The following is a 57671-nucleotide window of genomic DNA, read 5'->3' as shown; positions in this document are numbered from 1 at the left end:
GGTGCCAAGTTTGAGATCACGGCTACCCCAATCTGGCAGTACAGTCGCTTGCTGTGTCTCTGGATTCAACCATTTACGGTGAGAGCCGCCCCCACGTCGAGGCAACTCCTCACAGCCCAGTACTTTTAGCTTGCGAGTGACATCGCGATACTTCATGGGGCAGTCACAACGGTTTCCAGCCAGAGAGCATTTTCAGCGTCTGCAACCTGCATATTGAGCGGCAAGTGTCGCCCTAAATCTTCATAGGCTTCCACAACAGCCGCCAATGCATCACGGACGTTTGCCAATGCCTCCTCGACCGTTTCACCCTCTGTAACCAGTTCTGGCAGCAGTGGTGATGTCACTGTAAAGCCCCCTTCCGACTGTGGTGAAAGCACTAAAGGCACTTTATAAAGCAACTAACTTTCTCCTTTTTGGGTGTTAGAGAGCGAATCTGAATGCCCGTGAGTCATGATGAGTGCAACATCGATCGCCTGCTGAAGTCGAGACGTTCGTAGGGCATCCACCATAGCGTTAGCAAGATTGAGTGAAGCGGTTCACCTCAATCATAAGGTCTGGCGTTGGCGATCGCTCCCTGGTTGCTAGATGGACAGGAGCGATCGCGCTGTTACCGTTACAGGAAGCGCGATCGTCGTTCCACTTCACACTTGATTCCCAATTACCATAGACTCAACCGAACTTTTTTCTGACCGTACTGAAATAATGCAGCGTTAAAGAGAAAATGACGACAGACACAGAGATTTTACAAACGATTGCCCAGATGCCAGAGCCTCTTAAGCAAGACCTCTTGCACTATGCAAAAGCCTTGATCGAAAGCCATTCAACGCCTGATGCGCTAGATATTCAAGCGGAAAAACCTGCGAAGCGAGGCGGGCTTGGCATCTGGAAAGGAAAAATTTGGCTTGCGGATAACTTTGATGAGCCGTTAGAAGACTTCAAGGACTATTCGACCGAATGCTGATTGCACAAGTTATGACCCACTCGTTGATCGTCATCAGTCAAGACAAACAGTTTGATGCCTATACGATTCAACGGGTATGGGCATAAAGTAGCGCTGTTATCGTTGCAGGAAGCACACGCTTTTACCCTACAACCCACACCCCCTCCCCCCAAGCCCCAGTTCATGAACCAGGCAGAACTCCTTGAACGAATTAAACACGCTGCACGGACAAAAGAGACTGTCCTTGATCTCTCAGGTCAAAATTTAACGGCGCTGCCAGCAGAACTTTGGCAACTCACTAATCTGAAAAGGCTTAATCTTGATCACAATAAATTAACTTTAATACCTCCCGAAATAAGCAAACTGATTAAGCTTGAGAAGCTAGAAATTAGGGATAATCAATTGGTGAATCTTCCCGCTGAAATTGAGCAGTTAAAAGCCCTTGTTGAGCTTAAATTGAATAATAATCGTCTCGTAGATCTACCTCTTAGATTTGGCAATCTAAAGAACCTAAAGGAATTAGGGATTGGAGGCAATTGCTTCAACTATTTACCTGCTCAAATCTTTCATCTAAACAATCTAACTAGCTTATGGGCATTTAACCTGTCATTGACGACTCTTCCAAAAGAGATTGAATTACTTAGAAACCTAAAAAGGTTACACATTCAAGATAATAAATTAACTAAATTACCCCTAGAGCTATGCAAATTAACTAAGTTGATATCGTTAACTTTAGGGAACAACCAATTGACTGTATTGCCTCCGGAGGTTGGTTATCTAACTGAATTAAAAGAATTTCCGTATGGGTCACCAGGCTTAGAGCTAACAGGCAATCCACTTACTTCGCCGCAGCCAGAGATTGTTGATCAGGGAACGAAAGCAATCGTTACCTACTGTCGCCAATTACTAAAAGGTAGTGAAAGAAAATGGGTTTCTAAGCTGCTGATAGTGGGTGAAGGAGGTGTGGGCAAAACGTCTCTGCTGCGAGCACTCAATGGGCAACCGTTTGACAAACAGGAATCGACCACGCGCGGCATTGCCATTGGCAGTCTCTCGCTCTCCCATCCCAGCGAAGCCGATGTCACCATGCAGCTTAATACCTGGGACTTTGGCGGACAGGAGATTTATCACGCGACCCACCAGTTCTTTCTCACCAATCGTTCCTTGTTTCTGCTGGCATGGAATGCCCGTTTGGGATGGGAACAGGGCAAACTCATCTACTGGCTCAAGACCATTCGCGCTAACGCACCTGATTCGCCGATTCTTTTAGTGGCAACCCACATTGATGAACGCGATGCCGACCTGCCCCTGAGCGATTTGCAACAACAGTTCCCAGAAATCATCGGGCAGTGGGAAATCAGCAATCAAGCAGGAACGGGAATTGAGGCACTACGACAGGCAATCACCAATGCCGCCGCGCAGCTTCCCCTGATGGGTGAACGCTGGCCCACTACCTGGCTTAACTTTGCCAACGCCTTGCGAAACTCTCAGATGCGTCACACTACACCGCAGAAGTTTTGGGGCGTGATGAATAAACATAAAGTCGCGCCTACCAGTCAACGAGTGCTGGCAACCTGGCTGCATGAATTAGGCGAAATTCTCTTCTTTCAAGACAACGACGAACTCAACGATCTGGTTATCTTCAAACCTCAGTGGGTAACCGAACACATCAGCAAAGTATTGGAAGCCGAGGAAGTCACGCAGCGCAACGGCATCTTCACCCGTGCCTGCATGGAGCAGCTCTGGCGCGACCTGGATGCCCCCATGCGCGATCACTTTTTGCGCCTGATGGAACGCTTTGACCTCTCCTACCGCACGCTGGAGAACAAAGACATCAGCCTTATCGTCGAACGCTTACCGTTTGAGCCACCCAACTACGAATCGCTGTGGCAGAGCAAACAGCAAGAGCCGAATTGCAAAGAAATCATCATGAAGTTCCAGCTCAGTGAGGTGCTTCCCGGCATTCCCACCTGGTTCATTGCCCGCCAGCATCGCTTTACGATCGAAGAAGGCGAACGACGCGGCATCCACTGGCGCACGGGTGTCTTATTTCAAGACCGCGAACAAACCCATCTGGCACTCGCCAAAATTGGGCGCGACGACAAGACGAATGCAGAGTATCTGCAACTCACCGTGCGCGGTGCTATGCCCCACAGTTTCTTTGACCTGCTCAAAGAAGGCATCGAACTCACCTTGCGCCGTTACCCCGGTCTGCAAATCACTCGCCTGATTCCCTGTCCAGACCCAAATCATGAAAACTGCTTACACGAATTTGATTACGCCAATCTGGTTAAACGACTGGAACGCGAACAGCCGAAGGAAAGCATTGAATGTCCCTCTTGCCTGGAAAACATTTCTGTGACCAAACTCCTGTTTGGGCTGCACTGGACAACGCAAGATGCCGTCCTGGCTCGCTTAGATGAAATCCAGGATGGTCAATCAGAGCTACGGGAACTGGTACAGAGTCAATTTCTCAGACAATTCCGACAGCAGCAGAAATTTTTGGAATCGCAGTGTCCCAACCTCTTTGTACTCCGCCCCGACGATCGCAGAGTCTGGTCAAAAGACATCGGGATGCAGCGCATCAACCTGCAACTCTACTGCCAGATGCCCGGTCATATGCACCCCACCATTGACCCGACTGACCCCAAGCAACCCTGCGGACTGTACCCGATCGACGAACCCCAGAAATGGTTGCAAACGGTGACACCCTACTACCGTCGCATGGTCAAAATTCTCAAATTCGCCACGCCCTTAGTCGGCCCCTGGCTGGGTGTCATGGAAGCCAAAGATTACGAAACCATCTTCAAAAGCGACATTGACTTTGCCAAAGAGCTTGCCGGAAAACTGCCCGACAGCAAAGGCTTCGCCGATGCAGACTATGCCGATGCGTTGCCAGAGGGCGATCGCAAACTGGACGCGATCGATGGTGCGGCCTTGCGTGCCTTGCGGCAACTGCTCGACCAGAAAGATCCCAGTAAACAATGGGGCAACCTCAAGCAAATACTGACCCCTGAAGGCGATTACCTCTGGCTCTGCGAACATCACGCTAAAGAGTTTCATCCGTAAAGCAGACTCTTTTAGCATTCTATTCAAGCCTACAAACCGTTACGAAGACATCAGCGCCTTGCTCAAACTTCGCAGGGTTGCGTCTCCTCTTGCGACAAGCGCTTCACCTGCCCCGATGACAACGCCCGTTGTAGCATCGTCAGAGCTATAATATCGTGCAGGTTGCAGTTGCCATCAAAATACTGACACAACCGCTGCTCCGCTTCAGTCGTCAGATAGCCGCTACAAATGGCCGTTTGCACAACCTGGTCAATCCGACTCATGCTGCCGTTCCTGCCTGAAGATGATGAACTAAGTATGAAGTTCAGGTTTGGAAGCTAGTGTGACAGTTCGTCACCGATCGTGTGACACATTGGCACCCAATCGGTGATGGGACGGCGATCGTGTGGTGATACACTGGCAAACCGCTGGTGATGCAACTCACGTACCGTCAGCCAGCGTCTACTGACTCTTTTGCTGGGGCGTGTGTCGTAGAGCCCGAGAACTCCCTAAAATGAAGAGAGCGTAACCTGTTTGATGCAATTTGATCCAAGCTGAAACCCTTGAACTTCTGGAATGGTCGCGGCTTTGCCAGCACCTCTCCACTTTTGCAGCGACTAAATTAGGCGCGATCGCATCGCGTCGTCTCCGCATTCCCGATACAAAAGCCGAAACGCTGACCCTGTTAGCCCAAACGCAAGAAGTGTATGAGCTAGAAAATCGCCTCACCACCGGGTTGAAGTTTGACGGCATCACCGATATTGGCGAATCGCTAGAGCGGGCAGAACGACGAGGCTTATTGTCGGGCGAAGAGCTGTTGGCGATCGCGACGACCCTCGCAGGCATGCGTCAGTTGCGACGAGTCATCGACAATCAGCCCGATTTATTGGTGTTAAAGGCGCTCATTGAAGATCTGCGCACTTATCCCGAACTAGAGCAAGAAATTCATCGTTGCATTGACGATCGCGCCCAAGTTGCCGATCGTGCCACACCCAAACTGGGCGGCATTCGCGAGCAACAAAAGCAATTGCGCGATCGCGTCCATAGCACCCTGCAAAGCATCTTGCAGCGCAAAGCCAACGCCGTTCAAGAAAACCTGATTACCCAACGCGAAGGGCGCTTTGTCATTCCCGTCAAAGCACCGCAAAAGGACGCCATCCCTGGCATCGTCCATGACACTTCCATGAGCGGTGCCACTCTCTATATCGAGCCGCAAGCTACCGTTAGCCTGAATAACCAACTGCGCCAATTACAGCGCCAAGAACAAGTCGAAGAAGAAGCCGTCCGCCAAGCCCTTACCGATCAAGTGGCTGCAGTCAAGCCTGATTTGGAACGGCTACTGGCGATCGCCATCACTCTCGACCTTGCCACCGCCCGCGCACGCTATAGCCTCTGGCTCGAAGCCAATCCACCCCGCTTCATCACACGAGATGAGCACCCCACACCCCACACCCCACACCCCACACCCGAATCGATCGTCCTCCGCCACCTCCGCCATCCCCTCCTGATCTGGCAGCAGCAGCATGAGCAGGGACGCCCCGTCGTGCCGATCGATCTTGTCATTCAGCCCTACATTCGCGTCGTCGCCATCACGGGCCCCAACACAGGTGGCAAAACGGTCACGCTCAAAACGCTCGGTCTTGCCGTGTTGATGGCAAAAGTCGGACTCTTCATCCCTGCCCGCGAACCCGTCGAACTGCCGTGGTTCGATCAGGTATTGGCAGACATCGGCGACGAGCAATCGCTGGAGCAAAGCCTATCTACCTTTTCGGGGCACATTCGACGGATTAGTCGAATTTTGGAAGCGTTGGGAGAGACAGGAGAGGAGAGAGAGGAGAGAGAGGAGAGAGAGGAGAGAGAGGAGAGAGAGGAGAGAGGGGAGAGGAGAGAGGGGTGGGAAGAAGGGGAAGAAAGAGAAGAGAAAGAAAATGAGGAAGCCTCGTCCTTAACTCAGGTCTCGGAACTCAAAACTCCAAACTTAGCACTCGAAACTCAACACTCAACACTCAAGATTCAAAACTCCCTCACCCCTCACCCCTCACCCCTCACCCCTTACGCCCTCGTCCTCCTGGACGAAGTTGGCGCTGGTACTGATCCAACTGAAGGTAGTGCGCTGGCGATCGCGATCCTTAACTACCTGGCAGACCATGCTGGCTTGACGATCGCGACGACTCACTTTGGCGAACTCAAAGCGCTGAAATATCAGGATGAACGGTTCGAAAATGCGTCCGTTGAGTTTGACGATGTTTCGCTTTCGCCAACCTATCGTCTACTGTGGGGCATTCCTGGGCGCTCCAATGCATTGACGATCGCCCGTCGTTTGGGATTGGATGCAGGGATTGTGGAACAAGCACAAACCTATGTTGGCGGTGCCTCGGAGGATGTGAATCAGGTGATTGCAGGACTGGAAGCTCAGCGTCGTCGCCAGGAAACCAAGTCTCACGAAGCGGCACAACTCCTGGAGAGTGCCGAACGTCTCCATCGCGAACTGTCTCGCAAAGCGGCGTCTCTCAAAGAGCGAGAACAGGACTTGCAGCGATCGCAAGAACTGACGGTCCAGGCGGCGATCGCCGAGGCAAAAAGTGAAATCGCCCAGGTTATCCGTCAGTTGCAACAAGGCCCAGCCTCAGCACAAGCCGCACAGCAGGCAACCGATGCGCTGAATCAATTCGCCGAACGTCGGCTACCGTCCCGCCAACCCAAACCGCCAAAGCCAGGGTTCCGCCCGCAAGTGGGCGATCGTGTTCGCATGCCGCGACTAGGGCAGACGGCTGAAGTCTTGACAGCTCCCAATGATGATGAGGAAATCACCGTTCGCTTTGGGCTAATGAAAATGACGGTGCCATTGGATGATGTCGAGTCTTTGGCAGGGGAGAAAGTAGCGAAGAGACAGGAGCCAGCGGTCAGCGGTCAGCGGTCAGCGGTCAGCGGTCAACAGTTAGCAGTCAGTGGTCAAGATCAACTCAAAACTCAAAACTCAAAACTCAAAACTTCAAACGCTCCGTCTCCCGAAACCCAGCCCCCCCCACTCGATACTCCAGTCATTCGCACATCTCAAAACACGATCGACATTCGCGGTAGTCGCGTCGCTGATGCAGAACCCATGATGGAACAGGCGATCGCGCAAGCCTACAATAGCGGTGTGCTGTGGATCATTCATGGACATGGCACCGGAAAACTGCGGCAGGGTGTGCACACGTTCTTGCAGCACCATCCTCAGGTAGAACGCTATGAGTTGGCGAGCCGCACCGATGGTGGTGCAGGTGTGACGCTGGCTTATCTACGTTAAGAGGCTCTCCAGTGCTACGCCTTCCCATGCAATCTTGCTTGTCCAAACAGACAGAGATCCAGGACGGAGCATCGATCGCAGGCTGGGTTCTTGTGATAACAGCAGCGCTGACCATGCAGCATCATAACCTCGTAGTTGACACGAGTTCACTCAGCGGATCAAAGCTGTGGAAGTAAGCGATCGGGCAACCGTACTCGACACAGAGTCGTTGATGGATGAGCAGCGCACGTTGCTGTAGCGATGGGATGTCGGTAGTCATGCAATTAAGCTGGTACGAGTTTCACAATGACCACGCGATCGGGCACGTTTAACGTCAGTTGGTTACTGGTCAGGCGGGTGGGTGTGGTAGTCAGGCGACCATCTTCGCCCAGCGCATAAATGGCAACCGTGCGGATGGGCTGACCCAATTTAAGCGTGACGGGCAGTGCGGGCGGCTGAATCTCGCGGGGTGGCTGGACGCTGGTATCGTTGTTGGAAACCTCGTGCCAAAGCACCAGATAAAAGGTGCGATCGCGCTTTTGCAAAAGGACGTGATGGACATATTGAGTGCGATCGTAATTGGCAACGCGTTTTGACAAGGGTTCGCGGTAGTTTTGCACGGGGCGCACGTCCAGCGAGTAGGCGAGTCCACTCGGCGTGAAGTTCGCTCCTGGATCGCGCAGTAGAGCAATCAGATTCTTGACGGCGTTGTAAGCAGGTTTGGGTGTGAGATCGTGACGCAACAGACCAAAGTTCGCTTCGCGCTTTGTCTTCTGAGGATCGGCAAATTCGTCTACAAACTCATAGGAGCAGGTACGCTGCACGTTCTTGCGGAAAAATTCGAGAAAGAGACGTGGCATGTATTTGGCATGCACCTTCTCGGACACCCATTGCTTAAACGTTGAATAACCGGTTTCGGTTGTTGCCATCGGCTTGGGCTGAAACGGCGGACTGTAGGTGTCGAAGTTGTAGGGAAATTCGTCAATGTTGATGGAGGGGAAGTTGCTATTCCAGTAGTATTTCGCTGTGGTGTTGTAGTCAAAAGGAAAGCTGAATGGGTTGCCACCGGGATAGGGATGGAAGTTACCCCAATCGACGGCATTTGCAAGGCTTCCTTTGGGCAGTGGGTTGGGGTTGCCGCCACCCGGATCGTAAGTCATACCCAATGAAGGCCCAATGACTTTCAGTGATGCCGTTTTTGAGTCACGCTTGATCGCAGTGTACAAATCCTTTTGAAACGCAATCACGCCCTTGGGAAAGCCTTGTCCTTTATACTGTTTGTCAAACCGAGAGGGAATCCAGAATAAATCTGGTTCGTTCGAACCTTCTACCGCGTCAATCCTGGCTCCGGCGGCGTTGGCGGTTTTGATCTGGTTGACGATCGCCTGAATCGTTTTCTCATCACCATTGGAGCGATCGGGTACATCGGCCACGATCGTCGTCCGAATGCCGCTTTTGCCCAAGTCTTGTGGACGGCTCTGGTAAAAGCCATCCCGCACATTGCGAATGCCCGACGCGATGAGTTTTTGCTTCACTTCCTCATAGCGCTGACCATAGGGTGTGTCAGGATAACTCCAATGCGTGCCCACGCAAATGCTATCCACAAAGCGATCGGCGCTGCGAGCGGTTTCAACAGCAAAACTCGCAGGTCGCACCCCAAAAGCCAGCAATGTAGCGCTAATGGTAGCGAGGAGCAACACGGTTTGAAAGAGTAACAAACGGCGCGATCGCGTCATGGACATGACCTTCATTCAAAGGACGTTTGAGGTGGTTTCTTAACCCTGTAGGACACGCAAGACATTGCATCCCTACGTAAGGCTGCTTGCGACCTGTTTTTTATAGCGTGGCAGAAACGGCGCTGTCATCCCTCAAACGGCACTTGCTGTTGATATTGATTAGACTTTAGAGGCAACTGGTTCGATTGTCGTTCACCCAAGCCACCAAGAAACCCTGAGAACCCCTATGGCAGTTCGCAAAGACACCCTTTTCGAGCGTTTTCTTGCTCCCGTTGTCAAGACTTTTCTCATCGACCAGGATGAGCTTCGGCGTTTTTACGAAAGCATCGACTGGCAGTCTGCCAGCAACCGACTCAGCCACCCAGGGCTCATCTACCCAAACTATTACAGTAGCCAAAACTTTCACGGGATTGAAGGGGGCTACTTGAACATTAGCGCGGCGGTTTCCTATGACCCCATCACGCAATATGCCTTACCTCCAGGTGAAGCCCTGGTGCGCCAAGGCTTGCTGGATGCGATTCAGTCAAAACCGCGCCGAATTCTGGATTTGGGTTGTGGCACAGGGTCTACCACACTATTGCTCAAACAACAGTTTCCCGACGCAGAGGTCATTGGGTTAGATCTATCACCCTATATGCTGGTCGTCGCTGAGCACAAAGCCAAACAAGCAAACTTAGACATTCAATGGCGGCACGGGAATGCTGAACAGACTGGCTTCCCTGATGCCTCTTTCGATCTGGTAACCGCGTCACTCCTTTTCCACGAAACGCCTCCTACTGCCTCCCAAGCCATTCTGCAAGAGAGCTATCGCTTGCTCACAGTGGGTGGCGGAGTCGCGATTCTAGACGGGAATCAAAAGATGCTGCGTCAAACAGAATGGCTGACACAGATCTTTGAAGAGCCTTACATTCAGGCCTACGCTGGCGGTAGTGTGGATGCCTGGATGGGTGCCGCTCGCTTTGAGGCCGTACATACCCAAGAGCTGTGGTGGCTGCACCAGATCACGCTTGGCGTCAAACCGTTGCCGTATCAGTCGGTTGAGTTTGCGTCAGTGGCGGATGGTGAGAGAGGCGATCGACAGTGGGCTATGGGCTGATCAGAGAGTTGCTGGTGCTTAGCGGGTAGTTGTTAGAGAATAGATCGTCTAGCGCGACGGAGCTTAACGCTCCTCACCCCTTACTCCTCACCTGTACGCAATGCTGAAAGCGGTTCTTTTCGACTTCAATGGCATCATCATTAACGATGAGCCACTCCACGAAAAACTGATCAACCAACTCTTGCTGGAAGAAAACTTGCGACCCAAGCCAGGAGAGTTCCGTCAGTTTTGTCTGGGGCGAAACGATCGCGCCTGCATTGTCGATTTACTGAAGCAGCGAGGGCGTGTAGTCACTGACGACTATGCGGATAAGCTGATTGCCCGCAAAGCACTGCTCTACAAAGACCAGCTAGACCAACTGGAAACGCTACCCGTCTATCCAGGGCTAGAAGATTTGCTCTTTAAGCTCCGGGCAGCCAGGCTGAAACTGGCGATCGTCAGTGGCGCACTGCAAGTAGAAATTGAGTTGGTGCTGCAGCGTCTAAAGCTAAGTGAGCATTTTCCAGTCATCGTTTCTGGCGACCACCGTCTTCCCAGCAAACCAGAACCCAATGGCTATCTGCTAGCCGTCGATCGCCTCAATCAGCTTAATCCTGGCCTCCACCTCAAACCGTCAGACTGTCTGGCGATCGAAGATACCTTTGCCGGTATTGAAGCCGCGAAACGAGCCCACATTCCCGTTGTTGGTGTTGCCAATACCTATCCGTTTCACATGCTTCAGCGCCGCGCAAACTGGGCGGTAGACTACCTCTCTGATCTGGAACTCGATCGCATACAGCAGCTCTATGAGCAAATGGCAACGGCACCAAAAGCGGTGTAGGACGGGTGAATGATAAGATGGCAAAGCGAGTTGAATGATTGCCTGGGGAGTTAGCTCAGTTGGTAGAGCGCTGCGATCGCACCGCAGAGGTGAGGGGTTCGATTCCCCTACTCTCCATCTTTTGTCCTAGAATAAGAAGTCTGTCGCCCAACATTGCATCCTTCTGTGTCTCTGACGCTCCACGCTGATCATCTGCAGGCAGTCAAAGCCCATGCCGCACGCACCTATCCTGAAGAGTGCTGTGGTTTGTTGCTGGGCACGATCGCAGCAGACCAAAAAGCGGTGCATGACGTCTATGAAGTCTCGAACCTGTGGACTGTAGACGCCGCAAACGAGCTCAACGACAACACCGCTTTGACCAAAACTCGCCGCTACTGGATTGCACCTGAAGACATGCTGGCAGGGATGCGCGAGGCGCGTCGGCGCAGTTTAGAGATTATTGGTATTTATCACTCCCATCCCGATTATCCGGCAATACCATCCGAGTGCGATCGTGCGCTTGCCTGGTCACAGTATTCCTATCTAATTGTCTCCGTTGAGCAAGGCACTGCCAAAGACTGCCGCAGTTGGACGCTCAACGACCAGCAATCCTTTGAACCCGAAGTCATCCAGCTTGCTGAAACGGCTCGAATGTGAAGCCATCCAGCAACCAGGTTCCAGCTTTTTATCCTTTAGCCTTCGTCCTTTAGCTTTTCTTCCCATGCTCAATCCCAATCTCAACACCATTCAGCTCGAAAAAGAAGAGTACGAACGCTACTCCCGCCACTTAATCCTCCCAGAAGTGGGCTTAGACGGTCAGAAACGGCTCAAAGCTGCCAGCGTGCTTTGCATCGGTACAGGCGGGCTGGGTTCTCCACTCCTGCTCTACCTTGCCGCTGCTGGCATTGGACGCATTGGCATCGTCGATTTCGATGTCGTCGATTTCTCTAACCTGCAGCGTCAGGTCATTCACGGTACGTCCTGGGTTGGCAAACCCAAAATTGAGTCTGCCAAAGCCAGCATTCTCGAAATCAATCCCTACTGCCAGGTAGACCTCTACGAAACGCGACTCACCTCTGAAAACGCGCTGGAGCTGTTCAAACCCTACGACATCATCGTCGATGGTACCGACAACTTCCCCACTCGTTATCTGGTCAACGATGCTTGCGTGTTGCTCGACAAGCCAAACGTCTACGGCTCCATCTTCCGGTTTGAAGGTCAGGCAACCGTCTTCAACTACGAAGGCGGCCCGAACTATCGTGACCTCTATCCCGAACCACCCCCACCGGGATTGGTTCCTTCCTGTGCAGAAGGCGGTGTGCTGGGCATTCTTCCAGGGATTATTGGCGTCATTCAGGCAACAGAAACTGTCAAAATCATTCTAGGTCAGGGCACAACATTGAGTGGTCGTTTGCTGCTCTACAATGCACTAGAAATGAGCTTCCGGGAGCTCAAGCTGCGCCCCAATCCGGTGCGTCCTGTGATTGAAAAGCTGGTTGATTACGAAGAATTTTGTGGGATTCCCCAGGCAAAAGCCGCTGAAGCAAAGGAACAAGCTGGTATGCAAGAAATGACAGTCCAAGAACTCAAGCAGTTGCTCGACAGCGATGCGGATGATTATGTGCTGCTGGATGTGCGGAATCCTCACGAATACGAGATCGCCAAAATCCCTGGTGCAGTACTGATCCCACTACCTGACATTGAGAATGGTGCTGGCGTGAGTCAGGTGAAAGATCTACTCAATGGGCACAAGCTAGTGGTTCACTGCAAACTGGGTGGCCGATCGGCGAAAGCGATCGGCATCCTGAAAGAACAGGCAGGCATTGACGGCATCAATGTTAAAGGCGGCATCACAGCCTGGAGCCGAGAAGTTGATTCCTCCGTACCGGAATATTAGAAAGTTTTGAGTTTTGAGTTTTGAGTTCAATACTTCCAACTCAAAACTCTTCATTCTTAACTCAAAGTTTTTCCTTTCCCCATGTTGGAAACAGCTCGGTTCTTTCATCAGTTTGCGGCTTTGTTGAATGCGGGCATTCCAGTGCAGCAGAGTTTGGGCATGGCTGGGAGGGATTGCAGCGCCAACTTGCAGCGATCGCTAAAAGAAGCCAGCCTCAAAGTTGAAGCAGGACACGAGCTGGCTGATGCTCTCAAGACTCGATCGCCCTACTTTGATACCTGGACGATCGCCCTCATTCGTTCAGCCGAATACAGTGGAGCCTTGGCGGAAACCTTTGAGCGACTCGCGATCGCGGCGGAAACTCAGCACAGGCGGCAAAAGCTCTACAATGCCGTGATGGTGTCTGCCGTCATCATTGCCTTCGCTGGTGTGGCGTTGCTGATCGCACTCATCACACGCAGCACTGCTTTTGTGTTTCAACCCGTTTTTTGGGTACTGGTTGCGATCGTGGCAGTTGGCTTGCTACTTAAGGGCCATCTGTCCGCGATTATTGGTGCTGGAGCGAGGCAGCAGTTCATGGCAACCGTACCGTTTCTCAAAGGGATTGCTGAGGCACGCTCGCTCCTCTATTTCACCGAACTGGAGTTACCACTGCGGTGTGGAGTGCCACTGCTGCAAGCATTGGAGTTGTTGCGATCGCACATCCCTGATGTGGAGTTGCAAAAGAGCTTGACGATCGCCTCCCGTCAAATTCAGGCAGGAAAAACGTTGAGCCAGAGCATGACTGTAAAACTGCCACCACTCGCACTGCAAATGCTCCGTACAGGCGAAGAGACGGGTAATGTGGATGCCATGCTGAGCAAGCTAGCGGTTTATTACGAGAGCGATCTGGAGCGCAAGCTAAAACAGCTTCAGGCAACCCTACAACCTTTGGGCATTTTGGCAGCAGGCGCGCTGGTGCTGCTCATTGGCATGCAGGCGGTCACATCCATGCTCAAAGCCTTACCTGGTTAATGTCCAAACAGTTGACGACCCAAAGAAAAAGGGGAAGCTATCTTTCCCCTTGAGTGCCGATCGAAGGCTCGTTAAGCAATCAATTCGTAGCGTCAGCCGACGTTGCATCTGGGGATGATTTGTGAGTGCCAGCCTTGACTATGGGGGCGTTATAGCCTGCCACAGATAAGCAACGCGAATCGACCCCACGAACGTCAAGCTTGTACTTATGGCTGACAGCTGATAGCTGACCGCTACTTCTTGCCAGCAGACTCTTCGATCTGGTCGAAGATCGCACCGTCTTCAAAGAACTTCTTCTGGAAATCGCTCCAGCCGCCGTAATCTTTGATGGTTCCGAGTGTCTTCACCGGTGGGAATTTATCGGCATTTTCCTTGGTTTTGGCAGTAGCAGCATCCAGCGGTCGATAGCCAAGCTTCACAAACTCTGCTTGGGCTTCTGGCGTAAACAGATAGTTCACGAACGCTTCAGCCACTTTACGGGTGCCATGCTTATCGACATTTTTATCAATCACGGAAACTGGAGTGTCGATCGAAACATTAATTTCAGGCACAATGTATTCTGCTTTCTCGCCCTTGCTCTTCGCGAGAATGATTTCGTTTTCGTAGTTTAGTAACGCATCGCCCTGGCCCTGTTTAGCAAACGAGTCCGTCGATTCCCTTGCATCTTTCGCCAGTACGGCCACATTCTTGAAGGCTTTGGTGACAAACTCTTTGGTCTTAGCCTCATCCTTGGTGGTTTTCAGCCCATAGTCCCAAACAGCAAGGAAATTCCAACGAGCCCCGCCAGATGTTTTGGGGTTAGCGGTGATCCACTTCACGTCGTCTCTGGTCAAATCTGAGAAGGTCTTGATCTGTTTGGGGTTGCCTTCGCGGGTCACGATCGCCACGACCGATTTCGCTACGATGCCATTGTTGGGCACCTTCTTATCCCAGTCGGCGCTCACAAAACCAGCCTTCACCAGTTTGCCAGTATCAGCGGCTAAGGCAAGATGCGCAATATCCGCTTCCAGACCGTCAATAATGGCGCGAGTTTGAGTGCCAGAACCGCCGTAGCTTTGCCTGAAGGTCACCGTTTGACCACCGTGCTCTGCCTTCCATTTTTCGACAAACTTCGGAATAATGGCGTCATGAGCAGCTTTGGGGATGGCATAGCCCACCAGCGTCAGTTCAACATCCTTTTTCTGATCGGCAACAGGGCTAGCGCTACCAGAGGTGCCCGGAGCTGTACCAGTATTACTGCCTGACGAGCAAGACGCGATCGCTGCACTCAGCACCACTCCCACAACCATGAGGGAGATAAACCGCCTGAATGAAGAAAACCTAAACTTATTTGTAATTTGGTGAATTAAGGCACCCAACGGATTGGGCTTATGCGGCCGGACGGTCATTCCATGTCTCCTTCTTGTGCGGTTAGTCGGTCGAGATAGTGTAGCTTGTTTGACAACGATTAATCATACAAACAAACACTAGCGAATACAATACAAACCCACATTATTACATCGGATTACAGGGAAATTAGGGGGGAGTGGGAAGGCCAGTGCTTTGCGGTTAGTGTTTAGAAGGCTAAAGGCTGAAGGCTAAAGGCTAAAACTCAAAACTCAAAACTCAAAACCTCCTTCCTCACCCCGTTCAGCCAGAAAGACGATCGTGCGGTGTACTAGATCGATCGCGCCCGTCTCCTGAATCCATTGCTCATACAGTTGGGTAATGTCAGCGACTAGCTGCTCATAGATGGCGCCAGTTTGAGGCAGGTAAGAGGTACTTCGGACGCGGCCAATGAGCGCTTGCAGGTCAACGGGGTGGCGGTAGGTAAATTTGTGATGACGAAAATTTTGGAACAGCGAACTGGATGCCAGCGATTGGGCTTCCATTGTCCGGATGTGACAGCTCTCAGCCGGATGTTGATCAGACGCAACGCGAATCAGTTGGGTGTATTGCGCCGTAAACGGATCGTTCTGGTCACGATCGTTCCAAATGAGTGCTAATCGGCCGGAGGTTCGCAAAAGGCGACGAAACTCAGTCAAGCTTTTGCTTGGCTCAAACCAGTGAAAGGACTGAAAGCACGTCACCAGATCGATCGCCTCTGCCGCTAAACCTGTCTCTTCGGCAGTCCCCGCTTGAAACGTCACGCGTGGATGCGAGAGAGCCGCTTGTTGCATGGCAGCGTTGGGTTCGATCGCCCAGACATGGAGACCACGATCGGCCAGCAATCGTGCCGAAATGCCTGTCCCCGCTCCAATATCAGCAGCCGTTAAGTGTGCGGGCTCACCCAACCCGGACAGCACCGCAGTAATGGCCTCCGTCGGATAACTGGGTCTGTATTTGGCATAATCTTCCGCGCGATCGGAAAAGCGGCACAGCGGATTCATTGCATGTAGGGGGGTGGGCTCTGTCTGCATTGTTAAATACCTCACAGTCTCTGGCGTTGCTTGCTGGTGCTAAAGCGTTGGAGCGGTCAGCAGTCAGCGGTCAGCGGTCAGCAGTCAGCGATTAGCGGTCAGCGGTTAGCGGTCAGCCAGGCGTCGATCGTGGCAAATGGCTAGGTTCAGCTCACTCATGCTTTAGGACTCGAAGTAAGCGGACGTAGTGAATGCATACGCTTGATGCTGAAAGCTGACGGCTGCTGGCTGCTGGCTGACGGCGTTGAGAGATTCTCAGTTTAATTTGGGTCTTCTACTGATTTATGACCATGCGTTAGCTTAAAACGGGAACGAGTATCATCAAATAGCTGTGCATCAATCTTGACCAGCATCGAACCCATACGCTAGGCGATCGCTGCCGTTACTTGATAGGTTTTGCGATACATTTCCATAATGTGTTCTCCAGCCGTGATGGGTGGGTATTTAGGTGGATTTGTGGCTCCCTGACACGTGGGTAAACATTCCACCAGCGCATGGTAATTAAGATCAAAAAAGAAGGGCATGGAATAGCGCTCTTTGCCCGATCGATTGATCACTCGATGCAGTGTGGATTGGTAATAGTCATTCGTCCAGCGCGCCATCATATCGCCCAGATTGATCACAAACGTCTCTGGAATGGGTTCTGCTTTAATCCAATTGCCATCAGCATTGCAAACCTCTAACCCACCAACCTGATCTTGCAGCAGAATGGTGAGTCCACCCCAGTCGGTATGGGCACCACAGCCCAGCTGATCGGTCATTGCATCGACAGGGTGCGGTGGATAGTGTAGCAACCGCAAGACCGACATAGCGTGGTCAAGCATGCCATCAAAATACGGTTCATCGAGATCTAGCGACAGTGCCAGCGCACCCATCAATTGGCAAGCCAACGTTTGCATCATGGCAAAATACGCTTCCAACGGCTCCTGCCATCCCGGTAAATTGGTAGGCCATTGGTTCGCACCATGATTCGGTGTACCAGTCTGCACTAGCGGATCGTCGGCTCCCCGATCGACCCCAATGTAATACCCTTCTTTGAGATCAGGAATTTGATCAAGCGCTTGTTGTCGGATCGCTTCATACCCTCGTGAAATGGGTGATTGTGTGATGGAAACCGTATTTTTAACTGCCAATGGCTGATCAAAAAAGTGCTTGGTTTGGGCGAAGGTGGCCGCGATCGCCTCTGCTGGAATCCCATGATTCGCAATGTAGAAAAAGCCAACATGATGACTGGCGTGGCGAATCTCAGCAGCAACGGCTTTGCGATCGCTCAAGTCGGGCGATCGCAACCCACCAAGATCAATCACAGGAATCTGCGAAAACGCCATAGTCGATCGCCTCCAAAAACGCAACCTCGATACTTCCGCATCAACGCGATGTCGGTTGTATCTAAACCCACAAAATTTGTCTAGTTCGCGGCGTTGTCTGATTTACAGAAGCATGGTTTCGGTGATCGCTACAAGCAGAACAGCAATCGCCCATCATCTGATTTGACGATCGGCGATCGCCTATTGCATGAAAGCAGGTCTTGTGGTCTATGAAATGAGATCCAGCCTAAGTCATTGTGGCGCCTGTCTTACCATTCGTGGTGCTGGTAGCGCTGCCGTGACTATTTGGACGGTTGTTCAGAACTGGATGTGGACGATTCGCCGCGCAAGCCCTTGCCACGCTGGTTTTTGGGAACGCCGCCTGCCATGCCATATTCCACACAGCTTTTGCCGTATTTGGTGGCAACACCCAACAGCATATGTTCTGCCATATCTGACAATTCGCGCTCGGTTTCTAGCATTTCTTGGTAGAGTTTATCCAGGTTGGAAAGGGCGCTGTTGTAAGCGTTCTCCTTGGTGCGCATAGTTTCGATGAGTGTGGAGAAGGACGGCAGGGTGAGTCCGTTACCGACATCTAAATTGGCACCAATGGAACTCATGCAGGTGATACCGACACATCAATTCACCACGTGGATCTTTGGCAATCTGACTGGAGGGGAATACAAACTGCCATACCCAGCCTCGATTTGCCTTTGGATACTTGCGATCTAAGGCATAAGGCAACGTTACGGCGCCAAAGTCTTGCCCTAAGTCTTCCTGATGCTGACGCTTAACCCTTACAAGATGATCGCAGAGTTCCTCGCTCACGCTGGTTGGTAACATTGTGACGCGACTTTTACTGCCCTTACCGTCTCGCACGAGGATCTGTTGTTGGGCAAAATCGATATCCTTAACGCGCAAGCGCAACCCTTCACACAATTGCAGTCCACTGCCATACAGTAACTTCACCACCAACTGCTGAACGCCACAGATCTGTTGCATGACAGCCTGTGCCTCTGCTTTGGTCAGGACAGTGAGAAGATACTGGGTGCGTTTTGCCCGAATCGCTTTCACCTCAGACACTTCCAGCTTCAAGACCGCTCGGTACAGAAAGAGAATGGCATTGAGTGCCTGATTTTGAGTGGAAGCAGCGACTTGCTCTTGCACCGCCAGATGCGTCAGAAAGGCCTCAATCTCTGCTCGCCCCATCTCACGCGGATGCCGCTTTTCATGGAAGAGGATAAAGCGCCTCACCCACTGCACGTAGGTTTCCTCAGTCCGGTAGGCATAATGCTTGAGCCGAATGACATCTCGCAGTTGGTCTAAAAGCTTCCTGGGACGCGGTTCCATGAGCAGACCAGCCGCAAGAATAAATTATGTATTTAATGATACTTGAACAGGAGTCCGTACAGATCTGAAGCTATGCGGAAATTTTCTGTCGATCCATCCTGATCGACGTACTATACGGAAAGATTCCGCCGATCTAGCTAATTTGGGGTGGATCCGCCTGTTTTGGGGTGGATCTGCGGAAAGATTCCGTCTAATCAGTTGTTAGACTGATGCCTGCGCAAAATTCCAGCCCCTGAGAAGCTTGTACCCTTCTGTTGCAAATCTTGACAGATGGTTAGGTGGATAGATCCTTGATTTTATAGTACTCTTGTTCTGTGTTGGGTGTCGGCATATCATATCTGCTTTGACGCTCTATGTGTTGCCTAGGCGGAATCTCCGTGCTGTTAGATCCAAGGAAATAGGGCAAGCCAAATTATGTCTTTCAGGAGGCGGTAATGGAATACATCGAAGGTTTTGTGGTTTTGTGGTTGCAGTACCTACATCAAATAACGCCTTTCGACGGAAGCCGCTTGATCTTTGGTGGTTTTAAAATAGTTGTAGATGAATAAAAGAGTTGACTGGACGCAGTTTCCATACATTAGTCAACTGCGCTATAGCAATTCTCATTCAGATGAGGTACGCCTGCTTAAGGCAGGGTGTGGGGTGTAGGGTGTAGGGTGTACTTCATAGAAGTGAAAACCGCTATATTAACTTCACAAACTTGAGCAAATTAGTAATTATTGAGGAAAAATCTCATGGCAAATAATCCTGTAGCCTGGTTTGAAATCTATGTAGATGACTTAGCTAGAGCTAAGCAGTTTTACGAATCCGTGCTTAGTGTGAATTTGGATGTATTGGGTGACCCTAATGATACCAGTATCGAAATGTTGTCATTTCCGTCGGACATGGAGAAGTATGGTGCTAGCGGTGCCCTTGTCAAAATGGAAGGTTTTAAAGCTGGTGGAAATAGTACTTTGATTTATTTTTCATGTGAAGATTGTGCAGTCGAAGAATCTAAAGTCGAAGCAGCAGGGGGGCGTATCCAAAAGCCTAAAATGTCTATTGGCGAATATGGCTTTATTTCTTTAGCTATAGATTCTGAAGGCAACATGTTTGGCTTGCACTCAATGAAATAGTTTGAAAGGCGAATTCAAGAAAATCATTTCGTGCTTGGTTAGAGCAGACGTTAACCAGCACGATGCACCCAAGTCTTTGGAATCATTAATTCCAAGCTCAATGGAGAAGTGACATGACAAAGATAGCAAAGAACACGGTTTGCCTTTGGTATGACGGGAGCGCCGAGGACGCGGCACGGTTTTACGCTGCTACCTTTCCAGACTCTTCCGTTGACGCTGTGCAACGCGCACCAGGGGACTTTCCGTCGGGGAAGGAAGGAGATGTGTTGACAGTCTTGTTTACCGTAATGGGCATTCCTTGCCTCGGTCTCAACGGCGGACCTGCGTTCAAGCATAACGAGGCGTTCTCGTTTCAGGTCGCAACCACCAATCAGTCCGAAACGGATCGCTACTGGAACGCGATCGTCGGCAATGGCGGACAAGAGAGTGACTGCGGTTGGTGCAAGGACAAATGGGGAATATCGTGGCAGATCACGCCACTGGCGCTGACGGAAGCGATCACCGATCCCGACCCTGCGGCCGCCAAGCGCGCGTTCAATGCGATGATGACGATGCGAAAGATTGACATCGCCATCATTGAGGCGGCGCGCCGTGGATGAGATACTGACAGTCTAACAATCCCAATGCACACCGACCGTTGAGAGGTTGACTGTTAGGCGTTCGAGGTTTTCTGCGGCGGGTGATTGGGGTCGTTAGCCACCCACCACTCTTAGTACATGTGGCAGCCTCTCAGTTAGGGGCATAGACTCCCTAGACCTACGAATTTACGTTGAGCCTGCCTGCTGCTGCCGGACAGTCTCTCTCTTAAGGCGGTGACGATCGCCCAGGCATTCAACGTTGAGACCGTACAGTTTGATGTTGGTAAAAGCCAAGCGTTTGAGGGTGGACGATTCGCCGCAGACCCTGCCATTCCTTTAGCCAGCGTCGGTGGCGAACAACCGACCAATCCCGGTGAAGTCACGATCGTCTTTGAGCAGCTGGTGGCACCCGATAGTACTGTAACGGTCGCCATTCCAGTGAGGGCAAATCCTTCCTGGAGTGGTGTGTATGAGTTTGGCGTTACGGCTTATCCCGTTGAAGCAGCAGACAATCGTGGTCAATTCCTGGGCTATGGACGCATCAATCTCCATGGAAACTCAGACTAACGCCAGGTTGAGCGGTGTCTGACCACTGCCAAATGTTAAAAAGACACCGTTGTCATGTACCATGTCCGTTGCTTTTTAACATTTGGAGTAGTGTTAAAAAGCAACCTTTTTTGATACCACTTCTAGGCCAATAGTTAATGCTGCTGCGAGAGGCTTTCAACAGCCTGCCATTGAAACCTTTTCTTGACACCCTTGAATCGCAACTCAAGTCCCACTACTGGTGCACAAAGTCTTCGAGCGTATGGGAGAGCCAGTCCGCTATCCCTTTTGGTGCATTTACTTCAGCAGCGACTGCCGCTTCAATCTGCCGTACCGTCTCAGGTGACAGCCCTAAAAGCTGCACCAAGGTTTGATAAGCAGCAGCCTCTTCTGCATTGATGGTGGGTTCAGAGGGTGTGCGGGCACTACAGCAAATAACTTCATAACCTAAACGCAAAACGAGTGCTCGCTCAGCATCGCTTTCTAGTTTAGACACCAGTTCACTAAGGGGCAGATGCTGCATCAAATACTCGCGCATCTCTTGCTGCAGTACTTTTTGCTGTGCGGCGTTGGTTGAGAAAATGCGGCTCAGGCGCTCCAGCATGAGAGTCACTTCTTCAGCGGCAAGATGACCATCAGACCAAGCCATAGCTGCAACAATGCGCAGCAAGTTCATTTGACGTGGCGTAATGGAAGGGGGTGGGGGGATCTGTAACATCACAAGCTCCTGCTCCTGCATTGGTGTGCGGCCTTATGGAGTGGTAGAACCCGTTGGTTGAAAAAGCTGTTTGACGCTCGACAAATCTACTAGCTCCATCTGTCTTTAGTTTACAGGCGAAAGAGCGGCCTCAGCAGTTTCGCCTCTAACTTTCACATTGCGAGCTTTTAATGGAACTGGCCTCGCTTTGGAAGCACTCAACCAATGTTTAAGTTTGAGCGATCGCCCCAACCTCGATGCTTTCACCCCTTAACTGGCACACTCTCGACGCAGTATCGAACTTTCCAAGCTTCCATCACCAAGCTCCATTCATGCACTATCCCCTCTACAGACCGCCTTTTGGTCTCAAAAATGGTCTGTCAATGACTCTCCACACTGCACTATGGGAGAGTCGCCATTGGGAGAAAACGACGAGTCATCCAGAACCACCCTACCAACCGCAGCTTTTTGAGGGGGCATGTGGGGTATTTCAGCAGCAAAATGGGGCAATGGCAAGCTAACGATCCAGATCCGTGGTGGCAAGGATGTGATGATAGAGCCCTTGATTTAGCTCTGGCTGAATGAGTTCTTCCGCTAAAATCAGGTGCCGGTGAATATGCCCGTGATGAGGTGACGACGGCTTTTGTGAAGTCCATGTCAACACTATGGAAGGCTTTTGGTCGCTCTTCCGTTCCTGGCTGCGTCCGCATTAAGGGCATTCTCAAGCAAAGTTACCGTTGTACTTGGGCTTTTTTGAGTTCGTTCATAACGCAAAAAACGAGGCAAAACCTTACTCAGCGCTTTGCTGGAAAACCTACTTACTTAACTCCCCGGAACCCCTATGGAGCCATCAACGTTTTAATCTGCAGATTGTTTTATGTAACGGAGATATCCATTGACTCCCAAACGTCTCCTATTCGATGTTAGAACAACAAGTTTGCTGCCATTTTGATGTGATCGCTCGGTGAAATCGAGCGCGGTAAGCCCGGTAAGTGCACGATCGTTTGATCCGAGAAGAGCCCTTCCGTTAGTTTTTGACCCGGTGCAAAGCGGTTGTGGACAATGTAGTGTTGAGCCACACCCATCTTGGTCAGTGCTTCAGCCAGCCGTTGGGCTTCCGCCGTAATGGTCACTTGTGACTGGATGACACCAATAAACTCTGTATATTTGGGGTCTTTGAGTTGTTTCTGTGCCTGCATCACGCGCTGGCGGAGTGTTCGCAGTCTTCCCATCAGGTCGGTGCGCCCCAGTACATCCTGGTACTTCAGCCACAGCTTAAAGATCCAGGCAAGCCAGTCGCCCATTGCAGATGGCATTTCCAAAAAGCGCAGCAGATGACCTGTGGGAGCTGTATCCAACACAATCAGGTCTTGCACCTTCGATTCCAATAATTCCATCACCGTCACCAGTGACAGCATTTCATCAATGCCAGGGAGCGCCTGAGAGACTATTTTGCGCCAGGCTTCGGGTCCATAGGCAAGCTTGAGCGTCGTGTCGCCATCACTCGTTTCACCACTCATCATCTCCGCCAATGCCCACAGATAGTCCTGCCGAAACTGATCGAGCACCTGTTCCGCATCAATTTCTTGACCGCTCAGGTTCGGTGTCAAAGCGACGGGTTGATGCCCCAACGGCTGCCCAAACGCATCACCGAGTGAATGGGCGGGGTCAATGGAAATCACCCGCACGTTACGATCGGGATGCCGTTCTGCCATACCCCACGCGATCGCTGCAGCCACTGTCGTCTTGCCCACGCCACCCTTACCGCCCACTAAAATAAGTTGCCGTCCCTCAGCTACAAAGTCTCCAAAACCAGGCAAAATTTTGTCTGGTATGTGCAGGTGCGGTGCCGTGATGATGTCTGCCTCAACTGTCGCTGGCTGAATTTGAGTCAAGAGCTGATCCAGCGCGATCGTTCCCATCGGCTCCTTGACCTGCTGCGGGACCGCAAAAAGGGGCGTCTGGTCTGCCAGCGCAATGAATTTGGTCAACAGTTGCTGTTGTTCAGCAAGGCGATCGAGGAGGCTAGGGAGTCGATAGTGAGGAGTGGAAAGTGGGGTAGAGTCGCTTGCGTCCTGAATTGGCTCGGAGGTAGAAGACGTGGAGCCTTGCTGACTCCTGACTCCTGACTCCTGACCCCCAACTTCTGGCTTCACCAACCGATTCACAAAGACGCCACCGACTGGAATCTTCAGTGTTCCCAGCGCGGTGAGAAACCGTTGGGTTTCTAACAGGCTCATGGGTTCTGCGATCGCCACCACAAGACACGCAGTGGTAGCCTGATTCTGTAGTAGCTGTCGTCCACCCACTAGATCCGCCTTCATGTTGTGTAGAAAACCGTCGGCATCGTCATCGGCGTAGCGTCCGGTGAAGGATTGGCTGATCACGCGATGTTTTTCCTGAAAAAGTTCCAGTGCTTTGAGAAACTCATCCAGAAAATCCATCAAGCCAAACAGATTGAGCGTATGCCCGCTGGGAGCCATATCCACCACGACGCGATCGGCCTCATGTTCGCGTAGGAGTCGCTGAATCTCCAGGATGCCCATCAATTCATCGAGTCCGGGCCAGCTGAGATCCCAAACGGGGGTTAGATCTTCGTTGTCCACAAAGCTACCCCGTGCCACTAACAGTTCGAGAACGTTGCCGTAATCGCTTTTGAAGGCTTGCAATAAGGTTTCAGCATCCAGCGCTCGCACCTGCAAATTAGGCAAGTCTGCAGCCGCGTGGGAGACATCTGTAACGGTCATTTGCAGCACATCGCCCAGAGAATGCGCCGGATCGGTAGACAGCAGCAAAATGGCTTCGTTAGGAAACTGCTGTGCCCACCGTCGCGCAAAGCCACAGGCAAGGGTCGTTTTGCCGACTCCACCTTTACCACTAAACATTGCAAGCTGAAGCGAGTCGAATTGGTTCATCGTTTTGGGCATACTGGGGCAGCATTCAGTCACGCTATGCACAGACTACCCAGATTGAGACCGCAGCTATCCTGCACACGTCAGGAACGAGGATCGGATGAGCGACATATTTAAAGGCTTTGAGCAACTGCTAGAGCTGGCAAAAGCCTTGGAAGAAAAGGCGGAAAAGGGCGAACTGAAAACCAACATTCAGATTAACGCCCGCAACCTGAGCAGCATTCCCCGACAGGGCAACATACCGAGTGGTATCGGGGTAAGCCGGATGCGCACAGAAACAGGAGGCGCAGAAGACTCAAGAGCACAAGGAAGCAGCGCAACGGCTGTATCAAGTGATGATGTTGTCATTACACCACCGTCAGTTAGCGATGGCAACACGTTGGTGCCACTCAATGATGTGGGTGGGTTGTCTGAGGTGCTTAATGAGCTGCGGGAGCTAGTCGAAATTCCCCTGAAGCGTCCCGATCTACTGGCAAAACTGGGGCTGGAGCCACCACGAGGCGTACTGCTGGTGGGTCCGCCAGGAACGGGAAAAACGCTGACAGCACGCGGCTTGGCGCAAGAACTGCGGGTGAACTACATCGCGATCGTCGGCCCAGAAGTGATGGGTAAATATTACGGTGAAGCGGAAGCCCGTCTGCGTGGGATTTTTGAAAAAGCAGCGAAAGCGACTCCCTGTATTGTGTTTATTGATGAGATTGATAGTCTCGCGCCCGATCGCAGCAAGGTGGAAGGCGAAGTCGAAAAACGCCTGGTGGCACAACTATTGGGCTTAATGGATGGGTTCGCTCAAACTAAGGGTGTGATCATTCTGGCCGCCACCAATCGCCCGGATCATCTTGATCCAGCCCTGCGTCGTCCCGGTCGGTTCGATCGCGAAGTGCAGTTCCGCGTGCCCGATCGCGATGGACGCCTGGAAATTTTCACCATTCTCACCCGTACCATGCCGCTGGATGACACAGTAGATCTGGCAATAGTGGCTGATTTGACGGTGGGTATGGTGGGTGCCGATCTCAAAGCGGTATGTCAGAAAGCCGCTTACAGTGCTCTACGTCGCCAGGTACCCTCGCTGCAAGGAGCCATTCCTGATGACATGACACTCAGCCAACCTGACTTTCTACAAGCACTCAAAGAAGTGAAGCCATCAGTGCTGCGATCGGTCGAAGTTGAGTCACCCAAACTTTCATGGGATCAAATCGGCGGGTTAGAAGACATCAAGCGCACGCTACAAGAATCAGTCGAAGGAGCGTTGCTGTATCCCGAACTATATCAACGCACGGGAGCTAAAGCGCCACGCGGCATTCTGCTCTGGGGACCACCAGGAACCGGTAAGACCTTGTTAGCCAAAGCGGTTGCCTCCCAGGCGCGTGCCAATTTCATTGCGGTCAATGGGCCTGAACTGTTAAGTCGTTGGGTGGGTGCGGCGGAACAGGAAGTTCGCGAACTGTTCGCCAAAGCCCGACAAGCGGCTCCGTGCGTGGTGTTTATTGATGAAATCGATACCTTAGTGCCAGTGCGCGGCAAGTTTAACGGTGATTCGGGGGTAAGCGATCGTGTCGTGGGGCAACTTTTGACTGAGTTGGATGGACTCCAGGAGTGTCTCAATGTTTTACTCATTGGTGCGACCAATCGACCGGACGCGATCGACTCAGCCTTACTTAGGGCGGGGCGCTTAGACCTCCAACTCAAAGTTGATCTCCCAGATGCGTCTACAAGACTGGCTATTTTGCACGTGCACAATAGCGATCGACCTTTAACAGACGTAGATTTGACTAGCTGGGCTACCCAAACTGAAGGCTGGAATGGAGCCGATCTGGCGCTTCTGAGCAACCAGGCGGCGTTAGAAGCAATTCGCCGCCACCGAGCGGCAGGTGCAATAGATCCATCCACCATTCAAATCTGTACGCATGACTTTCTGTCCGCTTACCAATTGTTGTCTAATCAACGTCGGGCGGATTAGTTGTTTCGGTGGCTCATTATCAGCACCCCGCCTTCTCTATTTCCTTAGAATCATCGCAGCAAGACGGGTGGTTGCCTGCCTTGCTGCGACCAATGTTATGGCCATGCGTTAGCAACCTATCTCTATGACTTGGGGCATCCGGTCAGTGTGGTCAATCCTGGCTAATCAAAGGCTTTGCGCAGTGCCAGTTGAGCAGTGCCAGTTGAGCAGTGCCAGTTGAGCCGCACCAAAAACGACATCCAGGATGACCCCGGTCTGAGTGAGTTAACTTGTGCTTTTAGGAACCTATCATTTTCAGTGCATAGTGGTTGAGTTTCTCAGTGCTTTAGAATTTTTGACCCTGGATTATGGGCAATGAAGGCATCTGTTGAAGGCGAAAAACGGAAAAATAAGCCTCTAAAAAGCGAGGGGTGAGCAGACGCTCACCCCTCGCTTTTTAATTAACAGTGAGCGACTCACTTCATAGCGAAGTGCCAGACGCTATATCGCTGCGAAGTATTCCTTCGATTTTTTAGGGTCAGGATTCATGGTTGCATCACCGGGCTTCCAACCGGCGGGGCAGACTTCATCGGGGTGAGACTGCACATACTGAATCGCTTGCAGAGTCCGCAGCGTTTCATCAACACTACGACCAAAGGAAAGGTTGTTGATGGTGGCATGTTGAATAATGCCATCTTTATCGATGATGAACAGACCACGTAAAGCAACACCCGCATCGGGGTCAAGAACGTTATAGGCCGTGCTCACTTCTTTTTTGATGTCAGAAACGAGCGGGTAGTTGAGGTCGCCAACGCCACCGCTCTTGCGATCGGTTTGAATCCATGCCAGGTGCGAAAATTCGCTGTCAACGGAAGCACCCAGCACTTCAGTACCGATTTGCTTGAACTCGTCATAGCGATCGCTGAACGCGGTGATCTCAGTGGGGCAAACAAAGGTAAAGTCGAGCGGGTAGAAAAAGAGCACAACGTACTTGCCACGGTAGTCGGACAACTTAATCGTCTTAAACTCTTGATCAACCACAGCCGTTACTGTGAAATCGGGAGCAGATTGCCCAACGCGCAAGCATCCTTCTTGAGTCATGAGATAACAGTCTCCTTATCTTTTGGGTATATTGGGTGCGTCTTGATCTTTATCAGCGCATTAGGTTCGCAGAACAAGCGGCAAAGGTAGCCCAGCACTGGTTCGGTACGCACAACGACCGATAACTTAAGGACTGCTACGACTATATCATAGTCATAACGATTTTGAGTAAGGGTGTGCCAAAGGAAACGGGGGAGGCCGCCTAAGCGTTAGTGAAAGACCTCGGCTTTCTTCGACTCGACTTTAGCCAATCAGAATGAGAACGCGAGCAGTTGCTTCCACTGCTCGCGTTCTGCGTCAAGGCGTCAAACCGGAGTTGGGTTCAGTGCCGGTCGGAGAAGCCGGGAGTGCCCAAGGGAGGCCACTTTGGCATGGCCAAAGCCGCCAGCCCCGACGTACACCCAAGAGCGCTTTAACCACCGCTTAAAGCGCCCCGTCTAGGCTGCTTTTGTAGACTCGCTGGCCTCGAGGCGTCGATTCCGAGGGCACGAGCAGGCTCAAAAACGGCAAGCCCCAGACCCGACTGCTCCACGGCCACCGCACCCCACTACTTTTGACCGTGTGCTTGTGACTCGCTTGCACCCCATCACGATAGCGGCCCCAGCCCCAGCGCCGCTTGCCCCAGCGCCGCTCTAAGGTCTCATCAAGCCCGATGATGAGCCCCTCGTGGCCCACCAACAGCGCCCCAAGCAGGCCCAACAGAAGCGGCCCCCCGGCTTAGCCGCTCCACCCCACGCGACTCAACCTCCGGTAGTAGTTGCCATAGTGTCGGTCTTGCCCTCACCCCAGCACCCGCAACACCCGACTCACCGTGCGCTGGCCTGGACACAGGATGGCTCCCACCAACATCCCTGCCCCCTTCTGCCAACGCCGCTGCGGCACAAAGAAGACTGGAAACGGAGCAAACACTTCGGCCCTCTCTTTTGATAGACTCAGCATCAGTTCATTAGACTTGTTGCTTTATAAGGTAAATGAGTCCTATCCCCTGATGAAGCAGTAGACCATGCTCAACATTGATCGTGCGCTGGAGAATGAGCGCTTGTTGCGGGCGTTGACTGGGCTCAATCGGAAAGCGTTTGCCAAGTTGTGTGCGGTCTTGGAGGTCGTGTATCAAGAACAATTTGAGCGCGACGCTAAACCCCGCCAACGTGCCAAAGGTGGGGACGGCAAGCTCGTTTACAGAGCCTCGAAGCCAAACTATGCTTCATCTTGTGCTCTTTTAAGTGTGATCCGACATTCGCTGTTTTAGGGTTGTTGTTTGAGCGAGCGCGCGGTCGCAGCAATCGGTGGGTGCATCGACTGCAAGGGCTTTTGGCAACTGCCTTGGGCAAGAAGATGGTGTTGCCCGAACGTAAAATCGAGGGTATCGAGCAGTTTTTACAGTGCTTTCCTGCGGTCAAGGTGGTGAGCGTTGATGAAGCAAAAGGAGTGTGACTCCAGCAAGAAGCAACGGCAGACTCGTAAGCACATCACCGGCACGACCCGCCAAAAGCGAGTGCTTGTGTTGACGAAAGCCAGGGCTGGAAAAATCTATGACAAACGGCCACTCGATGAGGAAGAGCGAGTGGAGCCTCTTCCCGATGCGGTGAGCGGTGAGGGCGATTTAGGCTTTCAGGGCTTACAGAACGAATTTGTCAACATTCATCTACCCCATAAAAAGCCGAGAGGCAAAGAGTGGCGTCAGCAGCAACAGCAGGAGAACCGAGCATGTAGCCGACAACGAGTCAAGTGTGTAGCTTGCTTCCCGTAGGGTACATGCCCATGCTGGGATAAAGCGATAGCAGGCAGTCTCCGCCCTTTACAGGAATCGTGTGCCTGATTTTAATGACCGTCTGACGCTAACAGCGGCTGGGCTATGGAACTTCCATTTGGCAGCAGCTTCACTGGAAGAGGGTAGGGAAAGTCAGTCTCCGCCTCACTTCCATGTACTTTTATTTGGCAACAAGTCTATTAACCGAATGCTTCGCGCTTACAGGTTTGGGATGCAAGCCCCACCTGTTAAAACAGCCTCTGAACATTCAGTTTGCATTCAGGAGCACGATTTCTTGCAAAGCATGTGTCAGTTCTGTTGTGTCGGAAACTTGCACACAAGTGCGATCGCGCCTAGACTGCTGGTGAGCGTTATGTCTGCATGTCAAATGATCACCGTTACCTGCTGACAATTGGCTCATTCCTTTTAGCTGGAAACGCTGCATGTTTATTTACGTCATTGCTGATTATGGGACTGGCGATCCAGCCTTTGCTGAAGTGACACAGCGTCTTCTCATGGATCTGCCCAATGCGCAAGTACAGACCCTTTCAGTGCCGCCCTTCAGTACTCTGGCAACAGGGTTTTGGCTGGCTCAACTGGGTCTCAATCCTGGGCCTAGCGATCGCCTCTTATACCATAACTGTGCACCGCGTCAGGATGATCCAGAAGCCAGGCAGAATAATGAAGGCGAAGGTCTTACCTATGCGCTGTTACCCAACCACGTCAAAGTCGTGGGCGTGAACGCAGGCTATACGCTTTCCTTCATCAAACAACATGCGAAGGTTTTGCAAACGGTCAGTGTCTCTCGCGGTGGCTCGCAGTTTCGCTCACGGGATGTGTTTCCTGCTGCGGTTGCGGCCATTGCTCAGGAAGACTTCAGCCTCTTGGGAGAACCCCTCAACCCTGCACAAATCCCAGACGTGCCCCTTGACCGCATTGCCTGGATCGACGGCTACGGCAATATCAAAACCACTATCCCAGCAAGTACTGTTCGTTTGGAGCCTGAAACTAAAATCGTGGTTCGCATTGGTGATGTTGTCAGTGATGCAATCTATTCGGATGGTAGTTTTAAGGTTGCTGAAGGCACACTTGCGTTTGCTCCAGGTAGCTCTGGTTGGGCCTCTCCTGATGGCGGAGAGCCTGTACGTTGGGTTGAGTTGTTTCTGCGGGGCGGGAACGCCTGGGAACGTTTTGGTAGACCACGGATCAACCAATCGGTTACTCGCCTTGCTTGACCAGTAAGCTGTCAAGCCTTTTCTGGGGCGTTGCCAAGCCTCAAACGTACCAAAAACAACATCCTGCTATTCTTGTTTGCAGACACCTTTGGGCAAACTTAAGCAAGCTAGAAAGAAAAGACTTGTCGGCTACAATACGTCTGCAACTGATCGTCTATCTGCCTTTCAGCAAGCGAGCTCATACTAATGTCTAGATGTAAATGGTTAAAGACAATGCTTCTGAGTTGTGCGGCCTTTGGTGCCAGCTTAAACGCAAGCAGTTGCTCGTGGCAGAAGCAACCATTGAGCACGACAGACGCAAAAGTATCCCCGATCGCTAGCATTCAAGCGATCGTATCCTCAACACCCACGGCAGAAGACAAGGCGATCCCTAAGTATGACCATATCTTTGTGGTTATTGAGGAGAACAAAGGCTATAGCCAGATCATTGGTAATCCCAACGCGCCAAACCTTAATCAATTGGCAAAGACTTACGGCTTAGCGTCTAATTTCTATGGCATGGTGCATCCCAGTGAAGCGAACTATATTACTCTGCTGGGTGGGAGCACCTTTGGTATTCATGATGATGATGCCTACTACTGCCAATCGGGTAGCACTGATCGCTTTTGTAGCAACGCAAAAACACCTGGATATGCAAGCCACACGGTTGCCTCAAAAAGTTTGCTTGACCAACTAGAGCAAAAAGGTTTGACCTGGAAAGGCTACTTTGAGGATCTTCCTGCTCCTGGTTCTAAAGCTGTTTTTGCTCCTAGCGTGATTCGCGCTCTTTATGCAGTCAAGCACAACGGCTTTATGAGCTTTAAGACGGTGCAGGACGATCCTGACCGCGCCAGCAAAATCGTTCCCCTAAAGCAATTGACGGCTGACCTTCAAAGCGGAAAGGTGCCTAACTATAGCCACATCATCTTTAACCAATGCCATGAAATGCACGGATTACCAGAATGTGGAGAGTTGCAAAGGCTAATCCGCACTGGCGATACCTTCATTGAGAAGACTGTTGAACAGATTACCCACTCAACGCTGTGGTCTTCGGCAGGTAACAATGCCATCATCATCACCTGGGATGAAGACAATAATCCAGAAAAGAAGACCGAAACACAAGGGTGCTGTGGGTATGACGGGAAGAGTGCCGCAAACTTCGGTGGTGGGCATGTCGCTACCATTGTCATCACCAATCATGGACCACGCGGAGTCATTGATCCAACACCCTACAACCACAACTCTTTACTGCGCACGACTGAAAATGTGTTTGGCATCTATGAGTACCTCAATGGGGCAGGGGATAGTAATAAAGGAGTGAAACCCATGACTCCTCTATTCTCTAAATGAGTTTTCTGACGATCGCAAACCACGCCTATGAGGCTCGATGCCTATACTGTTTGCGAGTAGCGATCGCAAACAGCCACACCAAAAAGGTAAGCACGCCAGCCAAATAGAGCGGATACGTGTAGGTGACAGCATTTGATTGGTGGATCAAGCTGCCAGCAATGATGGGGCCAAACGCATTTGAAACATTTAGATACGATGCATTGAGACCCATAGCAGTACCTTGAACATTTGATTTGGAATTAAGCGAAATTAACGTCGTAATCATCGGCTGCACTAGAGCATTGAACAATGAAAAGAGGATGCTAACACTAACAAAATAAGCCAGACTTGGGACAATCGGCATGACAACAAACGATAAGCTGCGAATCAGCAGTGATAGGAGTAAGATTTGCACGAGACTCAACTGCTTGGTTAAAAGTGGAATGCCTTTGACTTGCATCACGAGAGTCAATGAGCCAAATAAAATAAATATGAGTGTGAGCGACTGACTATTTTGACCCAGTACGTGAATGAAGTAAGGTTGAAACGCAAACGTGAAAATGGTAAATGTGGTACCGATCAAAAAGTTGATCATCAGGAGAATGCCAACTCGCGGTATGGTTAACCCTTTGACCAAGTTTCCCAAACCAATATGAAAGACATTCGTTGCTTCCTCAGCTTTAACTTTCAGTGTTTCAGGTAGAAAGAAAAAGGTTACTAGCAGCGCGATTAAGGCAAGTCCGCTCGACACTAAAAAGCTTGCGCCTAGAGAGACTTGCTGCGCAATCAGACTGGTTGCTGGACCTAGAATGAAGCCTAAACCAAAAGTTGCTGAACTATAAATACCAAAGGCTTTGGCTCGGTCTTGAGGTGATACGACATCTGATACGATCGCTTGAGAGACAGACACATTACCACCAGTAATGCCATCAAAGAACCGTGCGGCAAAGAGAATTGCTGCACTATGGGCTGTACCTGCCATGAAACTAGCAACAACGGTTCCTGCCAAACTAAGAAGTAGCAATGGCTTGCGACCGTAGCGATCGGACAGCTTACCAATGACTGGTGTGGCTAAAAACTGAGCTCCTGCATAGGTCGTAAACAATAAGCTTGTCTGAAAGTCAGTTAGCCCTAACTGCTTACCATAAGGGTAAAGGATAGGGATGAGAATGGTAAAGCTAATTGAGTTGACGAAAGCAATTAAGGTCGTAATCCAAAAGCTCCGATTCATTTAGATTCAGCGTTAGACAACGAGACGAAAGCGTGCAGAAAAAGTATATAGCAGACTACAGAAGAGTCAACCCAGGACGAGCTAAAAAGGCTTCGGGAAGCTCGTGTCGTCCGCCTTCTTGTCTATTTTGAAATAAAGCAGTAAATGCACCTGCTCCTAGCTTCTGAAAGGGAAATATTCGATAACAAGGCAGAGTCGTTAGATGTGATTGATAGCTGCTGAGGTGGGGCACCTCTACACTTTGAAACTGCGGAAAATGCTCTAGGAACCAGGCAACAACCTGCTCATTTTCATCAGGTGAGTAGGTACAAGTCATGTAAGCTAAATAGCCTTTGGGTGCAACTAGTTGAGCTGAATTTGCCAAAATTCGTTTCTGCCGCTTGACGTTTGTATTGATTGTGACTGGATGAAAACACCCTGGTGCTTTTCCACCTTTAGCTAATAATGACTGTCCAGAACAGGGAGCATCAACCAGAACCAGTTGCGCCGCTTGAGGAATTTCATCGGCTAAAACTCGTGAGTCTAGTCGAAGCACGATCGCGGGCTGAATGCTGCACCGTTTAAGGTTAGAAATTAGTGCCGCTAAACGTTTACCAATGACTTCATTGCTGAGCAGCAGCTTCGGCCGCAAGGCAGTCCAAGCAAAAATGCTTTTGCCCCCTGGTGAGGCACAGACATCAATCGCTAGTTCGATGGACTCGCGAAGAATAAGTAATGTAGAAATTGCAAATATAGATGAAAAGTCAAGACAATAAAAGGCTCCCTGCTTGTGGAGTGGATGTTGACCAGGCTTCTGCTCAAGTGCCAGGCGGTCAACAAATCCAGGTTGCCACGCGAGTGGTGGTTCAAGTGCAAATGGCGAATGTTCCGGCTTTTCCTGGCACCAAAGGATGCAAGGATTAAAGCGTTTCGGATGCATTAAACATTCAATAAACTGCTCCTGATCGTCCGCTGCATGAAAAAGCTTCTGGCTCAGCTTAAGCAGTAGATTGGATGGTTTGTCCATTGCATTCTTAAATCGCGTGTCAGCAGTTTATCGTCTTACCCTGGTATCTGTCTCAAACGATCGCCCAAGGGGAAGGATGCTGAGCCCTTCTATGGGCAAATCGATGACAGCAAGCACTTTGCACACTGAGGCTTGTATTCAACGGCCGCTTCTCTGGAGCCTTAAATTAAACCGATCTGAACGTCTCTTTCAGGGCTTCGTGTAGCGGCTCTAAAATATAGAGGAATAGTCTCTGTTCGAAAGTTACATAACCTGCCCTGGCTAAAAGTGTAGTGAATCATACGGGTAGATAAAGACTAAATGAAGGATGGTTGTTCACGCATTGACGGTTACATCTTGAGCGAGCATAAATGGGTTATGGATACAAACCAATATCCTTGATGAATTCACCTGTTCTTCAGCTTTCACTGCTCTTGATCATACTTGAACTAATTTAGTTCAAGCACTTGTATCCTTGGCGAGGCGCTTCTTCGCTTTTAGAAAGAGCATCACTCAATTCTATGGTCTGAGTTCACCACTCACTGTATCGAAAGCCTTATTAAAGGCCTACAGGCTCTGGCGCCTTCCCTGTGTAAGTTCATCTGTATCGATGCGTCATTATTGCGACGATCTTTATTAATTCGTCATTATCACGATGATTTTCAATCCTCTTCAACCATCACGATCGGCTAAAACGGCGGCAGCTTTTCTCAGAACTCAGAAAAAGAGTGCTATCGCGAACCATCTTAAAACGTTTTGGAGTGACTTGCCCCTGTCCATAACATTGAAAAGTATGGAAACTTCATACCCACTCTCTCCAATGCAGCAGGGCATGCTGTTCCATAGTCTACATGAACCCGAGAATGGGGTGGATCTTGAGCAAATAGTCTGTACGCTGCGTGAAAACCTTGAGCTACCACTCTTCATCCAAGCATGGGAACAGGTTATAGAGCGACATCCCATTTTAAGAACCAGCTTTAGATGGAGTGATTTGGATGAACCTTCTCAGCAAGTCTATCAAGGCATTCAACTACCACTGACGCAATATGACTGGCAAGACATACCGGCTGCAGAGAAATTGGATCGCCACCAGACCTACTTAAAAGACGATCGCCAGCGTGGTTTTGATCTGGCTCATGCCCCCCTGATGCGGCTCGCTTTATTCCGGTTGGCTGACGCTGAGTATCGGCTGGTGTGGACATTTCACCACATTTTGTTGGATGGGCGCTCCTTCACCTTGCTGCTTAAGGAAGTCTTCGCCCTTTATGAAGCCATTTGTCAAGGGCAAACAGTACCATTACCAACCCCTCGTCCCTATAAAGACTATATTGAGTGGCTACAGCAGCAGGATCGATCGAAAGCAAAAGACTTCTGGCAACACCTACTAAAAGGCTTTACCACGCCCACTCCTCTGCTTCCAGTCCAGGCTTCTAGCCAACTACTTGATCGGGTAGAACATGGAGAGGCGCAAATTTGCCTCTCCGCAGCATCGACGGCCGCGCTACAGTCGCTTGCGAAGCAGCAGGACATTACACCCAACACGATCGTTCAAGGTGCCTGGGCGTTGCTCCTGAGTCGTTACAGTGGCGAGGAGGATGTTGTCTTTGGCGCTACTAGAGCCTGTCGTCATGCGTCTCTAAGCGGGACAGAAGCAATGATTGGGCTGTTGATCAATACACTGCCGGTAAGAGTCCAGGTTTCCGCTGAAGTATCCTTACTGCCCTGGTTGAAAGCGTTGCGATCGCAGCACCTCGCCGTTCGTGACTATGAGCACACACCACTGGTGAATGTACAGGCATGGAGTGAAGTGCCACCTGGGACACGCCTGTTTGAGAGTCTTGTTGTCTTTGAAAATTATTCACTGAACACAACGCTCCAGCAGCAGGGCGGCAACTGGCAAAACCGAGACGTGCAGCTCCATGAGCAACCTGGTTTTCCACTGGTACTTCTGGGCTGCCTGGATGCAGAGCTCGTACTAAAAATTTCTTACGATCGACGTCGATTCGACCAGGCGGCAATCGCTCGACTGCTGGGACACCTCCAAACCTTGCTAGAAGGGATGATTGCCCAACCAGAGCAGACGTTGGCAGATTTGACCCTGGTGACTGCAGCAGAACGACATCAACTGCTAGTGTCATGGAATGACACAGCGGTTCCCTATGCTCAAGACATCTGCCTCCATCAACTGTTTGAAGCGCAGGTAGCACGTAACCCTGACGCGATCGCCGTTGTTTACGAACACCAACAGTTAACCTATGGCGAAGTCAATCGTCAGGCGAATCAACTCGCCCATCACCTTAAAACGTTGGGGGTTGGTTCCGGTACCTTTGTCGGAGTCTACTTCAACCGTGGCTTAGAGATGATTCCTGCTCTACTGGGGATTCTTAAGGCCGGAGGAGCCTATGTCCCTCTGGAGCCAAGTTTTCCTGATGCCCGTGTGCAGTGGATTTTAGACTCCCTCGACGTTCGCTGGGTGATCACACAGCCATGCCATCAACCGACGTTTGAAGGGTTACAACCACAGCTTCCTCGGTTAGAGCATTTGATCTGCCTGGATCTAGCCTGCTCGAATATGAACGCGATCGAAACAGTGGTCGATCGTGTGCTGAAGCCTTCCTCGACAGGGTTACACATCTGGCAACACGCTCATCTGCACCTGCAACCAGAAGAAAATTTACCCAGGCAAAGCAGTCCTGATGACACTGCCTACGTGATCTTTACCTCTGGTTCGACTGGAACGCCTAAAGGCGTGGTCGTCCGGCATCAGCCTGTCATTAATTTGATTGAGTGGGTTAATCGCACCTTTGACGTCACGGCATCCGATCGTGTATTGTTCATCACCTCTCTCTGCTTTGACCTATCGGTCTACGACATTTTTGGGCTCCTGGCAGCGGGCGGTTCAATCCGAGTGGTGTCTAGCGAAGCTGTCCGCGATCCAGCGGCTTTGCTGCAGATTCTTTGTCGTGAGCCAATAACCTTTTGGGATTCTGCGCCACCTGCTTTGCAGCAGTTAGTGCCGTTTTTCACCAGTATTCACGCCACTGATCGACCAAACCTGCGACTGGTTTTTATGAGTGGTGATTGGATTCCAGTCTCATTGCCCAATGCCTTGAAGGCGGCCTTTCCCGGCGTCAAGGTCATTTCGCTTGGAGGAGCCACAGAAGCGACCGTCTGGTCAAACGTTTACCCTATTGACCAGATCGAACCCAGCTGGACAAGCATTCCCTATGGCAAGCCAATTCAAAATGCTCAGTACTACATTTTGGATGCTCGCTTGCAACCCTGTCCAATTGGGGTGACTGGGGAGCTTTATATCGGCGGTGATTGTCTGGCATCCGGCTACACTGATCCAGTCAAAACAGCAGAACGCTTTATCTCACATTCATTTCACTCGTCATCGCAGGCGCGACTATATCGAACCGGCGATTTGGCGCGCTTTTTCCCTGACGGCAATATCGAGTTCCTGGGTCGTATTGATCACCAGGTAAAGATTCGGGGCTTTCGCATTGAGTTAGGCGAAATTGAAGCTGTACTCGCACAACACCCTGCGATCCGAGTTTCTGTCGTCATGGCACGCGAGGATCAACCCGGTGAAAAGCGTTTAGTTGCATACATCGTTCCTCGCGAGCGGCCCGCTCCCACGATCGGTGAACTGCGCCGCTGCTTGAAGGAAAAACTGCCAGAATACATGGTGCCTTCAGCCTTTGTCATGCTGAAGGAGCTACCTGTCACCGCCAATGGCAAGCTCGATCGTCAAGCGTTGCCTGCCCCTGAAGCGGTATTCGGGGACGATCGCCAAACACTGCTAGCATCTGCAACGAACGCTGGTGGAACGGATGCGACTGCAAGTGCGTTTGTGGCACCGAGAGATGAGCTAGAACGCCAGTTAATTGAAGTCTGGCAAGATGTTTTGAAAGTCAAGCCGATCGGCATTCATGATAATTTTTTTGAGCTGGGGGGACATTCGTTATCAGCCGTACGTGTGTGGGCGCAAGTAGAAAAGCGCCTCAGCAAGGGGCTGCCGTTGTCCACTCTTTTTCAAGCACCCACGATTAGTGAGCTCGCCAATGCTCTACGGCAAATAGAGCCCGCTCCCACGTGTCCATCGCTAGTCGTCATTCAGACGGGCAAACCGACGAATCAGAAACCACCACTCTTTTGTATCCATGTGCTTGGCAGAGGCCTGGAATTTTACCTGCCCTTAGTGCGTCATCTCGATCCAGCACTACCAATTTATGGGCTAGCGGCTCAAATTGCCGGAGAAGCGATCGCGCTTGATCGAGTCGAAGCGATCGCAACGCATTACATTAAGCAGATGCGAGCCTTGCAGTCTCAAGGCCCGTATTTACTTATAGGGGTTTCCTTTGGCGGGTTGGTTGCCTACGAAATGGCACAACAACTTAAAGAGCAAGGACAGGAAGTTGCCTTACTGGGATTGATTGACACCTATCCCTTGTTCACCCCTCAAGCTCCCTTAGTACTTGAGACAGCTGCTAAAAACTGGCATAAAATCAGGCAATCTGGTCTATTAACCATGCTCAAGGATCAACTTCACTGGCGGGCTCATGACCTGACGGAAGCACTAGGGGATCTTTACTGCCATGTCAGAACGCGGTTCTACCAGAGCGTAAGCCTGCCCCTACCGGATAAGGTTATGGATTTTAACTATGAGCAAGAAAACCAACAGTTAGCCAATCGCTACTGTATTCGTCGCTATTCCGGTCGTGTCACCTTGTTCAAAGCCACCGAGCTTGCCAGAGCCCATCGTCATCTTCCTGACAATGAATTGAGTTGGCGGGGTTTGGTAGAGGAGAGTCTAGAGGTTTATTTTATCCCTGGCGATCACCTGAAAATGCTACAAGCGCCTCATGTTCAAACATTGGGTGAAAAACTACAAGAGTGTCTTGCTCAAGTAACAGCACCGCCGGTCCAGACTGATTTGCAGCCATAAAGTCCAAACTGTCAACGTCTTAGCGGTTTTGGCTCTGCCTTGCGGACGGTGATGGACTCGCCCCAGACTTAGATCCAGGGCTCGTCGTCATCGATGTCGCTTGCTTCTGGATCAAGTTTTTGTAGGTGGTTTGGGTGTTTTTTTTGCAGCGGCTCGATCGCGGGTGAAGCTGTAGCGTTGATAGGGGCTTCTGACCAGGGTTCATCATCAATCCAGGGCTCATCATCATCCCAGAAAGCATCATCATCCTTAGAGTCGTCAACGTTTGTGTGAGTGGCTGCAACACTCGGTTGGTCACTGGCTTGTGTTGCAGATTCTTGTGTTACAGAGTGTGTTGCTGTCGATGAGGCCGATGTTGTCTGCTCCGGAGCAATGGTCTGCTCAGGGGCATCCGCTGTCGGCTCAAGGATTTCTTTTGCCTGAACAGTTAGCGTTTGGATGCCGTCTTCGACCTGTTCGCTCAGAATTTGGATGCCATCTCCAAACTGCTCACCGAAGGTCTGGGTGCGTTCTCTCATCCGTTCGGCAAGCACCTGACTGTTCTCTCTGGCTTGTTCAGCCAACGTTTGCGCCTCTTCCTGGAGTTGATCGTTGATGCTTTGGATCGTTTCTTGCGCCTGCTGAGAGAGCGATCGCGCCCGCTCCTTTAATTGTCCTCTCAGGGATTGCAGCCGACCTTTTGCTTGCTCAGTGGCGGCTTGCGCTTGTTTTGAGAGCGATCGTAACTCTTCCGTCGCTTGACCATAGTCTTCTTTTAGCACTGATGTGGCTTTTGCTAACGTCTGCTTGATGCCGCTTTGATACACCGCCAGCGTTTGGGCTGACGCATCGGTCACCAGCACTCGCTTCCGCCCTATGCTCAGCACTTGCGCAGGTGGTAATTGGTACAGATCGCCAGCAATGCCGGCCCAACCGCTTGATGCCAATAAGTAATGGGTAATAGCGCCTGTTTTGAGATTGAAGCAGTAGTCGATGATTTTCCCGATTTTGTTGCCAGTGTCACTCCACACCTCGCAGTTGAGCAGTGATTCAAGCTGACGTACCTTTGTCGCATCCGTCGCTTCGGGCTGGTTGTGGGTCAGAATACCGTTAGACCCCAACGTGCTGATTTGAGACAGTTTGAAGGCTGCTTTTTGGGCACCAAACGCACCAGTTTTGCAAACAAAACCTAAGACGCGATGGGTAACAGGATACATCCACACGACTTCAACTCGTCCCAGTTCTTCCATGGTGGCGCGATCGAGTACTAACTGGTTGAGCAGGTCGCTCTGCCGGATTACATCTGGTAGTGTTGTCATCGTGTGCTGCACACTCCTGGTTGCAAAATTCGTACATCCAGAGTTTGGTGTCTGTCTCTTGATTTTATGCTGCTTGAAGCCGAGTTGCTTCCCGAAGCGGCGCCCTTCGACCTTTAACGGCCCTAATGTTCCACATTCACCCAGCCAATATTCATCCAGTCCATATTGTGCCTCGATCACATGCGCTGTTGAGGCAGAGGTCAGTGACCCATTTGGAACAGGTATCAGTTGGCGCTAACCTCAATTCTTCACAAAGGGGCAAAGGAAGGAGCCTAAAAAGAGCTTGAAACCGAATAGAATCAAGCTCTCTAGAATTTTTAAGTGTCCTCATTTTGCCATGACAGAGTGTAATTCAGAGCTACCCTGCGCTTTTTATTCACATCGGCCACTGGTTGTACACTTTTTCGATCTGGATATGGAGGGCCGATGCCGGGATTTTACTGGCACGACCAGCTGAACAGCTAATGCCGTGTTTGTTCTGGCGCTTGAAGCGAGCCCTGCCGGGTGAACGGATAGTCAACCACAAACTTTGGTAGAGACATGGCACTGCCATGCCCCTATGCTGGGATACTATTTGTTTGCAAGTCCCTAAGCTCTCAGCACCCAATCCCTTACCTCTTGCTACCACTCTCTATGGTTGACTTTCCTCAAACGTTAGAAGACGCGATCGCGCAGGCACAAAGTGCTACTCAAGCCGCGATCGCCGCTGGTTATACTCGCTTAAAAATCGACTTGTTGCTGCCAGAACTAAAGCCGACGCCGATCGCACTGCAATATCTGTCTGTATTTAGTGAGCTCGGCACAACGCTAAAAGTGTTATTCACGGATGCTGGAGCAGCCGCGCTAGCCAGACGTGATTGGGGTCCGATCTCGCATCAAATTTGCAGCCTGGATGTAGCGGGTGCGCGGCAAACAACACCCGTCGAAGAACTGGTGAGCTCAGAAGATCAGATGTTTCTCTTTGTGGCGCCTTCTTCAGTAGAAGTATCGCCTGTAGAACAGGTTTGTCTTGCGGCTGGAGAACGCCCAGTCATTCTCTTCGCTCCTCGGTTAGAGGATATTGGCACAGTCGGTATTGGCTATGCTGCACGCAAAATTCGCGAACGGTTTCTCAACACCTTTGAGCCTTGCTATTATGTGCGTCCGCTTGATCGGGCTGCGTTGCTACGTTGCTACCCTTCACCCTGGCAGGTGTGGCTAGAGTCAGACAATGCCTATACACTGGCGGCAGAAGAGCTGTCCAAGCCAAGCTCAGAAAGGTTAGAGGAATTGTTGCTCCAGGTTGGTGGTTCGCAAGCATCGCCTAAACGCGGTCTTTTAGAAGAGATGCAGCGGTTCCTCAAGGCATTAGGGCAATGAATTTTTACTGTCCTAAAATAGCTCAGTGAAGGTTGAGTAAACTTCTAGACAATAAATGTAAGCTTTGAGACCAACCGTGGAAACTGGCAAAAAAAACAGGGCATAATGAACTCAGTGATTCAAATCACTTCCAAATCAAACTGTTTAATGACGCCCGACAGCGTGAGTGCCGCGTTAACCCTGGAGAACTCATGGGTGCCAGCGTGATTTGAGCTTAAGTTAAGACTACAGAAACTAAGAGTACAGAGAAGGCGATCGCATGAGTGAAGCTAATCATCGTCGTATCATCATTGGCGATGTGCATGGTCACTACGAAGGATTGACGACGTTGCTGGATGCGATCGCACCGGGTGAGGGTGACCAGGTCTATTTTTTAGGGGACTTGATCGATCGCGGCCCCGACAGCTCCAGTGTTGTAGACCTAGTACAGCAGCAGGGCTATCACTGTTTGCTAGGTAATCATGAGCAGCTTTTGCTCGATGCGTTTCCTCATGGGAAGGCCTTCCATCCGGCTCTACAGGCGTGGCTTTATAGCGGCGGACGGGCTACTGTAGCAAGCTATGGTGATACGGGTATTCGAGCTGATCACATTGATTGGATGCGGACACTGCCCAAGTACATTGACTTAGGCGATTTGTGGCTAGTGCATGCAGGGGTTCATCCTGGCTTGCCAATCCAGGCTCAAACAACGCAAGAATTCTGCTGGATTCGCGACGAGTTTCACAGCAGTGCAAAACCCTATTTTTCAGACAAGCTTATCATTACCGGACACACCATTACCTTTACCTTGCCCAACGTTGCGCCGGGTGAACTTGCTCGTGGGCGTGGTTGGTTAGATATTGATACCGGTGCTTATCATCCCAGAAGTGGTTGGCTGACGGGTGTTGATATGACCAACCGTCGCGTTCATCAAGTGAATGTCTTCAAACCTTGTGTGCGGATGCTGCCGTTAGACGAGGCGGTGACTGAGGTTGAGCCAGCGCAGGTGATGGCTCAACGACAGGCGCTCTTTCTCTAGACAGCCATTTTATAGTCACTCTGCTCCAGCCACGCTGCCCCTTTTCATCATGCCCCTCATTAAAGTTCAAACATCCATCCCTCAGCCTGAGGCAGCCGTCATAGAAGCCTTGCTCAAAGCGCTTTCGGCTAGCCTTGCAAAACATACTGGTAAACCAGAGTCCTATGTGATGACAGCCTTTGAGCCCGGCGTCAGTATGACGTTTGCCGGGACGCTTGATCCGGCTTGCTACGTTGAAGTGAAGAGCGTGGGTAGCTTTACGCCTGTGCAGACACAGGCGATGAGCGCAGCCTTTTCACGGCAAATTGAGGACACGATCGCGGTGCCCAGTGACCGCATTTACATTGAGTTTGCTGATGCCAAGGGCTATCTGTGGGGTTGGAATGGGTCTACGTTTGGCTAGCGAGAATGCGACGGGAGCGTTGATTGATTCAGGTACAATGCTCCGCATAAGAACAGGCAATGCCTTGTCTCTACAGAGCCTTAATTTTACAGGTGATGAATCCACGAGCCGCAGTGATCTGGCTGGCTCCTGAAGCTAAAATCTCGTCTCGTACTCAACAACGGCACGGCTATCACCCGAAAAATCGCTGGAACCGCGTAGTAAAAATTGATCATTAATGCGGTAGCGAAGACCAAATTGAGTTGGTTGGCTTGACGTCAAGATTCGTAGAGCCGAGAACGAAATGCTGGGGGTAATATCGATCGCCGCTTCTGCGCCCAGGCCAAGTGCAGAACTGCCACCGCTTGTATCACGTGCCCGATCGGGCCGAGTCACAGTGGGAAAGAGGCGAAATTCGCTTAATCCCAGCGCGTTACCAATCACGCCCTGAATGTTGCTGAGCAGAGCAGAACCGGCCAGATTAGCGATGCCAAGCGCCGTGTCGCCTCGCCCAAGTGTACTCACAAAACCAGCGCCCAAGAGGGACACAATCTCGGCTTCACTGCGAGAGGGGCTGCTGGTGAGTCTGAGATTATCAGCCAACTGGCTGGCTGGTCCTTGCACTTGCGCCTGAATCCGCACCGTTTGCAACGAACCGTAGGCAGAGGCTGTGATGGTTGAGTCGTTGATTTCAGACGACAGCGTGGATGTGGGTAGGCGGCTATTGGTCACTTCTGCGACAGAGGTAATTAAGCGCACGTCTAGATTTGGATCAAGCCCTTGTTTTTCGACAAATTCAGCCGTTTGGGGATAGCCGCGAGCCAGAGTGAATTGCGTTGTGAAAAGGTTGACCTGACCTGATTTAAGGCTAATCAGTCCTTTCGGCTTCAAGTCATCCAGGGTGCCATTGATGGTGAGATCACCCGTTGCCACAAAACTCAACAGAGGTGCACTAACAACCCGGATGCGATCGCCCAAGGCAATACGCAACTGATTAAAGGTAATAAGGTTCGAAGCATTGCCGAACGAGGCCGTTGAGTTTCCATTGGCAGCAACAGCATTGGCATTTGTACCACCATTCTCTGAACTTGCTAGAAGCACCTGTCCGTCTGACAGCCGAATCGTGCCACCGATCACAGGATTAAGCGCCGTGCCTGTAATCTGCACACCACCACCGACCACACCTTGATAGAGCCCTTTCAGGTTAATCCCAACCTGGTTGAGGGAGACCTGAAGGGGTGTTTGTTGGTCAGGATCGGTAGGCGACAGTGCTGTAGCGATCGGCAGCACGCCAGCCATCTTGACATCACCGCGCGTAAATTGCCCAGTTACTTGATCAACCCGCAGGCGATCGCGATCAAAGCGAATCGTACCAGTAACACCTCTCAAAGGCTCTGGGAGTAATCTTGCCTGTAAAGTGGCATTTTCGAAGCTAGCAGTACCTGTCGCGATTGGCTGTTGGAGTGTGCCCTGTACATCAGCGTTGACCTGCCCTTTGCCATCTACCCAGGCAACCTGGTTATTGAGGAGGTTCAGCAGCGCCAGTCCTTCGTTTTTGACATTCACGCTCAGTTGAATTTGATCACCTGGCTCAACGGTTGAAAAGGGAAGCTTTTGAGGGATGCTGCCGGTGAGCGTAATCGGTTCGTTGCCGCTCAGCAACAGCCGACTGCCAAAGTTGAGACGGGCATCGCTATAGCCGAAATTCCCTTTTGCTTCCTGGACATTGGTGCCGTTCAGCACCCCATTATCTAGATCCAAAAGCCCAACCACCTGGGGATTGCCTTGGGTGCCTGTGATCGTCGCCGTCGCGTTCAGGTTGCCTTGTACATTCAGCGGCAGGTTAAACAACTCCGTCAAGCGTTCCGCAGGGATATTCTCCATGCGAAACTGCCCTGACTGTGTTGCACCACCAATTTGTCCGGAGAAAGCGACCAGCGACTGATCCGATTGAAACCGTAACGGCAGCAAGGTCAGGATGCCTTTCTCGAAGCTACCTCTTGCCACCACCCGCTTTGCCGAGAGGGCGCTACCCCACTCCCAGTCTTGCCCTTGAAGATTAAAGTTAGCACTGAGCCCCGTCCGGAGTGAACCAGTAGCGCTGACAGTGGCACTGAACGCCCCTTTGAGTTCACGCAGCTCTGGTAGCGGTGATGCCTGACGACGCGCGTCTGCTTGTGCTTTTAGGGTTTGAATTTCGGCAATGCGGCGGATTTGAGTAATGAGAGGGATACGGTTTAGCTCAACCGGCACTGTCTGAAGATCGGCTGCGGTGCCATAAGCAGGCAGTGTTGCGCCTCGTGAGAAATCAGACAGATTGAAGAACTGCAGTAGCTCCAGCACATCTTGGAGCTGGCCTTGAGGAATGGTCAACTGTGCCTGAAATTTAGGGTCTGTGCCAGCAAGTTTGGCACTGGCGTTGAGTTGGAAGCGGCTTTGTCCTCGACGCAGTTCAGCTCCACTCAGGGTTGCGACTCCATTTGTCAGGCTGACCCGTCCACCAAATTGATCGGCTCGATAGGTACCGATCGTCGGATTGGCGATCGTCAACTGCCCATTAGCGCTCAACTGGCTGAGATCGCCAGACCGGAGCTTGCTCAAGCTCAACGCGACAGTGCCATTCAGCTCTCCAGCCAAGGGGAAGAAGGCGGCTGTTGCGGGTGTGTTGAGCAGTGAAAGCGGAAAATTACGGGCTTCTACAAGCAGCAGATCGCCCCGCGTTCTACCGGCTGCTATTGCTCGATCGCGCCGGATGTCAAACGCCACAATTTGATACGTTGGACCGAGAGTGAGCGCAATACGGTCTTGTTGACCTGCCAGATTGAGCTGAACGCCCCTTGCGACTCGTAGGTTGCCGCGCAGCGGCGACTCAAACGCATTGCCGTTTACGACAAACTGACGTAACGTCACTCCACCGTTGATATTGGGGTTGGTGGGGCTACCCGTTAACCGTCCGGCAAAATCGACGCGTCCAGAGTAATCGACGCTGTTCGGAATGGGGAGCGCGATCGCCTGCAAATTGTAGTTGTTCGTGCGGACGTTCAAAGCCAATGCTGTGATCGCTGGGGTACCAGTCAACCGCGCAAAGATGGCACCGTTCGCGCTGAACCCAGGAGCCGTCGCTCTTTGCAGGACAACCTTTTGTCCATCCCAGGCAAATTGGGCATCCAGCGGCTCCGCGATGACCGAAAGCCCTTGCGAAAAGCGTGCCCGTCCCTGCGCACGCACGTTGGCTGGACTAAAGTTGGCTAGTGACCCTGACAGCGCTACAGCACCGTTAAACTGCCCCCGCAACGCTTTGGAGAAGCGATTGAGCTGAACCTGGGTGCCTGTAACTAATGCCTGCCAACGTCCTTTTTCGGCCCGCGCCTGAGCATTGACAGTGCCGCCAGCGACAGCCAGGTTGGTATTTTGGAGTGTCGTTACGCCATTGGCGATCGCGATTTCACCAGAGCCTGGGTACTGGGCTTCGGGTGCCTGCCAGCGGACAAACGTGCGAGGACTAGCCGCTGTTCCCGCCACGACGACTTGAGCGTTAACGCGACCGATCACAATCGGCGCAGCATTCCCGCCCCTATAAGCGCTGGCGATCGGCTCACCGGGAACCGCTTTTGCCTGAACATTGAAGGCTAACTGCACTGGATTATTGAGCTTGACTTGCCCCGCACCGGTCACCTGCCCACCAACGGTTGGTGTTGCTTGGAGAGCTGGAATCACTAGAGCCAAAGTCGCTGTATTCAGCTGAAACTGAGCGCTGTACTGGCTTAAAGCAACACGATCGACCTTGCCCGGTTTAGTATTACGAGCCACGCCACTGATCACAGGTTTCTGCGCTGGACCCGTCACCTTCAGGTCTGCCACCACTTCACCCGATACGGGTACAGGTAGCTTTAACCGAAAGGTATCAGTGATTTTTTTGAGGCTGACTGGCTTTACCTGCGCCGCGAGATTGAAACCTTTTTTGAAATCCAGTGTGCCGGTTGCCTGCACGGGAATTTTGCCACTACCAAAGAGCGCTGCCGTCTTTCCTAGCGTCAGCAGCGTTCCCTGGAGTTGCAGCCCGCCGTTTGCCTGCGTAAAGGCGTAGGGTACCTTCGGGATGGTCAGTGTTGCCCCTGTAAAAGTCGCTGTACCCGTTAAGTAGGGAAGCTTTTGCTTGGGACGAATCTCTGCGTTGATCGAGCCGTTTGCACGACCAGCAGGGAGATTAACGGGAAGCTTCACCAGGCGATCGATCTCTGCCAGTGCAAAATTTTGTCCCTGTATCTGCACATTCGTCTGTTGTTGAGGCTTCGTTACCGTCTCACCATTCAGTTTCAGGGTGCCCCCGCTATCCGATCGCCCATCGAGTTGGTAAGCAATACGCTGATTGCCATCCAGAAACGCCGCATCACCATTCAATTGCGACAGTAAAACAGGCGCTGCTTTTCCACCCGTCTTACCCGCAGGCACTAACGTCGCTCTTGCATCCTGAAAGTGGATCGCGCTGAGCTCCGTTTTAACAGGACCTTTCGATTCTTTTTGCGAAATTTGAGTAGAGATCCATGTGCCATCGGCTGCCTGTTCCAGGTAAATATCGGGTTTGACAGCAGTGATATCCAGATTGAGATTGCGGGTAAACAGCAGCCTCAAGGGATTGAATTTAACATCCACAGCATCGATCGTCAGACGATCGGGATCAGTCGCAGTGGCTGGCACTGATGAAGCGCCAAAGCGCAAACTGGTCAGCGAAAACCGTTCGACCTTGCCTAGCTTGACCGGACGCTTCAGCGACTCACTGAGATTTGACTCTATTAGCGGAGCCAGCTTTTCATTGACAAAAACCCACCCATACCAGGCACCTCCCACTACTACAGCCAATGCCACCAGCCCGACTGGAACACCGATTTGCCTCAGGAGCCGCAGCCGTGAGCGCCGATTAGAACCTGAACCGGGATCGCTACCGGGACTGGGCAGATTCGTCATTTGCGAGGAGGGAGGTAACTACTGGAGCCAATATACTGCGTACGCTTGCGAATCTCCCATTCTCTGGAAACTTTTAATTTGGGAATTTCGCAAGAGACGTTTTGAGTTGGAAGAGAGAAGAGTGAGGAGTGAAGGGACGTTTTGAGTTTTAGGCACCAATGTTTGAGCTTTGAGGTTGAAGCAGCAAGCTCCAGGGTCGAAGTGTCGAGTTCTGAGCTTGAATCGCCGAGTGCTGAAGCCAAAGTGTCAAAGTCTGAGGTCGAAGCACCGAGTTCTAAGGTATGAGTATCAAGTTTTGAGGTAAAAGTTCCAGGCTTGAAGGTCAACATACCGAGCTTTGGACTGCAAACACCGACTTCTGAGCTTGAAGCGTGGAGTTCTGACATGGGCACTTCAGGCTTGAAGGTCAACGTACCGAGGTAGAAGCGCGATCGCCAAAACTCTACGCTTCTGCCCTGAGACAGTGAGCCTGCCTTTTCATCCCTCTCCCCTCTCCCCTCTCCCCTCTCTCCCCCGTCCTGCCTCCAAATCGGTAGAATGATGGAAACGAATCGAGAGCAAGTACCATGATTCCTACCGTTATTGAGCAATCTGGTCGAGGCGAACGGGCCTTTGACATTTACTCGCGGCTACTGCGGGAACGGATTGTGTTTCTAGGCCAGCAGATTGATGCCGACCTGGCAAATTTGATTGTGGCTCAATTGCTCTTTCTGGATGCCGAAGATCCAGAGAAAGACATTTATGTGTATATCAACTCCCCCGGTGGCTCAGTTTCAGCAGGGATGGGCATTTACGATACGCTGCGTCACATTCGTCCTGATGTGTCAACCATTTGCGTTGGGTTGGCTGCCAGCATGGGTGCGTTTCTGTTGAGCGCTGGCACCAAAGGCAAGCGGATGAGCTTACCGCACTCCCGCATTATGATTCACCAGCCATTGGGCGGCGCTCAAGGGCAAGCGACTGATATCGAAATTCAAGCCAGAGAAATTCTCTATCACAAGCAACGGTTGAATGAGATGTTGGCAGAGCACACGGGGCAGCCGATCGAGCGCATTCAAGAAGACACAGAGCGCGACTTCTTTATGTCTGCAGAAGAAGCAAGGGACTACGGATTGGTGGATCAAGTGATCGATCGTCGCCCTTCAGCAACTCGCCCAGCGGTGTTGAAGTAGAGCGGTCAGCCGTCAGCCGTCAGCTATCAGCATCTACGAGCGCTAAGGAACAGGAAGTGATTCAACGCCAGGAATGGTTGCCAATCCGGGCTTTTATCGCTGTTTGCTGGCGCATCGCTTCTCGTCGTTGGGCCACGCTCTGGAGATTGCGTGCTCTTCGACTGTGGAGAGCTGATCGTGGTGGCTGCTGGCGACTCCGAAGAGTTGGATTGGGAGCACGCAGTAACGCTGCCGATCAGAAGCATTCCTAAAAGCATGGTGACGATCGTCCGGTTCATTTGACTCACTCGTTTAACATTTCTAAGGAATGAGAATTTAATAAAACCGACCATTTTGTAGGGGCTTAGCATTCGGGTAAAAGCGCTTGCCGTAGCCGAAGGCAACCCTGCCGAAGGCTAAGCCCTTACCGTGAGGACGACCGATGTTATTTAATCCACGCTCCTAAGTAAGCTTGTTAGACAGTTGCTACTCGCTTGGGGTTCATCACAGTCTGCAAGGACCCAATGGCAATTTGATTAGTCATGCTTGCACTCACGATCGCCTAGACGAGCAACCTTAAGCAGAGGCACTGTGTCAGAATGAGGCAACTGTGAGCTTGGATGCATGTCAAACATACTAGAGCCAGCAGAAGCAGCATTGAAGCAGGGCAAGTGGCCATTGCTCTATCAATGTCTACACCAAGTGTTGATCGATCGCACCCCAGAACAACTCTCTGATCACACCGCTGCCCGCGTTGTAGAGTTGGCGATTGCCGTACTTGAAGCGGGCGACTTTCAAGACCGTTGGGATGTTGCCAAACTGTTGCCTGCCTTTGGTAATCGCGCGATCGCACCACTTGTCGGCTTACTGCAGGACGATGACGCTGATTTAGAGGCGCGTTGGTTTGTTGCCCGCATTCTCAGCAGTTATAGCCAACCTGGCGTTGTCATCACACTGGCAAAACTCCTGCAAACCGCTGTGAACGAAGAACTTCGCAGCATCGCCGCTGAAGCCTTGGCCCACATGGGCAGTCCAGCGATCGCGGCGTTGACAGACCTTTTAGTGCAAGACGACACCCGTCTCTTCGCTGTGCGATCGCTCGTGCAGATTCGGCGTGCCGAAACGATCGATCCGCTGCTAAGAGTCGTGGACGATCCCCAGCCAACGATACGGGCGATCGCGATTGAGGCGTTGGGCAGCTTTCATGATCACCGCGTCCCTCCAGTGCTAATGTGTGCGTTGTCTGATCCATCAGCAGCTGTCAGGCAACAAGCTGTAGTGGGTCTGGGCGTGCGTACGGACTTAGTAGACGCGATGCCGTTGGTACCGTTATTGGCCGATCGCTTGCTCGATCTTGACCTGGAGGTTTGTCAAAGAGCAGCCGTAGCGCTCGGGCGGATGCGCACCGATGCAGCCGCCATTGCTCTTTACCAGACATTGAAGGCATCGCAGACTCCGCTGCCCTTGCAGCTTCGCCTTGTGCAGGCGTTGGGTTGGATGGAAACGGCGATCGCGCTTGACTCGCTGCATCAGGCGCTGTTGTGCTTAGAAGCATCAACAGCATTTCGTCCGGTGCATCAGGAAATCATCACCGTCATCGGGCGCTGGACTGACCCGGCTTTGCAAGTGCAGGCTACCCAGGTTTTGCTGTCGGTGCTGAGCCGTCAGTCTGCTATCACCGTTGATCCTGCTGTACGGCAGGCGATCGCGGTGAGTCTGGGTGCGTTAGGGCAACTAACGGCGATCGAATCCCTGATGCAGCTTCTAGCCGATGAAGATCTGAGTGTGCGTCTGCACGCGATCGCGGCTCTCAAAGCGCTAGATGCAAGCACCGCTCACCAGCAGTTAGAAGCTCTCATAAAGCGTACCGACGTGCCAGAGGCTTTAAAGCAGGGGGCAGCGATCGCCCTTCAAGAATGGTAGCGACTTGTTACATCTGTAACACCATCAGCTAGCCCCTAAAAACGAACAACCAACCACTCCTTTTAGCCAGACACTTGCACGGACACTGTACAATGCGGCAAACTGACGCTAGTCAGATACATTGACTGATTCCGCCCGTGCCAGTTGCCCCTGGCACCCTTCCTACTCCTTCAAAATGACGATTCATGCCGCTGCAGAACACCCAACGCCGAACCAAAATTGTCGCCACCATCGGTCCAGCGACCAGTAGTCCAGAGGTTCTGCGCGACTTGATTGAGGCCGGAGCGACAACTCTACGCCTCAACTTTTCCCACGGAACCCATGAGGATCATCAGCGCAGTATTCGCCTGATCCGCCAAACGTCGTTTGAATTGAATCAGCCAGTGGGTATCTTGCAAGATTTGCAGGGACCCAAAATTCGACTGGGACGGTTTGAGAACGGCTCAATTATTCTCAACAAGGGCGATCGCTTTACCCTGACCAGCAAGCTTATGGAAGGCACTCAAACCATTAGCTCCATTACCTATGAACCTCTAGCAGACGAAGTTCCCGAAGGCTCTGTCATTTTGCTGGATGATGGCAAAGTGGAGATGTTTGTTGAAAAGGTCGATCGTACCTCACGAGAACTTCACTGCGTCACAGTCGTCGGTGGCACACTCTCTAACAACAAAGGGGTTAATTTCCCAGGCGTTTATCTCTCGATCAAGGCACTCACCGACAAGGATCGTAAAGATCTGACGTTTGGTCTTGATCAAGGTGTGGATTGGGTCGCCCTCAGCTTTGTGCGTAACCCCCAAGATGTCCTAGAAATCAAAGAATTGATCGCCAGTGCAGGTAAAAATGTACCGGTGATCGTCAAGATTGAGAAACACGAAGCGATTCAAGAGATGGAATCAATTCTCTCCATCAGTGATGGGGTGATGGTAGCGCGGGGCGATCTGGGTGTGGAATTGCCCGCAGAAGATGTACCCGTTCTGCAAAAGCGCCTGATTGCCACGGCAAACCGTATGGGCATTCCGGTGATTACAGCCACGCAGATGCTAGACAGCATGGTACATAGTCCCCGCCCAACCCGCGCTGAAATTTCTGACGTGGCCAATGCCATTCTCGATGGCACCGATGCAGTCATGTTGTCGAACGAAACGGCTGTGGGCAAGCACCCAGTTGAAGCGGTTGCGACCATGGCACGCATTGCTGTCCGCATTGAACAGGAAAAATGGAAAAAACCGATCGAAGACAGCGGTCGATCGATCCCCAATGCCATTAGCCACGCCGTAAGCCAAATTGCCGACCAACTCGATGCAGCTGCCATTATGACTCTGACGAAGAGCGGAGCGACTGCGCGTAATGTCTCTAAATTCCGCTCCACAAAGCCCATCTTAGCCATCACGCCTCACGTGGATGTGGCACGACAGCTGCAGCTGGTTTGGGGCGTTAAACCCTTACTCGTGCTTGATTTGCCATCGACCGGGCAGACCTTTCAGGCAGCAATCAATGTGGCGCAGGAGAAGCACCTCTTGAGTGAGGGCGATCTGGTAGTGTTGACGGCTGGCACCTTACAAGGCGTCTCTGGCTCGACTGATTTGATCAAAGTTGAGGTTGTGACGGCCGTTCGTGGCAAAGGGGTTGGCATTGGTCAAGGCATGATCAGTGGCAGAGCCAGGATTATTCATAACAGCGCAGACATAAGCCACTTCTGCCCAGGCGAAATCTTGGTGGCGCAACATACGCGCGCTGAGTTGATTGAAGCCATTCGCAAAGCGGCAGGCATGATTACAGAAGATGGGAGCCTCACCAGTCATGCCGCTGTGATTGGTCTACGGTTGGGCGTGCCCGCGATCGTGGGTGTGAAAAACGCCACCTCAGCGATCCGCAATGGCGAAATCGTCACCCTGGATTTAGAGCGGGGTTTAGTCTACTCTGGTGCAACCATTCCCAATCAAGCAGAATCAGCGCTACCGGTTTAGCCGCATCGAGCAACCGGGTTTCTTCAAGAAACTCGGTTGCTCGTTTCTTGAAGAAACCCCGGTTGCTCTTAAAGCCTGTCGCTCTAATTTGCCCAGTCTTTTGCCCAATGCAGGGTCTTGTGAACCTGCTCTATTGTTGCGGCTTCGCAGTAGAGTCGCAAAACGGGTTCGGTGCCGCTGAAACGAATCAAGAGCCAGCTTTGGTCGTCGAGGCGGAACTTGTAGCCATCAACAGAGAGACAATCGATCACCGCATGTCCGGCGATTTCAGTGGGTGGGTTCGTTTGCAATTGGTGGAGTAGCTTTGCCCGCACATCCATACTGGCAAGCGGCAAATCGATGCGATCGTAGCTAGAGAAAAAGCCGGTTCGTTCTTGGAGGTTGCGGTAAAGGTCACTCAGATCCAAACCGGAGTGGACGATCGCTTCCAGTACATAGAGCGCTGACAGCAAGGCATCACGTTCGGGAATGTGGTTGCCATAGCCGATGCCACCAGATTCTTCACCACCCAAGAGTACCTGGGTTTCCAACATGCGATCGGCAATGTACTTATAACCAACAGGCGTTTCAAACACTGGTAGGTCGTACAGTGCCGCCACTTTGGGCATCAGATCGGAACCACTGATGGTCTTGACCAGTTCGCCACCAAAGCCGCGATTGGCCACCAGATGCTCAATCAACACCGGAATCAGAATTTGTGAACTCAAAAAATTAGCCTGTCCATCCACGGCAGCGATGCGATCGCTATCCCCATCAAACACCAGCCCCACTGCTAGCCCAGTTGGGTTTTCCTGCCGATAGTCCCGGATGTGTGTAAAAAAGTCCCCTAAATAGCGTGGTAAGGGTTCTGGTGCGCCACCGCCAAACAACGGATCACGATCGCTGTGCAGTTCTCGAATGGGCGTTTTAAGCAAACGTTCTAGCCCACTGGCAGCAGCTCCATGCATCACATCGGCAAACACGGTGAGCTTCTCTTGCTCGATCGCCTGACGAATGGTGGCAATATCGACCTTCGTTTCCAGCCCCTTGCAGTAGCCTTCCCAGGGATTGAAGGTTTGCAGGAAACCGGGTGCCCCTACAACCGTTTTGCCTTCTGCCAAAAGAACTTCAATTTGCTGCGTCACTGAGGGCGGCACCGAGCCACCAAAGGCCCCTTTGACCTTTAAACCAGAGTAGCTGCCGGGATTATGGCTAGCAGTGATCACTAATGCGCCTAACGCATTGTGCTCCTTAGCAGCCCAGCTAAAAGCAGGCGTGGGTGCGTAGCCATCTGACAGCAAGACATCAAAGCCAGCGGCTCTTACTGCTTCAGCGGTGGCAAGCGCAAAGTTTTCGGACAAGAAGCGGCGATCGTAGCCCACAATCACCAACTTATTCGTCGTCGCACTGCCGTAGACATCCGCTAACACTTGCGCTGCCAACGGTGCCACAAGGGTCAGGCGATCGAAGGTAAAATCTGCAGCGATGAGCCCCCGCCAGCCATCGGTACCAAACTTGATCGGATTTGACATCACCGAGGTTGGAGAAGGTTGATTCATGGACGGACAGCCTCACATTCGTTTCGATTCCTGCCTTTCGAGTGTATGCGGAGAATTGTTTGTTCAGCCACCCTATGCCTCATTTCAGGATGAGTTTATGATCGACGCTAAGCCCGATGAAACTGCCTTTTAGCACTATTTTGCGATCGTGCAGCTCACGAAACAGCTTCACCAAACCTTTACATCTCACCGAGTCACGTTTGCCTAGAGTCAAGAAGAGTTGGGTTGTCCGGTTGTTTGAAGCGGTCAGCAATCAGCGATAGTAAGAGTTTTGAGTTGATACGAAGCACTGACCTTACGGTTTGAGTTAATGCTGACGCCTGACGCCTGACGATTAAAACTGATAGCTTAGGCTGAAATAAAAGCCCTGATCCTGAGCATCGGTACCCCGATCGCTCAAGTCCACAAACGGAATGGCATAATCGAGTCGAAGATTGAGGCGCGGTAAGGGTTGCCAGAGCAGTCCTAAGCCGATCGCGGCGAGAAATTTCTGGGATGGTAAGGGGTTAGGGTTGTCTGACTGATTCCAAATAGTGCCCATATCAAAAAACGGTGCCAGTTGAAAGGTCGGCAGTCCCGCTTCATCGCGTGCCAGAGTAACACGATCTTCGACTGAGAAACGGAAGCCATTGTCGCCAGAGCGAGCATTTTGACGGTAGCCGCGCAATGATTGTCCGCCACCAATGACAAACTGCTGTGAGGGCAGCAAGCTATCGGGTGTCAACTGTACGTCGAGTTGGGCGATGAGCAAATTACTATTGCCCAGCCGCTGCACTCGTTGCGCCTGCGCCAACCAGCTAAAGAACCGTCCATCTGGAATCGGAGCATCGTTCTCAGTGGCATTCAGGATGCCCAAACCGAAGTTGAACTGCGATCGCAACGCCCAGGCTCCTTGCGGATCACGGCTGACGTAATCTTGCCCAAACTTGAGCACACGTGTTTTGCTGTTGCCATCGGCATCCGGCCCAATGCCAAACGGGAAGCCTAAATCATTAAACAGAAAGGTCTGACCATCCTGGATAGCGAACCCAACAGAAAGGGCAAGTTCTTCACGCGGCGTGCGGATCAGCGGCTGACGGTAGCTCAACTCATACAGCGTAGTCTTCCCGCGAATGTCCAGCGCCTTGAAAGCAGGGTCAATAATGCGGTTCTTGCTGGGTGCGATGCGTAGCTGCACAGTGCCATTCATTGCATTGATAGGCGCAATGTAGTTGAAATCAAACGCATCTGATCCACCGCGAGTGGTACCAAAGTAGGAAGCCGATAATTGATCACCAATGGCCGTCAGGTTCCGATAGCTGAGGGCTCCACCCAGGCGCACGGCACCCACGCTGGGCGGCGAATAGTTATCGGTTTGCAGCAGCCCGTCGATCGCCTTTGCTTCGGTCACCCGCACGACCAGGATGCTCTGCCCCAGTTGAGCACCGGGTCGCAAACTGGCTTCTACGTTGGTAAACAAGGGGTCGGCTTTGAGCAAGCGCAGCTGGTCTTCTAACTTGTCGCGGCTGAGTGGTGGGTTTGCACCGAGCTGAATCCGGTTGCGGACATAGGAAGGCTTGAGGCGCTGCGTCCCTTCAATGTCGATGCGCTCTAACGAACCTTCCACCACTCGAATTTGTACCACTCCATTCGCAACCGTCTGGTCTGCCAGAATGGCTCGTGAGGTAATGTAGCCGCGATCGAGATACAGCTGGGTAATCGCATCCGCCGTCTGCCTGAGTTGCTCTAGGGTGACGGTTTGCCCCTCTAAAGGCTGCGTAATGGGGGTAAGGTCTTTCGCGCCCAAAATAGTGCTGCCTGTCACCTCAATTTTAGTGATGGCGATTTTCGGTGATGGTTGCGTGGATGGGTTATCTTGTGGTGGTGTCGGTGTGGATGGTAGAACAGGCTGCTGATCTGGCGTGGGTGGTGTCGGTGTGGGAACCGGTTGAATGAGACGATCGCGGTTGGGGTCGGGGGCAAGCTGGCTCGGATCAGGCAACTGCGCTGGCGGGTTCTGACCAGGATTGGGCACTTGCGCTACCAGCGTCACCGTTGGAGCGGGCAGTACTACGATCGCATCATTGATTGGAGTAGCAGCAAGCACTTTGACTGGCAGCAGCCAAACAATGACTCCTGCGATCGAAACCCCACACTCAAAGCCGAAAACCCGTCGTTGCATGTGTCACCCGATTTTTTAATGTTTAGAGGGAAATACCGGACTGCATCAGCCTAACCGATGTCGGCAGCAATTTTATGAGTTAATTAAGCGTCTATCAGCTAATTTGAAAGCGATTGATAGGTACTCGCTCAGGTGTTGCCTCATTTTACGAGGGTGTGGCGACAAGGCAGGAAATTTTTGCCTGAACAAAGCCAGGTTTCGTAGACTATCTGCAAATGACTAACGTAGTGAGTCAAATTGGTATGACAATACTCGTGTGATTGCATTGGAAGGATGGCAAAGCTATGCGTCTGACAAATCGTACTGTACTCGGTCAGCGCTGGCTGGGGTTTCTATTGGGCCTATTGGTTTGTAGTCTGCCGCTGCTAGCAATGGCCGCTGAATTTAAGCCCCCTCGACGTGGTTTGCCAGGACGGCGAGAAGGTGCCGGTACACGCGACCCGTTTGTCTGCGTGCAAGGCACATCACAGCTAACCGCCTTGCTTCCAGGGACAAATCTAGGGCTGACAACCGCAGAATATCCTCGCTTTTTCTGGTTTACACCCAAAAGCAAAGCAAAATTTGCTGAATTTGCCTTGTTCGAGGTTAACGCTCAGATGGAAGACCAGACGCCGATCTACAAAACGATCTGATACCGTTGGCGAACTCTGATCGAGATCACCCTCCTTACTTCAGTACTTCAGCTTTCGGCTAGAGCCGCGAAGCGA

47 protein-coding genes, 1 tRNA gene and 2 pseudogenes (1 of these 50 running past the window's edge) are annotated in these 57671 nt (G+C 51.6%); 29 read left to right on the top strand and 21 right to left on the bottom strand.

Annotated elements, in window-relative coordinates:
- The 3 genes from C7B82_RS11435 to C7B82_RS34260 all read right to left on the bottom strand — a co-directional run.
- Positions 1–156, bottom strand: the 5' portion of a protein-coding gene (locus C7B82_RS11435) for a type II toxin-antitoxin system HicA family toxin (protein WP_106256417.1). The gene continues 57 nt to the left of window position 1, outside the view; only the first 156 of its 213 coding nucleotides appear in the window; the start codon lies at positions 154–156; the stop codon falls past the left edge of the window.
- Complete coding sequence (locus tag C7B82_RS11430) at positions 153–398, bottom strand: type II toxin-antitoxin system HicB family antitoxin (protein WP_106256416.1); 246 nt, start codon at positions 396–398, stop codon at positions 153–155. The genes C7B82_RS11435 and C7B82_RS11430 overlap by 4 nt, the downstream gene beginning before the upstream one ends.
- A gap of 115 nt (positions 399–513) precedes the next feature.
- Entirely contained in the window at positions 514–645 is a 132-nt protein-coding gene (locus C7B82_RS34260) for a hypothetical protein (protein ID WP_281258964.1), read from the bottom strand.
- A gap of 76 nt (positions 646–721) precedes the next feature.
- On the opposite strand from C7B82_RS34260, the gene vapB reads away from it, so the two are divergent.
- The 3 genes and pseudogenes from vapB to C7B82_RS11415 all read left to right on the top strand — a co-directional run bounded on the left by vapB (position 722) and on the right by C7B82_RS11415 (position 4009).
- Positions 722–961 (top strand): type II toxin-antitoxin system VapB family antitoxin, encoded by a 240-nt coding sequence (gene vapB / locus C7B82_RS11425; RefSeq protein WP_106256415.1) that lies wholly within the window; start codon positions 722–724, stop codon positions 959–961.
- A 54-nt stretch (positions 962–1015) separates the two neighbouring features.
- Positions 1016–1519: pseudogene (locus C7B82_RS34650) on the top strand (leucine-rich repeat domain-containing protein); the annotation flags it as partial.
- Between the two features lie 168 nt (positions 1520–1687).
- Positions 1688–4009 (top strand): COR domain-containing protein, encoded by a 2322-nt coding sequence (locus tag C7B82_RS11415; RefSeq protein ID WP_245939838.1) that lies wholly within the window; start codon positions 1688–1690, stop codon positions 4007–4009.
- 62 nt (positions 4010–4071) lie between these two features.
- Here C7B82_RS11415 and C7B82_RS11410 read toward each other — a convergent pair whose 3' ends face one another.
- A complete protein-coding gene (locus C7B82_RS11410) occupies positions 4072–4272 on the bottom strand; it encodes a hypothetical protein (RefSeq protein WP_106256413.1) in 201 nt (66 codons plus the stop codon).
- Positions 4273–4532: 260 nt separating this feature from the next.
- On the opposite strand from C7B82_RS11410, the gene C7B82_RS11405 reads away from it, so the two are divergent.
- A complete protein-coding gene (locus tag C7B82_RS11405; protein ID WP_106256412.1) occupies positions 4533–7277 on the top strand; it encodes an endonuclease MutS2 in 2745 nt (914 codons plus the stop codon).
- A gap of 121 nt (positions 7278–7398) precedes the next feature.
- Here C7B82_RS11405 and C7B82_RS32225 read toward each other — a convergent pair whose 3' ends face one another.
- Both C7B82_RS32225 and C7B82_RS11400 read right to left on the bottom strand, forming a co-directional pair.
- Entirely contained in the window at positions 7399–7536 is a 138-nt protein-coding gene (locus C7B82_RS32225) for a hypothetical protein (RefSeq protein WP_181357453.1), read from the bottom strand.
- Between the two features lie 4 nt (positions 7537–7540).
- Positions 7541–9007, bottom strand: coding sequence for a hypothetical protein (locus C7B82_RS11400; RefSeq protein WP_245939837.1), 1467 nt, complete (start codon positions 9005–9007; stop codon positions 7541–7543).
- Positions 9008–9218: 211 nt separating this feature from the next.
- On the opposite strand from C7B82_RS11400, the gene C7B82_RS11395 reads away from it, so the two are divergent.
- The 6 genes from C7B82_RS11395 to C7B82_RS11370 all read left to right on the top strand — a co-directional run bounded on the left by C7B82_RS11395 (position 9219) and on the right by C7B82_RS11370 (position 13798).
- Positions 9219–10088: a class I SAM-dependent methyltransferase gene (locus C7B82_RS11395; protein WP_106256411.1), complete on the top strand. Its 870-nt coding sequence runs from the start codon at positions 9219–9221 to the stop codon at positions 10086–10088.
- Between the two features lie 100 nt (positions 10089–10188).
- Complete coding sequence (locus C7B82_RS11390; RefSeq protein ID WP_106256410.1) at positions 10189–10908, top strand: HAD family hydrolase; 720 nt, start codon at positions 10189–10191, stop codon at positions 10906–10908.
- 44 nt (positions 10909–10952) lie between these two features.
- Positions 10953–11025, top strand: a tRNA-Ala gene (locus C7B82_RS11385).
- A gap of 48 nt (positions 11026–11073) precedes the next feature.
- Positions 11074–11544: a M67 family metallopeptidase gene (locus C7B82_RS11380; protein ID WP_106256409.1), complete on the top strand. Its 471-nt coding sequence runs from the start codon at positions 11074–11076 to the stop codon at positions 11542–11544.
- 64 nt (positions 11545–11608) lie between these two features.
- Positions 11609–12784: a molybdopterin-synthase adenylyltransferase MoeB gene (gene moeB / locus C7B82_RS11375; RefSeq protein WP_106256463.1), complete on the top strand. Its 1176-nt coding sequence runs from the start codon at positions 11609–11611 to the stop codon at positions 12782–12784.
- A gap of 81 nt (positions 12785–12865) precedes the next feature.
- A complete protein-coding gene (locus C7B82_RS11370; RefSeq protein ID WP_106256408.1) occupies positions 12866–13798 on the top strand; it encodes a type II secretion system F family protein in 933 nt (310 codons plus the stop codon).
- A 233-nt stretch (positions 13799–14031) separates the two neighbouring features.
- Here the strand turns inward: C7B82_RS11370 and C7B82_RS11365 are convergent, their stop codons facing one another.
- The 5 genes from C7B82_RS11365 to C7B82_RS11345 form a co-directional block, all read right to left on the bottom strand.
- Positions 14032–15186 carry a sulfate ABC transporter substrate-binding protein gene (locus C7B82_RS11365; protein ID WP_106256407.1) on the bottom strand — a complete coding sequence of 385 codons (1155 nt, stop codon included), beginning with the start codon at positions 15184–15186 and terminating at the stop codon, positions 14032–14034.
- 210 nt (positions 15187–15396) lie between these two features.
- Entirely contained in the window at positions 15397–16197 is an 801-nt protein-coding gene (locus C7B82_RS11360; RefSeq protein WP_106256406.1) for a class I SAM-dependent methyltransferase, read from the bottom strand.
- Between the two features lie 365 nt (positions 16198–16562).
- Positions 16563–17525, bottom strand: a complete 963-nt coding sequence (locus C7B82_RS11355) for an isopenicillin N synthase family dioxygenase (RefSeq protein ID WP_106256405.1) — start codon at positions 17523–17525, stop codon at positions 16563–16565.
- Between the two features lie 281 nt (positions 17526–17806).
- Positions 17807–18124: a hypothetical protein gene (locus tag C7B82_RS11350; RefSeq protein ID WP_106256404.1), complete on the bottom strand. Its 318-nt coding sequence runs from the start codon at positions 18122–18124 to the stop codon at positions 17807–17809.
- On the bottom strand, positions 18090–18854 hold the full coding sequence (locus C7B82_RS11345; protein ID WP_106256403.1) for an integron integrase: 765 nt from the start codon (positions 18852–18854) through the stop codon (positions 18090–18092). Before C7B82_RS11345 ends, C7B82_RS11350 begins: the two co-directional genes overlap by 35 nt.
- A 734-nt stretch (positions 18855–19588) precedes the next feature.
- Here C7B82_RS11345 and C7B82_RS11340 point away from each other — a divergent pair.
- The 3 genes from C7B82_RS11340 to C7B82_RS11330 all read left to right on the top strand — a co-directional run bounded on the left by C7B82_RS11340 (position 19589) and on the right by C7B82_RS11330 (position 21114).
- Positions 19589–19969 carry a VOC family protein gene (locus C7B82_RS11340; protein ID WP_106256402.1) on the top strand — a complete coding sequence of 127 codons (381 nt, stop codon included), beginning with the start codon at positions 19589–19591 and terminating at the stop codon, positions 19967–19969.
- Positions 19970–20082: 113 nt separating this feature from the next.
- Positions 20083–20568, top strand: coding sequence for a VOC family protein (locus tag C7B82_RS11335; RefSeq protein ID WP_106256401.1), 486 nt, complete (start codon positions 20083–20085; stop codon positions 20566–20568).
- Positions 20569–20781: 213 nt separating this feature from the next.
- Positions 20782–21114, top strand: coding sequence for a DUF2808 domain-containing protein (locus C7B82_RS11330; RefSeq protein ID WP_245939836.1), 333 nt, complete (start codon positions 20782–20784; stop codon positions 21112–21114).
- Positions 21115–21328: 214 nt separating this feature from the next.
- Here the strand turns inward: C7B82_RS11330 and C7B82_RS11325 are convergent, their stop codons facing one another.
- On the bottom strand, positions 21329–21811 hold the full coding sequence (locus C7B82_RS11325) for a tellurite resistance TerB family protein (protein ID WP_106256462.1): 483 nt from the start codon (positions 21809–21811) through the stop codon (positions 21329–21331).
- A 362-nt stretch (positions 21812–22173) separates the two neighbouring features.
- Between C7B82_RS11325 and C7B82_RS31475 the strand changes: the two genes are divergently transcribed.
- Positions 22174–22311 (top strand): hypothetical protein, encoded by a 138-nt coding sequence (locus tag C7B82_RS31475; RefSeq protein WP_181357451.1) that lies wholly within the window; start codon positions 22174–22176, stop codon positions 22309–22311.
- 402 nt (positions 22312–22713) lie between these two features.
- Here C7B82_RS31475 and C7B82_RS11315 read toward each other — a convergent pair whose 3' ends face one another.
- Positions 22714–24705, bottom strand: coding sequence for an ArsA family ATPase (locus C7B82_RS11315; protein ID WP_219904285.1), 1992 nt, complete (start codon positions 24703–24705; stop codon positions 22714–22716).
- A 97-nt stretch (positions 24706–24802) separates the two neighbouring features.
- Between C7B82_RS11315 and C7B82_RS11310 the strand changes: the two genes are divergently transcribed.
- Positions 24803–26662: an AAA family ATPase gene (locus tag C7B82_RS11310; RefSeq protein ID WP_106256400.1), complete on the top strand. Its 1860-nt coding sequence runs from the start codon at positions 24803–24805 to the stop codon at positions 26660–26662.
- A 480-nt stretch (positions 26663–27142) separates the two neighbouring features.
- On the opposite strand, the gene C7B82_RS11305 is transcribed toward C7B82_RS11310, so the two are convergent.
- Both C7B82_RS11305 and C7B82_RS32220 read right to left on the bottom strand, forming a co-directional pair.
- The gene (locus tag C7B82_RS11305) at positions 27143–27742 is read right to left on the bottom strand and encodes a peroxiredoxin (protein WP_106256399.1); all 600 of its coding nucleotides are present in this window, start codon (positions 27740–27742) and stop codon (positions 27143–27145) included.
- A gap of 780 nt (positions 27743–28522) precedes the next feature.
- Entirely contained in the window at positions 28523–28681 is a 159-nt protein-coding gene (locus tag C7B82_RS32220; RefSeq protein WP_181357450.1) for a hypothetical protein, read from the bottom strand.
- A gap of 64 nt (positions 28682–28745) precedes the next feature.
- On the opposite strand from C7B82_RS32220, the gene C7B82_RS33750 reads away from it, so the two are divergent.
- The 5 genes from C7B82_RS33750 to C7B82_RS11280 all read left to right on the top strand — a co-directional run bounded on the left by C7B82_RS33750 (position 28746) and on the right by C7B82_RS11280 (position 32056).
- Entirely contained in the window at positions 28746–28991 is a 246-nt protein-coding gene (locus C7B82_RS33750; RefSeq protein ID WP_245939835.1) for a hypothetical protein, read from the top strand.
- Positions 28992–28996: 5 nt separating this feature from the next.
- A complete protein-coding gene (locus C7B82_RS33745) occupies positions 28997–29176 on the top strand; it encodes a hypothetical protein (RefSeq protein ID WP_342761310.1) in 180 nt (59 codons plus the stop codon).
- Positions 29157–29492: a transposase family protein gene (locus C7B82_RS33740; RefSeq protein ID WP_245939833.1), complete on the top strand. Its 336-nt coding sequence runs from the start codon at positions 29157–29159 to the stop codon at positions 29490–29492. The genes C7B82_RS33745 and C7B82_RS33740 overlap by 20 nt, the downstream gene beginning before the upstream one ends.
- 443 nt (positions 29493–29935) lie before the next feature.
- Entirely contained in the window at positions 29936–30727 is a 792-nt protein-coding gene (locus C7B82_RS11285; protein WP_106256397.1) for an SAM hydrolase/SAM-dependent halogenase family protein, read from the top strand.
- Between the two features lie 282 nt (positions 30728–31009).
- The gene (locus C7B82_RS11280; protein WP_245939832.1) at positions 31010–32056 is read left to right on the top strand and encodes an alkaline phosphatase family protein; all 1047 of its coding nucleotides are present in this window, start codon (positions 31010–31012) and stop codon (positions 32054–32056) included.
- A gap of 25 nt (positions 32057–32081) precedes the next feature.
- Here the strand turns inward: C7B82_RS11280 and C7B82_RS11275 are convergent, their stop codons facing one another.
- Positions 32082–33266, bottom strand: coding sequence for an MFS transporter (locus C7B82_RS11275; protein ID WP_106256395.1), 1185 nt, complete (start codon positions 33264–33266; stop codon positions 32082–32084).
- 55 nt (positions 33267–33321) lie between these two features.
- Positions 33322–34272, bottom strand: a complete 951-nt coding sequence (locus C7B82_RS11270; protein ID WP_106256394.1) for an RsmB/NOP family class I SAM-dependent RNA methyltransferase — start codon at positions 34270–34272, stop codon at positions 33322–33324.
- Between the two features lie 772 nt (positions 34273–35044).
- Between C7B82_RS11270 and C7B82_RS11265 the strand changes: the two genes are divergently transcribed.
- Entirely contained in the window at positions 35045–39202 is a 4158-nt protein-coding gene (locus C7B82_RS11265; RefSeq protein ID WP_106256393.1) for a non-ribosomal peptide synthetase, read from the top strand.
- Positions 39203–39270: 68 nt separating this feature from the next.
- Here the strand turns inward: C7B82_RS11265 and C7B82_RS11260 are convergent, their stop codons facing one another.
- On the bottom strand, positions 39271–40500 hold the full coding sequence (locus tag C7B82_RS11260) for a PRC-barrel domain-containing protein (protein ID WP_146141135.1): 1230 nt from the start codon (positions 40498–40500) through the stop codon (positions 39271–39273).
- A gap of 633 nt (positions 40501–41133) precedes the next feature.
- Here C7B82_RS11260 and C7B82_RS11255 point away from each other — a divergent pair.
- From C7B82_RS11255 to C7B82_RS11245, 3 genes are all read left to right on the top strand, one after another.
- Positions 41134–41859, top strand: a complete 726-nt coding sequence (locus C7B82_RS11255) for a DUF1995 family protein (protein WP_106256391.1) — start codon at positions 41134–41136, stop codon at positions 41857–41859.
- Between the two features lie 259 nt (positions 41860–42118).
- Positions 42119–42877, top strand: a complete 759-nt coding sequence (locus tag C7B82_RS11250; protein ID WP_106256390.1) for a metallophosphoesterase family protein — start codon at positions 42119–42121, stop codon at positions 42875–42877.
- A 49-nt stretch (positions 42878–42926) separates the two neighbouring features.
- Positions 42927–43280 carry a phenylpyruvate tautomerase MIF-related protein gene (locus tag C7B82_RS11245; protein ID WP_106256389.1) on the top strand — a complete coding sequence of 118 codons (354 nt, stop codon included), beginning with the start codon at positions 42927–42929 and terminating at the stop codon, positions 43278–43280.
- A gap of 135 nt (positions 43281–43415) precedes the next feature.
- On the opposite strand, the gene C7B82_RS11240 is transcribed toward C7B82_RS11245, so the two are convergent.
- The gene (locus C7B82_RS11240) at positions 43416–48224 is read right to left on the bottom strand and encodes a translocation/assembly module TamB domain-containing protein (RefSeq protein ID WP_106256388.1); all 4809 of its coding nucleotides are present in this window, start codon (positions 48222–48224) and stop codon (positions 43416–43418) included.
- A 545-nt stretch (positions 48225–48769) separates the two neighbouring features.
- On the opposite strand from C7B82_RS11240, the pseudogene clpP reads away from it, so the two are divergent.
- From clpP to pyk, 4 genes and pseudogenes are all read left to right on the top strand, one after another.
- Positions 48770–49396, top strand: a pseudogene (clpP, locus tag C7B82_RS11235) (ATP-dependent Clp endopeptidase proteolytic subunit ClpP); the annotation flags it as partial.
- A 150-nt stretch (positions 49397–49546) separates the two neighbouring features.
- Complete coding sequence (locus tag C7B82_RS34255; RefSeq protein ID WP_281258963.1) at positions 49547–49678, top strand: hypothetical protein; 132 nt, start codon at positions 49547–49549, stop codon at positions 49676–49678.
- A gap of 321 nt (positions 49679–49999) precedes the next feature.
- Positions 50000–51298, top strand: a complete 1299-nt coding sequence (locus tag C7B82_RS11230) for a HEAT repeat domain-containing protein (protein WP_106256386.1) — start codon at positions 50000–50002, stop codon at positions 51296–51298.
- A 185-nt stretch (positions 51299–51483) separates the two neighbouring features.
- Positions 51484–53265, top strand: a complete 1782-nt coding sequence (pyk, locus tag C7B82_RS11225) for a pyruvate kinase (RefSeq protein WP_106256385.1) — start codon at positions 51484–51486, stop codon at positions 53263–53265.
- A gap of 83 nt (positions 53266–53348) precedes the next feature.
- Here the strand turns inward: pyk and C7B82_RS11220 are convergent, their stop codons facing one another.
- Positions 53349–54803 carry a phosphoglucomutase/phosphomannomutase family protein gene (locus C7B82_RS11220; RefSeq protein WP_106256384.1) on the bottom strand — a complete coding sequence of 485 codons (1455 nt, stop codon included), beginning with the start codon at positions 54801–54803 and terminating at the stop codon, positions 53349–53351.
- A 334-nt stretch (positions 54804–55137) separates the two neighbouring features.
- On the bottom strand, positions 55138–56964 hold the full coding sequence (locus C7B82_RS11215; RefSeq protein ID WP_106256383.1) for a ShlB/FhaC/HecB family hemolysin secretion/activation protein: 1827 nt from the start codon (positions 56962–56964) through the stop codon (positions 55138–55140).
- A gap of 284 nt (positions 56965–57248) precedes the next feature.
- On the opposite strand from C7B82_RS11215, the gene C7B82_RS11210 reads away from it, so the two are divergent.
- Entirely contained in the window at positions 57249–57596 is a 348-nt protein-coding gene (locus tag C7B82_RS11210) for a DUF928 domain-containing protein (protein ID WP_106256382.1), read from the top strand.
- Positions 57597–57671: the final 75 nt, after the last annotated feature.

This window comes from Stenomitos frigidus ULC18 (assembly GCF_003003795.1).
Classification (GTDB): domain Bacteria; phylum Cyanobacteriota; class Cyanobacteriia; order Leptolyngbyales; family Leptolyngbyaceae; genus Stenomitos; species Stenomitos frigidus_A.
Note: the sequence above shows the minus strand (reverse complement) of the source record. Positions and strands in the feature narration are given on the sequence as shown.

Coding starts and splice junctions, on each gene's coding strand:
- C7B82_RS11395 (WP_106256411.1), top strand. CDS start 9,219: ATGGCAGTTCGCAAAGACACCCTTTTCGAGCGTTTTCTTGCTCCCGTT.
- C7B82_RS11335 (WP_106256401.1), top strand. CDS start 20,083: ATGACAAAGATAGCAAAGAACACGGTTTGCCTTTGGTATGACGGGAGC.
- C7B82_RS11390 (WP_106256410.1), top strand. CDS start 10,189: ATGCTGAAAGCGGTTCTTTTCGACTTCAATGGCATCATCATTAACGAT.
- C7B82_RS32225 (WP_181357453.1), bottom strand. CDS start 7,536: ATGACTACCGACATCCCATCGCTACAGCAACGTGCGCTGCTCATCCAT.
- C7B82_RS11365 (WP_106256407.1), bottom strand. CDS start 15,186: ATGACCGTCCGGCCGCATAAGCCCAATCCGTTGGGTGCCTTAATTCAC.
- C7B82_RS11250 (WP_106256390.1), top strand. CDS start 42,119: ATGAGTGAAGCTAATCATCGTCGTATCATCATTGGCGATGTGCATGGT.
- C7B82_RS11305 (WP_106256399.1), bottom strand. CDS start 27,742: ATGACTCAAGAAGGATGCTTGCGCGTTGGGCAATCTGCTCCCGATTTC.
- C7B82_RS11410 (WP_106256413.1), bottom strand. CDS start 4,272: ATGAGTCGGATTGACCAGGTTGTGCAAACGGCCATTTGTAGCGGCTAT.
- C7B82_RS11360 (WP_106256406.1), bottom strand. CDS start 16,197: ATGCAGACAGAGCCCACCCCCCTACATGCAATGAATCCGCTGTGCCGC.
- C7B82_RS11260 (WP_146141135.1), bottom strand. CDS start 40,500: ATGACAACACTACCAGATGTAATCCGGCAGAGCGACCTGCTCAACCAG.
- moeB (WP_106256463.1), top strand. CDS start 11,609: ATGCTCAATCCCAATCTCAACACCATTCAGCTCGAAAAAGAAGAGTAC.
- C7B82_RS11325 (WP_106256462.1), bottom strand. CDS start 21,811: ATGTTACAGATCCCCCCACCCCCTTCCATTACGCCACGTCAAATGAAC.
- pyk (WP_106256385.1), top strand. CDS start 51,484: ATGCCGCTGCAGAACACCCAACGCCGAACCAAAATTGTCGCCACCATC.
- C7B82_RS11215 (WP_106256383.1), bottom strand. CDS start 56,964: ATGCAACGACGGGTTTTCGGCTTTGAGTGTGGGGTTTCGATCGCAGGA.
- C7B82_RS11285 (WP_106256397.1), top strand. CDS start 29,936: ATGTTTATTTACGTCATTGCTGATTATGGGACTGGCGATCCAGCCTTT.
- C7B82_RS11355 (WP_106256405.1), bottom strand. CDS start 17,525: ATGGCGTTTTCGCAGATTCCTGTGATTGATCTTGGTGGGTTGCGATCG.
- C7B82_RS31475 (WP_181357451.1), top strand. CDS start 22,174: ATGACTCTCCACACTGCACTATGGGAGAGTCGCCATTGGGAGAAAACG.
- C7B82_RS11240 (WP_106256388.1), bottom strand. CDS start 48,224: ATGACGAATCTGCCCAGTCCCGGTAGCGATCCCGGTTCAGGTTCTAAT.
- C7B82_RS33740 (WP_245939833.1), top strand. CDS start 29,157: ATGAAGCAAAAGGAGTGTGACTCCAGCAAGAAGCAACGGCAGACTCGT.
- C7B82_RS11210 (WP_106256382.1), top strand. CDS start 57,249: ATGCGTCTGACAAATCGTACTGTACTCGGTCAGCGCTGGCTGGGGTTT.
- C7B82_RS11400 (WP_245939837.1), bottom strand. CDS start 9,007: ATGAAGGTCATGTCCATGACGCGATCGCGCCGTTTGTTACTCTTTCAA.
- C7B82_RS11370 (WP_106256408.1), top strand. CDS start 12,866: ATGTTGGAAACAGCTCGGTTCTTTCATCAGTTTGCGGCTTTGTTGAAT.
- vapB (WP_106256415.1), top strand. CDS start 722: ATGACGACAGACACAGAGATTTTACAAACGATTGCCCAGATGCCAGAG.
- C7B82_RS11275 (WP_106256395.1), bottom strand. CDS start 33,266: ATGAATCGGAGCTTTTGGATTACGACCTTAATTGCTTTCGTCAACTCA.
- C7B82_RS11255 (WP_106256391.1), top strand. CDS start 41,134: ATGGTTGACTTTCCTCAAACGTTAGAAGACGCGATCGCGCAGGCACAA.
- C7B82_RS11350 (WP_106256404.1), bottom strand. CDS start 18,124: ATGAGTTCCATTGGTGCCAATTTAGATGTCGGTAACGGACTCACCCTG.
- C7B82_RS11345 (WP_106256403.1), bottom strand. CDS start 18,854: ATGGAACCGCGTCCCAGGAAGCTTTTAGACCAACTGCGAGATGTCATT.
- C7B82_RS32220 (WP_181357450.1), bottom strand. CDS start 28,681: ATGCTGAGTCTATCAAAAGAGAGGGCCGAAGTGTTTGCTCCGTTTCCA.
- C7B82_RS11310 (WP_106256400.1), top strand. CDS start 24,803: ATGAGCGACATATTTAAAGGCTTTGAGCAACTGCTAGAGCTGGCAAAA.
- C7B82_RS11315 (WP_219904285.1), bottom strand. CDS start 24,705: ATGAACCAATTCGACTCGCTTCAGCTTGCAATGTTTAGTGGTAAAGGT.
- C7B82_RS11245 (WP_106256389.1), top strand. CDS start 42,927: ATGCCCCTCATTAAAGTTCAAACATCCATCCCTCAGCCTGAGGCAGCC.
- C7B82_RS11230 (WP_106256386.1), top strand. CDS start 50,000: ATGTCAAACATACTAGAGCCAGCAGAAGCAGCATTGAAGCAGGGCAAG.
- C7B82_RS11220 (WP_106256384.1), bottom strand. CDS start 54,803: ATGAATCAACCTTCTCCAACCTCGGTGATGTCAAATCCGATCAAGTTT.
- C7B82_RS11265 (WP_106256393.1), top strand. CDS start 35,045: ATGGAAACTTCATACCCACTCTCTCCAATGCAGCAGGGCATGCTGTTC.
- C7B82_RS11340 (WP_106256402.1), top strand. CDS start 19,589: ATGGCAAATAATCCTGTAGCCTGGTTTGAAATCTATGTAGATGACTTA.
- C7B82_RS11270 (WP_106256394.1), bottom strand. CDS start 34,272: ATGGACAAACCATCCAATCTACTGCTTAAGCTGAGCCAGAAGCTTTTT.
- C7B82_RS33750 (WP_245939835.1), top strand. CDS start 28,746: ATGCTCAACATTGATCGTGCGCTGGAGAATGAGCGCTTGTTGCGGGCG.